Source organism: Psychrobacter sp. FME13, assembly GCF_014861395.1.
Classification (GTDB): domain Bacteria; phylum Pseudomonadota; class Gammaproteobacteria; order Pseudomonadales; family Moraxellaceae; genus Psychrobacter.
Map to the genome: position 1 here is coordinate 1 of NZ_RRYV01000015.1, position 41,362 is coordinate 41,362.

39 protein-coding genes, 1 tRNA gene and 1 pseudogene are annotated in these 41,362 nt (G+C 41.0%); 19 read left to right on the forward strand and 22 right to left on the reverse strand.

Annotated elements, in window-relative coordinates; translation table 11 throughout:
* Positions 1–151 (forward strand): annotated as a pseudogene (locus tag EI164_RS16920) (IS30 family transposase); the annotation flags it as partial.
* A 126-nt stretch (positions 152–277) separates the two neighbouring features.
* Here the strand turns inward: EI164_RS16920 and EI164_RS03550 are convergent.
* The 11 genes from EI164_RS03550 to EI164_RS03600 form a co-directional block, all read right to left on the reverse strand.
* The gene (locus EI164_RS03550) at positions 278–994 is read right to left on the reverse strand and encodes a response regulator (protein WP_192518623.1); all 717 of its coding nucleotides are present in this window, start codon (positions 992–994) and stop codon (positions 278–280) included.
* 692 nt (positions 995–1,686) lie between these two features.
* A complete protein-coding gene (locus tag EI164_RS03555; RefSeq protein ID WP_192518624.1) occupies positions 1,687–2,103 on the reverse strand; it encodes a F0F1 ATP synthase subunit epsilon in 417 nt (138 codons plus the stop codon).
* Positions 2,104–2,208: 105 nt separating this feature from the next.
* Positions 2,209–3,642, reverse strand: a complete 1,434-nt coding sequence (gene atpD, locus EI164_RS03560) for a F0F1 ATP synthase subunit beta (RefSeq protein WP_192518625.1) — start codon at positions 3,640–3,642, stop codon at positions 2,209–2,211.
* 38 nt (positions 3,643–3,680) lie between these two features.
* The gene (gene atpG, locus EI164_RS03565) at positions 3,681–4,562 is read right to left on the reverse strand and encodes a F0F1 ATP synthase subunit gamma (protein ID WP_192518626.1); all 882 of its coding nucleotides are present in this window, start codon (positions 4,560–4,562) and stop codon (positions 3,681–3,683) included.
* 218 nt (positions 4,563–4,780) lie between these two features.
* Positions 4,781–6,325 (reverse strand): F0F1 ATP synthase subunit alpha, encoded by a 1,545-nt coding sequence (gene atpA / locus EI164_RS03570; protein ID WP_192518627.1) that lies wholly within the window; start codon positions 6,323–6,325, stop codon positions 4,781–4,783.
* Between the two features lie 93 nt (positions 6,326–6,418).
* Complete coding sequence (locus EI164_RS03575) at positions 6,419–7,042, reverse strand: F0F1 ATP synthase subunit delta (RefSeq protein WP_192518628.1); 624 nt, start codon at positions 7,040–7,042, stop codon at positions 6,419–6,421.
* A gap of 13 nt (positions 7,043–7,055) precedes the next feature.
* The gene (locus tag EI164_RS03580) at positions 7,056–7,526 is read right to left on the reverse strand and encodes a F0F1 ATP synthase subunit B (protein WP_192518629.1); all 471 of its coding nucleotides are present in this window, start codon (positions 7,524–7,526) and stop codon (positions 7,056–7,058) included.
* Between the two features lie 117 nt (positions 7,527–7,643).
* Positions 7,644–7,892, reverse strand: coding sequence for a F0F1 ATP synthase subunit C (gene atpE / locus EI164_RS03585; protein ID WP_010197960.1), 249 nt, complete (start codon positions 7,890–7,892; stop codon positions 7,644–7,646).
* 36 nt (positions 7,893–7,928) lie between these two features.
* Entirely contained in the window at positions 7,929–8,795 is an 867-nt protein-coding gene (gene atpB / locus EI164_RS03590) for a F0F1 ATP synthase subunit A (protein ID WP_192518630.1), read from the reverse strand.
* Between the two features lie 691 nt (positions 8,796–9,486).
* Positions 9,487–9,885: an ATP synthase subunit I gene (locus EI164_RS03595; protein WP_192518631.1), complete on the reverse strand. Its 399-nt coding sequence runs from the start codon at positions 9,883–9,885 to the stop codon at positions 9,487–9,489.
* A gap of 279 nt (positions 9,886–10,164) precedes the next feature.
* A complete protein-coding gene (locus EI164_RS03600; RefSeq protein WP_192518632.1) occupies positions 10,165–11,049 on the reverse strand; it encodes a metal ABC transporter solute-binding protein, Zn/Mn family in 885 nt (294 codons plus the stop codon).
* A gap of 169 nt (positions 11,050–11,218) precedes the next feature.
* Between EI164_RS03600 and EI164_RS03605 the strand changes: the two genes are divergently transcribed.
* The 6 genes from EI164_RS03605 to gluQRS all read left to right on the forward strand — a co-directional run bounded on the left by EI164_RS03605 (position 11,219) and on the right by gluQRS (position 17,142).
* Complete coding sequence (locus EI164_RS03605; RefSeq protein ID WP_192518633.1) at positions 11,219–11,782, forward strand: Fur family transcriptional regulator; 564 nt, start codon at positions 11,219–11,221, stop codon at positions 11,780–11,782.
* Positions 11,783–11,903: 121 nt separating this feature from the next.
* Positions 11,904–12,710 (forward strand): metal ABC transporter ATP-binding protein, encoded by an 807-nt coding sequence (locus EI164_RS03610; RefSeq protein WP_192518634.1) that lies wholly within the window; start codon positions 11,904–11,906, stop codon positions 12,708–12,710.
* Between the two features lie 99 nt (positions 12,711–12,809).
* Positions 12,810–13,628: a metal ABC transporter permease gene (locus tag EI164_RS03615; RefSeq protein ID WP_192518635.1), complete on the forward strand. Its 819-nt coding sequence runs from the start codon at positions 12,810–12,812 to the stop codon at positions 13,626–13,628.
* A gap of 430 nt (positions 13,629–14,058) precedes the next feature.
* Positions 14,059–14,907 carry a metallophosphoesterase gene (locus EI164_RS03620; protein ID WP_192518636.1) on the forward strand — a complete coding sequence of 283 codons (849 nt, stop codon included), beginning with the start codon at positions 14,059–14,061 and terminating at the stop codon, positions 14,905–14,907.
* A gap of 583 nt (positions 14,908–15,490) precedes the next feature.
* Positions 15,491–15,928: an RNA polymerase-binding protein DksA gene (gene dksA / locus EI164_RS03625; RefSeq protein WP_192518637.1), complete on the forward strand. Its 438-nt coding sequence runs from the start codon at positions 15,491–15,493 to the stop codon at positions 15,926–15,928.
* A 272-nt stretch (positions 15,929–16,200) separates the two neighbouring features.
* Complete coding sequence (gene gluQRS / locus EI164_RS03630) at positions 16,201–17,142, forward strand: tRNA glutamyl-Q(34) synthetase GluQRS (protein WP_192518638.1); 942 nt, start codon at positions 16,201–16,203, stop codon at positions 17,140–17,142.
* A gap of 103 nt (positions 17,143–17,245) precedes the next feature.
* Here the strand turns inward: gluQRS and ftsW are convergent, their stop codons facing one another.
* Both ftsW and murD read right to left on the reverse strand, forming a co-directional pair.
* The gene (gene ftsW, locus EI164_RS03635; protein ID WP_192518639.1) at positions 17,246–18,442 is read right to left on the reverse strand and encodes a putative lipid II flippase FtsW; all 1,197 of its coding nucleotides are present in this window, start codon (positions 18,440–18,442) and stop codon (positions 17,246–17,248) included.
* 266 nt (positions 18,443–18,708) lie between these two features.
* Positions 18,709–20,121 carry a UDP-N-acetylmuramoyl-L-alanine--D-glutamate ligase gene (gene murD / locus EI164_RS03640; RefSeq protein WP_192518640.1) on the reverse strand — a complete coding sequence of 471 codons (1,413 nt, stop codon included), beginning with the start codon at positions 20,119–20,121 and terminating at the stop codon, positions 18,709–18,711.
* Positions 20,122–20,721: 600 nt separating this feature from the next.
* On the opposite strand from murD, the gene EI164_RS03645 reads away from it, so the two are divergent.
* From EI164_RS03645 to EI164_RS03660, 4 genes are all read left to right on the forward strand, one after another.
* On the forward strand, positions 20,722–22,221 hold the full coding sequence (locus EI164_RS03645; RefSeq protein WP_192518641.1) for a SulP family inorganic anion transporter: 1,500 nt from the start codon (positions 20,722–20,724) through the stop codon (positions 22,219–22,221).
* A 148-nt stretch (positions 22,222–22,369) separates the two neighbouring features.
* Positions 22,370–23,224 (forward strand): universal stress protein, encoded by an 855-nt coding sequence (locus EI164_RS03650; protein ID WP_192518642.1) that lies wholly within the window; start codon positions 22,370–22,372, stop codon positions 23,222–23,224.
* A 483-nt stretch (positions 23,225–23,707) separates the two neighbouring features.
* The gene (locus EI164_RS03655; protein ID WP_010197981.1) at positions 23,708–24,046 is read left to right on the forward strand and encodes a P-II family nitrogen regulator; all 339 of its coding nucleotides are present in this window, start codon (positions 23,708–23,710) and stop codon (positions 24,044–24,046) included.
* Positions 24,047–24,125: 79 nt separating this feature from the next.
* Positions 24,126–25,388, forward strand: coding sequence for an ammonium transporter (locus EI164_RS03660; protein ID WP_192518643.1), 1,263 nt, complete (start codon positions 24,126–24,128; stop codon positions 25,386–25,388).
* Positions 25,389–25,502: 114 nt separating this feature from the next.
* Here EI164_RS03660 and EI164_RS03665 read toward each other — a convergent pair whose 3' ends face one another.
* The 3 genes from EI164_RS03665 to EI164_RS03675 form a co-directional block, all read right to left on the reverse strand.
* Positions 25,503–25,886: a DUF2147 domain-containing protein gene (locus tag EI164_RS03665; RefSeq protein WP_192518644.1), complete on the reverse strand. Its 384-nt coding sequence runs from the start codon at positions 25,884–25,886 to the stop codon at positions 25,503–25,505.
* A gap of 266 nt (positions 25,887–26,152) precedes the next feature.
* Positions 26,153–26,416 carry a hypothetical protein gene (locus tag EI164_RS03670; protein ID WP_192518645.1) on the reverse strand — a complete coding sequence of 88 codons (264 nt, stop codon included), beginning with the start codon at positions 26,414–26,416 and terminating at the stop codon, positions 26,153–26,155.
* 63 nt (positions 26,417–26,479) lie between these two features.
* A complete protein-coding gene (locus tag EI164_RS03675; RefSeq protein WP_225739093.1) occupies positions 26,480–27,376 on the reverse strand; it encodes a DNA/RNA non-specific endonuclease in 897 nt (298 codons plus the stop codon).
* Positions 27,377–27,506: 130 nt separating this feature from the next.
* Here EI164_RS03675 and EI164_RS03680 point away from each other — a divergent pair.
* Together EI164_RS03680 and EI164_RS03685 are read left to right on the forward strand one after the other, a co-directional pair.
* Positions 27,507–27,597, forward strand: a tRNA-Ser gene (locus EI164_RS03680).
* Between the two features lie 283 nt (positions 27,598–27,880).
* Positions 27,881–29,242, forward strand: coding sequence for a tyrosine-type recombinase/integrase (locus EI164_RS03685; RefSeq protein WP_192518646.1), 1,362 nt, complete (start codon positions 27,881–27,883; stop codon positions 29,240–29,242).
* Here the strand turns inward: EI164_RS03685 and EI164_RS03690 are convergent.
* Positions 29,239–30,156: a hypothetical protein gene (locus EI164_RS03690; protein WP_192518647.1), complete on the reverse strand. Its 918-nt coding sequence runs from the start codon at positions 30,154–30,156 to the stop codon at positions 29,239–29,241. The genes EI164_RS03685 and EI164_RS03690 overlap by 4 nt on opposite strands.
* Positions 30,157–30,627: 471 nt before the next feature.
* On the opposite strand from EI164_RS03690, the gene EI164_RS03695 reads away from it, so the two are divergent.
* The 6 genes from EI164_RS03695 (at position 30,628) to EI164_RS03720 (ending at position 35,647) form a co-directional block, all read left to right on the forward strand.
* Positions 30,628–31,548 carry an inovirus-type Gp2 protein gene (locus EI164_RS03695; RefSeq protein WP_192518648.1) on the forward strand — a complete coding sequence of 307 codons (921 nt, stop codon included), beginning with the start codon at positions 30,628–30,630 and terminating at the stop codon, positions 31,546–31,548.
* Positions 31,549–31,665: 117 nt separating this feature from the next.
* Positions 31,666–31,956: a hypothetical protein gene (locus tag EI164_RS03700; protein WP_192518649.1), complete on the forward strand. Its 291-nt coding sequence runs from the start codon at positions 31,666–31,668 to the stop codon at positions 31,954–31,956.
* A gap of 35 nt (positions 31,957–31,991) precedes the next feature.
* A complete protein-coding gene (locus EI164_RS03705; protein ID WP_192518650.1) occupies positions 31,992–32,984 on the forward strand; it encodes a DUF932 domain-containing protein in 993 nt (330 codons plus the stop codon).
* Between the two features lie 191 nt (positions 32,985–33,175).
* Entirely contained in the window at positions 33,176–34,213 is a 1,038-nt protein-coding gene (locus EI164_RS03710; protein WP_413038430.1) for a YqaJ viral recombinase family protein, read from the forward strand.
* A 106-nt stretch (positions 34,214–34,319) separates the two neighbouring features.
* Positions 34,320–35,222: a hydrolase or metal-binding protein gene (locus EI164_RS03715; RefSeq protein ID WP_192518652.1), complete on the forward strand. Its 903-nt coding sequence runs from the start codon at positions 34,320–34,322 to the stop codon at positions 35,220–35,222.
* A 164-nt stretch (positions 35,223–35,386) separates the two neighbouring features.
* The gene (locus EI164_RS03720; RefSeq protein ID WP_225739094.1) at positions 35,387–35,647 is read left to right on the forward strand and encodes a helix-turn-helix transcriptional regulator; all 261 of its coding nucleotides are present in this window, start codon (positions 35,387–35,389) and stop codon (positions 35,645–35,647) included.
* Between the two features lie 143 nt (positions 35,648–35,790).
* Here EI164_RS03720 and EI164_RS03725 read toward each other — a convergent pair whose 3' ends face one another.
* The 5 genes from EI164_RS03725 to EI164_RS03745 form a co-directional block, all read right to left on the reverse strand.
* Complete coding sequence (locus tag EI164_RS03725) at positions 35,791–37,437, reverse strand: RNA-binding domain-containing protein (protein ID WP_192518654.1); 1,647 nt, start codon at positions 37,435–37,437, stop codon at positions 35,791–35,793.
* 97 nt (positions 37,438–37,534) lie between these two features.
* Positions 37,535–38,824 carry a hypothetical protein gene (locus EI164_RS03730; RefSeq protein WP_192518655.1) on the reverse strand — a complete coding sequence of 430 codons (1,290 nt, stop codon included), beginning with the start codon at positions 38,822–38,824 and terminating at the stop codon, positions 37,535–37,537.
* Positions 38,825–38,832: 8 nt separating this feature from the next.
* Positions 38,833–40,077, reverse strand: a complete 1,245-nt coding sequence (locus EI164_RS03735; protein ID WP_192518656.1) for a nucleoid-associated protein — start codon at positions 40,075–40,077, stop codon at positions 38,833–38,835.
* 128 nt (positions 40,078–40,205) lie between these two features.
* Positions 40,206–41,168 carry a type I restriction enzyme endonuclease domain-containing protein gene (locus tag EI164_RS03740; protein WP_318779515.1) on the reverse strand — a complete coding sequence of 321 codons (963 nt, stop codon included), beginning with the start codon at positions 41,166–41,168 and terminating at the stop codon, positions 40,206–40,208.
* Between the two features lie 56 nt (positions 41,169–41,224).
* On the reverse strand, positions 41,225–41,362 hold a 138-nt coding region (locus EI164_RS03745; protein WP_192518657.1), incomplete at its 5' end, for an IS3 family transposase.

Consider the following 41,362-nt stretch of genomic DNA (forward strand, 5'->3'; position numbering starts at 1 on the left):
CGGCCTTATCAGAGAGTACTTGCCTAAGGGTTGTGACTTTAGACAAGTCTCTGATGATGAGATGCAGGACATTGAGAACAAATTAAACAACAGACCAAGAAAACGATTAGGGTTTAAGACGCCTATGCAGGCGTTCTATAATATTAATTAGCGTTGCACTTGGTGTGTTAATCTAAGAGTTTAAAAATTAAACTTTAGCCACAAAAAAACCAGCATTCTAGCTGGTTTTTTATTCAATGCTTGTAAATAATAATTACTTGTTTTAGATAGACAAAAATTAGTTGCCTTCTTTAACGAACAAATAACCTTTACTACGAACAGTCTTGATACGTTTAGGGTTCTCTGGATCATCACCAATTTTTGGACGGATACGTGAGATACGTACGTCAATTGAGCGATCTTGACCATCATACTCAATACCACGTAAACGCTCAAAAATGTCTTCACGAGATAAGATGCGACCAGCATTAGAAGCTAGCAACCATAGCAGGTCATATTCAGCGCTGGTAAAATCAACCAACTCCTCACCTAAATTCACTGAACGTCCACCATTATCGATGACCAATTCGCCGAACTCTAAACGCTGAGGCACATCTTCTGATGGTGCATTTTCTGAGCGACGTAACAACGCACGGATACGGGCAAGCAGTACACGTGGCTGTGCTGGTTTGGCAACATAATCATCAGCACCCATCTCAAGACCTAGTACTTGATCCATATCTTCAGTACGAGCAGTCAACATCAAAATAGGGTTTTGGTAATGCGGGCGCACTTCACGGCAAACTGTCAGACCATCACTACCAGGTAGCATGACATCAAGCACGACCATATCTGGTTGCTCATTGACGATACGGCGAATCGCACGATTACCATCAGTTTCAATTGCTACTTCTAAACCATTTTTGACCAAGTAATCTTGAGTCAGCATGGCCAGACGCTCATCATCTTCAACAATCAAAATTCGGGGAGTATTGTCTTCTTCAGTCGTTGTCATTGTTATATCCTCTAATACATCTAATTTAAAAGCAGTAAAAGTAAGAGCGGTAAAATTAATAGCACCATCAAGCGGTGCAATTGATGTTCGTATAGCTGTTACAAACTTGGTAGCACAGTATACTATTAAACATACAGCTTCCTATACTATAGCTTATAGTCGGTAACAAAACCTATAAACTACATACATTAAAACTTTAGTTTACGTCCAAAAATCATGCTTTTTGGATAAATATTAATCAGTTAGGTAGATTCTTATCAGCCTAGTACTACTTAAATTTATATAAATAACTTCATTTAATGAATCAAATAACCTATATATTCTGAGCTTCACTTGATAGATCTCATTTCACCATCTCTAATATAACTATATATTTATCTCTCTACCATAGCATTTTCTAATTTACTTAGAGGCCATATGGCGTCAGACTTATATAAACCCACTATAGTCAAAAAACTCTAACATAGGTACAAAGCAACTAATTATAGGTTGTAATATTTAATACCTTTAAAGAAGATAAGGCTGTAGCAGTGTAGTCATTCACTGAACTATACATGGTTATACACACTTGTATTGCTTGTATCAAAACCATATTGAATAAAGCAATTATTTCAAGCACCATCAAATGATAAATAACAAGCATAAAAAAACAGCCCATAATGGACTGTTTCTTAATTATAAATAATATTAAATTAAGCGCGATTTTTGTACTTACGAATAGTCTGTAGCTGTGCAACAGACTCTGCTAATGAAGCCAAAGCAGCATTTGTCTGTACCGTATCAGACTGATTAACCAGCATTTGCTCAGCTTTTTTACGTGCTTCAACGATTTTACTTTCGTCAAGATTATGTGCACGCATGGCCGTATCAGCTAATACAGTAACGATCTTAGGTTGTACTTCTAAGACACCACCTGATACATAAATCACTTCTTCTTCACCATTTGGTGTTTGCACACGCATCGCACCCGGTTTTAGCAAAGTAATAAGCGGTGTGTGACCTGGCAATACACCAATCTCGCCTTCGGTACCCGTAGCTATTAACATGCTAATTTCGCCTGAATACAACTCTTCACGAGCACTTACGACGCGACATTGTAACGTTGCCATACTTAACTCCTTACCATCAAAATACAATCAAAACTGCGATGCGTAACCTAATGGCAAATAAGTTTATTATGACCTATTTGCCTTTTAGAAAATGCTAGCACAATTTTACGCTGCAGTAGATTTCATCTTCTCTGCTTTAGCAACAACTTCATCAATGCCACCAGCCATATAGAAGGCTTGTTCTGGTAGGTCATCGTATTCACCTGCAATGATGGCCTTGAAGCTAGCAATGGTATCGCGCAGAGCAACATATTTACCAGGTGCACCAGTGAATACTTCTGCTACGTGGAATGGCTGTGACAAGAAACGCTGAATCTTACGTGCACGGTAAACAACCAGCTTATCTTCTTCTGATAGCTCATCCATACCCAAGATAGCGATGATGTCTTTAAGCTCTTTATAACGCTGTAGAACTTCCTGAACACCACGAGCCACATTGTAATGCTCATCACCAATTACTTGTGGATCTAGCTGACGTGACGTTGAATCTAGTGGATCAACCGCAGGATAGATACCTTGTGATGCGATATCACGGCTTAGTACAACCGTTGCATCCAAGTGAGCAAACGTTGTCGCTGGTGATGGATCGGTCAAATCATCCGCAGGTACATAGACCGCTTGAACTGAAGTAATAGAACCTGACTGAGTTGAAGTAATGCGTTCTTGCAATAAGCCCATCTCTTCAGCAAGTGTCGGCTGATAACCAACTGCTGATGGCATACGACCAAGCAGTGCTGATACTTCAGTACCGGCTAGCGTATAACGGTAGATGTTATCAACAAACAGCAATACGTCACGACCTTTGCCAGTAGCAGGATCTTTAGTATCACGGAAGTATTCAGCCATAGTCAAGCCAGACAATGCAACACGTAGACGGTTACCCGGTGGCTCATTCATCTGACCATATACCATCGCAACTTTAGATTTACTAAAGTCTTCAGTGTTTACAACGCCAGCTTCTTGCATTTCATGATAGAAATCGTTACCTTCACGAGTACGCTCACCAACACCAGCAAATACTGACAAACCTTCATGCTTTAGAGCGATGTTATTGATCAGCTCCATCATGTTAACGGTTTTACCAACACCAGCACCACCGAACAGACCAACTTTACCACCTTTAGCAAACGGGCAAAGTAAATCAATTACTTTAATACCAGTCTCTAGTAGTTCAGTGCTGTTTGACTGATCAGCATAACTTGGCGCATCACGGTGGATAGACCATTTCTCGTCTGCTGCAACAGGACCTTCTTCATCAATAGGACGACCAAGAACATCCATAATGCGACCCAGTGTTCCTGTACCTACTGGTACAGAAATAGCTGCACCAGTATTGGTAACAGGTAGGTTACGCTTTAGGCCTTCAGTTGATCCCATAGCAATAGTACGTACGATACCATCACCTAGCTGTTGCTGTACTTCTAGGGTGGTTTCGGTACCATCTACTTGCAAGGCATCAAAAATCTGAGGAACTTCATTACGGTTGAACTCAACGTCAAGAACCGCGCCAATAATCTGTACAATACGACCGCTACTCATTGCGTTCTCCTTGAACTTCTATATATAGGTGTAGTCAATTATGAAACAGCAGCAGCACCGCCAACGATTTCCGAGATTTCTCGGGTAATCGCCGCTTGACGCAGCTTGTTATAAACCAACTGTAAATCGTTAATAAGGTCACCAGCATTATCTGTAGCCGCTTTCATAGCAACCATACGTGACGACTGCTCAGAAGCGATGTTTTCCATTACCGCTTGATAGACAATCGACTCAATATAACGGCCAAGTAATTCATCAATCAATGTCTTGATATCAGGCTCATAGATATAGTCCCAGCTGAGCTCTGTTTGTAAGCCACTTTCGTCTTCATCAAATGACTGCTCTGGTAAAGGAACCAATTGATTGACAGTCGGCTTTTGAGTCATGGCATTAACGAATTTGTTATAGACCACATAGATGCGATCTATATTACCGTTACTATAATCCTCAAGCATGGCTTGAACAGGTGCGTTTATTTGCTCAAACGTTGGCTTATCACCATAATCGGTCACTGCCGAGGTAACATTACCACCAAAATTTTTGAAAAAACTCACGCCTTTAGCACCAATAGCTGCAAACTCAGTCTGTACAGACTGATCTTGATATTGCTGGATACTCTTAGATAAAGCTTTAAATAAGTTGACGTTCAAACCGCCCGCTAGACCACGGTCAGAGGTAATGACAATATAGCCAACCTTATTGACAGGACGCGATACCATATACGGGTGTTTGTAGTCAGATGAAGCATGCACCAAATGTGAAATAACCCGACGCATACTATCAGCATACGGGCGACCCACTTCCATGCGCTCTTGTGCACGGCGCATTTTACTTGCTGCAACCATTTGCATTGCACGAGTAATTTTTTGGGTGCTTTTAATACTGGTGACTTTGGCACGTATCTCTTTTAAGCTTGCCATAATGATTCCAATATGAGAGGGTTAAAAAGCATTGGCGCAAGCGACAATCATTTGATATATGACATTAATCTGGCAGAATAACATTCTATATCTTGTGCATTACGCGATCTAATGCTGCTAGTGGTTAAAACAGTGGCGCAAGTATCTAATAAGACAATGTGCCACTTTTTATTGACTATCACAGATAGCCGTAACCAAATCCGGCTTAACCCGTGAAATTAATAACTGTGATTTTGTTTAAAGGTCTCTAGAGCTGACTTTAAACGACCTGCGATATCATCGTTGTAGTTCGCAGTGTCATCAATCTCACGCATCAATTCACTCTGCTCATCATGCATATAGCGTAAGTAAGCTTCTTCGAAAGAACCAATCTTTTCAACAGGCACATCCGATAAGAATCCTTCATTTGAAGCATAAATAACAGCTGCTTGCTCAGAGATAGACATTGGCTGATACTGCTTTTGCTTCATCAGTTCAGTCACACGCTCACCATGATCGAGCTGTTCGCGAGTTGCATCATCAAGATCTGAGGCAAACTGAGCAAATGCTGCCAATTCACGGTATTGGGCCAACGCAGTACGAATACCACCAGATAGCTTTTTGATAATCTTAGTCTGTGCTGAACCACCAACACGAGATACCGAGATACCAGCATTTACTGCCGGACGGATACCTGAGTTGAATAGGCTAGATTCTAAGAAGATCTGACCATCAGTGATTGAAATCACGTTAGTTGGTACGAATGCAGATACGTCACCAGCTTGTGTCTCAATGATTGGTAGCGCCGTTAAAGAGCCAGTTTTACCTTTCACTTCACCGTTAGTGAACTTTTCTACATAGTCAGCATTTACACGTGATGCACGCTCAAGTAAACGTGAATGTAAATAGAATACGTCACCAGGATATGCTTCACGACCTGGCGGACGACGTAGCAATAGTGAAATCTGACGATAAGCGACTGCTTGCTTTGATAAATCATCAAATACAATCAATGCATCTTCGCCGCGGTCACGGAAGTATTCACCCATCGTACAGCCTGAATATGGTGCAATATACTGTAGAGCTGCAGGCTCTGATGCTGAAGCAACCACAACAGTGGTATATTCTAGTGCGCCAGTTTGTTCAAGCTTACGTACTACGTTAGCGATAGTCGAACGTTTCTGTCCGATAGCGACGTATACACATTTAATGCCAGAAGCTTTCTGTGCAATGATCGCATCGATAGCCATCGCTGTTTTACCAGTCTGACGGTCACCAATGATAAGCTCACGCTGGCCACGACCGATTGGAATCATGGTATCAACGGCTTTATAGCCAGTCATTACTGGCTGATCTACTGACTGACGATCGATAACGCCTGGAGCGATTTTCTCGACTTTGTCAGTCATCTTAGCATCGATAGGACCTTTGCCATCAATAGGATTACCCAAGGCGTCAACAACACGACCTAGCAGCTCAGGACCTACTGGTACTTCAAGGATACGACCAGTACAATAGGCTTTTTGACCTTCTTGCAGCTTTAGGTAATCACCAAGTACTACCGCGCCGACAGAATCACGCTCTAAGTTAAGAGCCATTCCATAGATTTCGCCTTCAAACTCAATCATTTCGCCGTACATGGCATCTTCAAGACCATGAATCTGCACGATACCGTCAGATACTTTGACAATCGTGCCTTCATTCTTTGCAGTTGCACCCGCATCAAGGTCTTGAATACGCTGCTTAATCAGGTTACTGATTTCCGCTGGATTCAATTGTTGCATTGCCTTGTTTCCTTTAATTTATGATAACCCGCCCACTGACTTAAATGCTCTTACTATCACGCAGGTATTATAGAGCTGCGTTGATGAATGGCATTAGGCAGTTAGCTGTGTTTTTAACTGTTGTAACTTGCCGCGCATCGAATCATCAATGACTTTGTCACCGACTTTTATCGTAGCGCCTGCCAATAGACTTGGATCGACCGACTCATGAATCACGACACTACCGTTTAGTGATTCGGCAAGGCGCATCTTAATCGTTTCACGCTGAACGTCAGTCAATGGGTAGGCAGTAGTCACATATGCGTCAAGCTGCTTTAAGCTTATGGCCTTGTGATGACGATAATGCTCATAAACTTCAGGAAGCAGCGCTAGACGCTCTTGATCTGCCAGCTGCTTAATAAAATTAGTGAGCGCTGGTGATACTTTAGGATAGCTAATATTATTGCCATAACGAGAGCCTTTGCTCTCACCTAATAGCTGTTTAAAAGCAGAACCATTATCACCAGCTACTTGTGAGTCATAAAGATCAACCAAAGCAGCTGACTTATGCTCAGCCGTAACAGCTGGATTTTCTAGCCAAGTACGAAAAGCTTTGTCATTGACAACTGTACTGGCGATAAACAAGAAATTCTCCCACTCATCTACAGCCCCGTTTTCATTGGCATAGTCAAACGCGGCTCTAGCGTAGGGTCGTGCTAAGGTTGATAAGTCAGCCATTATATCCTCACAGTTACAGCTTCGCCGCCAGTTGGTCTAGCATACTGGCATGTTTTTGCACATCGACTTTGTCTTGCAAAATCTTTTCTGCACCAAGCACAGCCAGTTCAGCAACTTGAGCACGTAATGACTCACGTGCTTGATTGATTTCTTGGTCGATAGACGCTTGCGCCTGTTGACGAATGCGCTCGGCTTCCGTTTGGGCTTGCATTTTTGCATCTTCGACAAGCTGATTGGCACTCTTGTTTGCTTGCTCAATTAGAGCAGCAGCTTTAGTCTTTGCAAGATCAAGCTCCTGCTGGACATCTTGCTCCGCGGTCGCTAAATCTGCTTTTGCTTTTTCTGCGGCACTCAAGCCTTCAGCAATTTTACGCTGACGCTCATTAATGGCGCCGATAAGTGGTGGCCACACGAATTTCATGCAAAAAACCACAAATATTGCAAAAGCAATGGCTTGACCGACGAGTGTAAAATTGATATTCACGTGATCACCTCTTTGTTAATGAAAAATCAGTTTCATTGATCATGTTTGGCAGTCAAATCTTGACTATATTTGATAGAAAACTTCCGAATACCAAACATTTACAACTGAGCTTTCGGATTAACCTGCTAGAGGGTTAGCGAATAACAATAGCATAGCAATACCAACACCGATCATCGGAATAGCATCAAGAAGACCTGCTACGATGAACATACGAGTTTGCAATTGTGAGCCAAGTTCTGGCTGACGCGCAACACCTTCTAAGAACTTGCCACCTAGAATAGCAAAACCAATACCTGTGCCAAGTGCGCCAAGACCGATAAGTAGCGCTACTGCGATAACTGTGTAACCACCTAATACTGGATCCATTGATGTATCCTCATTTACCTATTGAATAATGTCTAATTAATGTTCAGTTGATGATGCAAGCGACATGTAAACTATCGTCAGCATCATAAATACGAACGCTTGAAGTGTAATAACTAAGATGTGGAAGATAGCCCACGGTACCGATAACGCCCATTGAATCCAAAACGGCATTAGAGCAATCAGTATAAAAATCAATTCCCCAGCATACATATTACCGAATAGACGCAAACCAAGTGATACTGGCTTAGCAATCAAAGTAACAGCTTCTAAAATGAAGTTGATGGGGATTAAAATAGCTTGGATAATTGGGTTTTTGGCACCAAATGGGTGTAGTGTTAACTCACCTATAAATCCGCCAAGACCTTTTTCTTTAATACTATAAAATATAATCAATGCAAAGACAGAAAATGACATGCCAAGCGTGATATTAGGATCGGTTGTTGGAACAATCTTGAAGAACACGTGATGAGGATCATGACCCATTGCAGCACCAACTTGTCCTGCAAGACCTGGAATGAAGTCAACGGGTATTAAATCCATCAAGTTCATTAAGAAGATCCACACAAAAATGGTCAACGCTAGTGGCGCAATCAATTTTGAAGTACCACTGTACGAATCACGAACGTTGTTATCAACAAACTCAACGATCAATTCAATCGCTGCCTGAGTTTTGCTTGGCACGCCTGAAGTGACTTTTTTGGCAACCATCCAAAAGATGGCACAAAATAAAATACCCAGACCAACTGACCAAAGCATAGAATCAAGATGGATAGCATTAAAACCCATTGCCCCTGCTTCTTCAGCAGTATGGGCAACTTTCCAACCTTCGCCCGGCAAATAGCCATACGTCCAATTCGTTAAGTGGTGAGAGATATATTCTGATGATGTTTGCTCGGCTGCCATAATGTAAGCTTCTTATTAATCAACGATTTAATCAACTACCAAAAATATGGTTGTCATCTGATGAGGTTTTAGCGTGCTATCTAACATGCTGATAAGCCAGCAAATAACTGACACTAAAACGCTCATGTAACCAATAACATCCAACCCATAGTTCTATTACTAATGTACGGATTTGATAGCCGCAAATGAATTTTAGCTATCAAAAAAGGGCTTATGATAATTCAGTAATAGCCCTTGCATATGTACGCAAAATTATTATATATGTGTTCACTTACTGTCGTATTTTGACGACTAACGCCTTGTATAGCGTTCATAAGCAAAATATTTAGCTGTCTATCTTAATGCAGCGTTGTATTCGTGTAAAGTCAATTATCAAATTTTTATTCGTTGTATGAATAAGTTAGCTACTGTTAATATTTTCTAACATAACTTTGTGTCTATAATCTATCTGCAATCTATTTGCAAAAATAGTTTTGATAAATAATAACAGTAACTTAATCTGCTCTACCCTATCACTATATTTTGACACACTACGTTCATTTCGAATAATTATACAAAAATTTTACGATCGCTAGCACTGTCTTAAGACAGACTTTTATGTTTTGACATTTTAGAACTAGTCATAGAGAAGTTGGACGGCAGGGTGGCTTTCATAAAAATATTAATCATATAACTATATCTATAGTTAACACTAACGTATATACCACAACATCCAACTGTGACTAATTTGCATTACCATAAAACCGATAAACAGCGCAGGCGCAGATAGGGGTTGTACGGTAATAAAAATTAGTGCGAAACCCAACATGGCTAATAGCCACTTGGCCATCTGTCCTCGATATAGCTGGCTAACAATATGTTGGCGCGCGCGATATCCAGTATACCAAAAAATAAACCCAGCAAATATAGATTGGCTAGAAAAGCTAAGTAACGCACCGAGAGCGGCACTTTTTGTTACGGTAAGCTCACTATGCAACCAAACAGCATCTATGACCCAAGCAATAATTATGAGAATAAATAATATCCATGCTTGGCGTTTGATATAGATGCCAATCTTATCTTTTTGCGTGCGTTTAGCAGGCTTGGTCATCAGTATTCCTATAGCCTTACAACATTAGGATAATTTAGCATGCTTCTGATACTTTTATCCGTGAATCGTTTACCCTACAGGTATTACCTTTATAACCAAAATCAAACGCCACTTATTATAAGGAGCATGTGCGTGTTAAGCAAGTAAAATCTGAAACTTGTCAACTATTTAGCAGACACATGACTCAAGATAGATTATTCTGAAGTTCAAATCACTATATTTGAGTCATGGTAATATTTATTTGGTGAATACTTATTTAGTGGATATTTATACCTACTCTTAGTTACCATCAATACAATTATTAATTTGTTGTGCCATTTGCATCCACCCTTCTACGAAATCTTTGCTAGAGCTCATATCTTCGATTTGTATGGTTGTTTTCACAGGCTGTAGCTTGGCAAGCAAACCTTTCGGAACAGTGCCCTGATTGACCATACACATCTGATCAACAGGACGGTTTTCATTCAACCAGCGTAACTGACTGGCTTTTGGAGAAAGGTGATGATCTGGGCTCAAACTACCTGCTAACTTTATATGAGCCGCTTTTTCGATATATTGATACGCATCATGATAAACCCAGTAAGGACGATTTTTCTGAGCGTCTTGTTGTATATCAGCAACAGCTTTATCCATGCGTTCAGCAAACTTTTTAACATTAGATTGATAGGTATCTGCATACTCTGGATTAGCGCGGCTATGTATCACTGCTAGTGCACGGGTGATGGCTTTGGCGTTTTCAGGATCTAGCCAAATATGTGGATCAAGTGTGTTCTCAATCGGTACGCCTTTTACATCACGCAGCGGATAACGATTAAAAGCATTAAAATCAAACATAGCAATCGCGTTGGGGGCGGTTTGTAAACTACCAGTTAAGCTATTTTCTAGTGCAGGACCAAACCAGACGACAAACTTACTGTCTTTAATGGCCTTGATATCGCTTGGGCTGACGCTCCCGTGATGCCCTACATCGCCTGCTTGTAGAATTCTATTGGCTGATGGTGTTCCCTCAGTCACCGCTTCACTGAGTAAAAACATCGGATAGTTGCTCACACTAACCGTTGCTGCTTGGGCGTTTAGCGTTAAGAACCCTAGTACTGCTCCAGAAATTAGCAGACGTTTTATCTTGATAACTGGACGTAATAACTGATTGAAAGCTGATTTCATAATAGATGTCTTTGATATATGAGTAATGGTTTGTAAATACTATATTTGATGCAAACTAAAGGTATGACAGATAAACTAAGGTCGCTTATCTGCCTTGCTTTTTATTATGTTATACTATAACAATAAAAAATATAATAAAACAGCCATTTTATTTTTAGGAGTTCGCACTATGTCTACCCATTCATCAGATTGTGAACATTTACATGATGTGCAAGATTTTACACCGCATGACGTTGTCGAGCGCTTAACAGCAGCAAAGGAACAATGTCAGTTAAGTGGTGCACGCTTTACGTCATTGCGTCAACAAATATATCAGTTAGTATTAGAAGCCAATAAACCCATTGGTGCCTACGATTTAATCGCCCAACTACAAGATATGCGCCTGTCAGACTCTGAAACCAGTGATGACAATAAGAAGCCTCACTCGCAAAAGCCCTCATCAAAAAAACAAACCAAAAAAAACGTCGCTCCACCTACAGTTTATCGCAGTTTGGAGTTTTTATTGAGCGAAGGTTTAATTCATCAGTTGACGTCTATTAACGCTTATATTCCTTGCTGTCACCCAAGGGCACAGCATACGGCAGCTTTCCTGATCTGTGATCAGTGCCAGCGTGTACAAGAATGTAGCAGCTTACCAGTACAAGAGATGATGAGCTTTGCTGAGCAAGATGTTGGGTTTGTTGTGGAGAACAGTGTGATTGAGCTTAGTGGTCGATGCCAAGCGTGCCAGTAATATATGAGCATTTGAACTTCTGTACTTAAACGTCAGTATTTGTATATGATGATATGCTCTAACTCTCTATAGCAATATTCTGATTACCTCTATCCTTTACTTATCCATTTGTTGTCATATTATGAGCCTCTCTTCTACCTTAATATCTAATCAGCCGCCCTCCCCTACTGCTGATAACCCTACCGCGAACGATACTAAACAGCTGCTAAGCTTGAGCAATATCAACTACCATGTCGGACCGCAACGTATTCTCTCAAATATCAATATTGATATTACTACCAATGAGACGGTGAGCCTGGTTGGGCCTAATGGTGCTGGTAAATCAACGCTAGTCAAACTAATTTTGGGTTTGATTGAGCCGACTCAGGGCAACATAACTGCGCATCAACCACTGCGACTTGGCTATGTACCGCAGCGATTTACAGTCCCGCCAATATTGCCCTTGCGAGTCAGCGACCTGCTGAATCAAGCAAATAAAAACCGGTTAACCGTAGAGCAACGCCAGTTCATATTTGATAATTTAGCATTGACGCATTTGCTATCACGGCAGATGCTGCACTTGTCAGGTGGTGAAACACAGCGCGTTTTATTAGCCCGAGCCTTATTAGATAAACCCAATTTATTAATTTTGGATGAACCTATGCAAGGGCTTGATCCTGATACTGAAGTTTGGCTGTATCAATTCATTGATACGCTCCCAGATTTCTTGCGTTGTGCCATGTTGGTGATATCCCATGATCTACACTGGGTAATGAGAGGCAGTCGACGCGTTATTTGCCTCAACAAACATATCTGCTGCGAGGGACAACCAAGCGAACTGGCCATTAGCACCGAATTTAAAAAACTATTTGGTCATTACTATGAGCAGCCTTATGTGCATCAGCCACATGCTTGCCAGCATCACGCACCAAATGAGATCGAACCATAACCATCAAAACCCCACATATTACGGCTGTGTTTAGTCCGATGTTTTTGACATTTACTGATACCGTCTTAAGACCTTATAAAAATTTTACGGATATTTATTATGACCACTTGGTTAGCCATTATCGCTCCTGCTTGGATTGCTGGCAGCATTTTAGCATTACTATCAGCACCTTTAGGGTGTTTGGTGTTGTGGCGCCGTATGGCATTTTTTGCTGATGCTCTAGCACATGGCACCTTACTAGGTGTGGCCTTAGCCGCTTGGTGGCAAATTCCCATGGGCATTGGTGTCTTGCTAGTCAGTGTCATGGTAGTGTTAGGACTGGTATTGATTGATGATGAACGTCTACCTGCAGATGCCGTACTGGCGGTCGTTGCCGTATCATTACTGTGCTTGGGTTTATTGACCCTCACACAGCTAACCGACCAACAATCCAACGTCTTGGGGTTTTTGTTTGGCAATCTATTAGAGCTCGATTGGGCTGACTTGCCTTTACTCGCGGGTAGTGTGCTAGTGGGTTTGGGCTTACTACGCTATATATGGCCAGCACAAATTAAGCTTGCTACTCACGAAGCACTGGCACGTATTCAGGGCATTAACCCAACACGTCAACGATTGTTTTTTATGGGAATATTGGCAGGGTTCTGTGCCGTTGCGCTACAAGCGGTCGGTAGCTTGCTGATCAGTGGTTTGTTGGTATTACCAGCACTCACCGCACGCTTATGGGTGACCTCACCCAAACAAATGGTCGTCATATCATTACTTATCGCGCAGCTTGGGGTCACATTGGGCGTTTGGGGTAGTATTTGGTTAGATATTCAGACAGGACTGTCTATTGTATTAATATTGGCTATTTTATTTTTTATCGCACTTATTTTTTCAAAGTTAATAACCTCAAAATTTTGGGTAGCACGCTCTTAAAGGGTGCCATTAATTCAATTAATAGTCGTTTGAACAAGCCAAACATATCGTTAAATAACAGGGTAATGTTTTGATACTATCGAATTTATCCGTGCTATTTTCTCATTTTTATCCCCATTTTTAAAAAGGAGAACATGCTAGAGTGACTAAGTAACTACCCTAAAAGCATTTTTTATTGTATTATCCGACTTTATTTGATTAGTATTTCTAGAGCTTTGATTCACTTTATGTTATAAACTTTCCCTAATATTATCAGTATTATAATGAATAAAAAGCTGCCTATAATGATGATTGCAAGTATAGTGTGGTAACTACCATTAAATACTATATCGAATGGGAAAATAAGTAGTGAAAACAAATCACAGCGACTCATTTATTTACAGTCATTTTGACAGCATGAAATGTTCTGACTCAATAAGGAAGTGGCCCAATGCCAACCTATCCTGTCAGTAAAATCAGCACGCCAGATAAGCAGGTCAATGTATTGCAAGTCACTGATTTGCATTTATCGACGCCTGTTGATTTTATGTCTGACAATGATAGTAGTGATCATGATAAACCTGCTATTTATCAACATAGCTTTGAGAAAGTACTTCAGCAAGCATTAAGCGCAGATATGCGCTGTGATTTAATCTTGGTAACTGGTGACTTAGTTAATAAAGTTGAGCCTGTCATTTATGATCATATCTTCAAAGTATTACAAGCAACTGGTGTTCCTTTTGCTTGTATTGCCGGCAATCATGATGTGACTGATGAGATTGACAGTCATTTGCCCTTCCCTCAGCGCACGCTGGTCGGGCGTTCTACCGACCCTCGTTTATTAAGTCAACATATTATCGAAACCGATCATTGGCAGTTATTGTTATTAGACTCATCTATTACAGGTAAAGTGGCAGGAGAAGTAACACCTGATGATATTGACTGGTTGTGCAAGAGACTCAGTGCCTGTGATAAACCTGCATTGATCGCCCTCCACCATCATGTCGTACCAGTAAACTCTGCCTGGATTGATAACCATATGGTAGAAAACAGCGAGAGATTTTGGCAATATATGGCGGCATTTGAGCATCTAAAAGTAATCATAAGCGGACATATTCATCAAGAGCAAGTTCGCCACCGTCAAGACGTTACCGTCTATAGCACACCGTCTACTTGCTATCAGTTTATGCCTAATGAAGATAGCTTTGCCTACGATAACGACGCTCTACCTGGTTATCGTTGGTTGCAATTAGGCAACAATGGAAAGGTTGCAAGCTGGATTGAAAGACTGGATACTTGACGCCCAGTTTGATTGCTCCAAATATCAATTAAATCTGTTTTATATCAATATTTTGGTTAATATTCCTTGATTAAATATATAATGGCTAACCAAGTAAAGTTGCTATTAAGATAAAAAATAACTTCATTATTATTAAAAACAATGATACAACTTATAAAATAAAGCGAAGACCACCTAATATTTGATATTAGGCAAAATCATAATAGCTAGGATGGCTAAGTTGAGTAAAAAGGGTCGTTTTTTCCGTCAGCAGTTGGTGACATATTTTAGGCATTACGATATCTAGTCAGTTCCATGTAACTTAGAGAAAAAGAAGGTGAGTGAGCGCTGGGCAAGTAGTAGGCTAAGCAAGCCTGACACCGTATCTTCTTTATCTGGCATTGACTATATTTAAATAAAAACAGGTATAAGTATATGTCTGACCATCGATATATTCATACTATTAGACCAACTGTGTTACTTGTGTTACCAAGTGGTAAAACGTTTTATAAATGGACCACATTACAATGTTCGTAAAATTAATAACGTGCTATCTGTTGATACGTCGTTTTATTGAATTAATTTGAAAAAGTAGGATACCCATATGAGCACCGTGACCACGAACCCGAGTGAAGTAAAGTTTACTCCTTATGTGCCAGCCAAAGACGAAGAGTATATGTCTGATGCTCAATTAGAGCATTTCAGGGCTATTCTGTTGGACTGGAAAAACCAATTGATTGGCGAAGCAGATCGTACCAAGACTTATATTCAAGATGAGTCAAGTTCCATGCCAGATATCAATGATCGTGCCACCCAAGAAGAAGAGTTTGCCTTAGCATTACGTACACGTGACCGTGAACGCAAGCTCATTCGCAAAATCGATAAATCGATAGCAGAAATAGAAAATGATGACTATGGCTTTTGTGAGACTTGTGGTGTAGAGATTGGTCTTCGTCGCCTAGAAGCACGCCCAACAGCCACTCAATGTATTGATTGTAAAACACTATCTGAAATTAAAGAACGTCAAAACCAAGGCGCTTAAAGAAGATATTGTGTATGACTTTCAATTATCAGTAGTAAGCATTGACAGTCATAAAAACCTAAGAGTAAGTAAGAATGAGCGACCATATATTGGTCGCTCGTTGCGTTTTAGGCTATCGCTTTTTTAGTCCATGGTTTATAGTAATCATGACAAATGTAAGCCACAATAAAATTGATGCATTTAATAAATATCTTTTTTGGCTCATCCTTATTATCCTAGTGGTATAACACTACTATCGATAACCCCTTATTTTGAAAAGCATCTAGACACCTATGTCCATTTCAAACGTATCCACTCAGCCTATTGGTCGATTTGCACCTTCACCTACTGGCGAACTACATCTTGGCTCTTTAACCACTGCTCTTGCTAGCTTTTGCCATATAAAATCACTCGGTGGTCAGTGGTTATTGCGTATCGAGGATACTGATACTGAACGCTGTGATAAGCAGTTTACTGAGCAAATCTTGATCGATCTGGAAGCGCTTGGACTACAATGGGATGGCGATATCATTTATCAGTCTGAGCGTATTGATATCTATAATGATTATCTCAATTCAACCCTATGGCCGCTCACTTATGGTTGCCAATGCTCACGTAAAGACTTAGAACAATATTGGTCACAAGAGCAACAACGCCCACATCATACCCACAACCAATTACCACCAAATAGACATCGCTACCCACGTTGCTGTGTCACAGCGGACCTTGATAGAGAACGACATAAACTGCGCATACAGCTACCAAATTATAGGATTGGCTTTAATGATGGTATTCAAGGAATACAATGGGACAATCCTCAGCAAACCTTAGGTGATATGGTGGTACGTCGCCAAGATAATATGATTAATTATATTTTGGCAGCAAGTCTTGATGATGGGCTACAGCAGATTACACATGTCATGCGAGGATTGGATATCCTACCCATGACCACAGCACAAATTAGTATCATGCAAACAGCTGGTTTACCCGTTGTCGATCATTGGTATCACCTACCATTAATATGTAATCCGGATGGGCAAAAACTCTCCAAACAAAATCTCGCACAACCAATTGATACACGCAATCCAAGTCAATTAATCGCTCATGCACTGAAGCTATTGCAACAGCCAACTGTCGATAGAGATACGCCTGAAAACATGCTCAAGCAAGCAATTACCCAGTGGGACAATACACCGTTACAACACAAACACCAGTTGAACTTGCCTAACTTATAAACAGCGATACTTAAAAATAAACAACAAAAGCGCCGCTAGCTAGCGGCGCTTTTTGAGTAAATTACATGACACCAAACGTTTTTCGTGGAGTGCTCAGTGCGTTCTAATAATAACGACATTGATTTTTTTCTATCTCAGGACTTTCTTTATATATTTTTAGCAACAGCGCAACCATGACTAAACTAATCAACATAGAGGAACCACCATAGCTAAAGAACGGCATGGTCAAACCTTTGGTCGGAATCGCGCCCATATTCATCGCCGCATTAATGATAGTCTGTGCAATAAATACCACACCGATACCGAAAGCTGTATAGCTCATACGCATCTGCCGACGTTTCAAAGCATTATAGCTAATACGCATCGCACTACCGATAATCAGTGCTTCAAGGATGAGTATCATAGTCACCCCCACAAAACCTAGCTCTTCACCGGTAATCGCCAATAAAAAATCCGTGTGCGCTTCTGGTAAATGCGATAATTTTTGTACACTCTCTCCGTAGCCCACACCCGTAAACTGGCCACGACCAAAGGCGATCAAACTACGTGCTAGCTGATAATCTGTGTCTTGTACATCATCAAATGGATCTATAAATGACATCACACGTACCAATCGGTATTGCGCTGTTGTTACCATCAAAACCGCACCACCAACAGCCGCTGCAGCCAGTGCTAAAAAGTGCTTGTAAGGCGCACCAGCGATATAAAAAATCGCAAAGATAGTACCTAGAATCACGACAAAAGAACCAAAGTCCGGCTGTGATAATAACAACATAGTAATGAGAGCCACCACCAGCATAATTCGTAAAAAGCCATCCAAGCCATTACGAACCTCAAACGAGCGACGCACCACAAAATCAGAGACAAAAACAATCATGACCAATTTAGCCAATTCTGCCACCTGAAAGTTAAACACGCCCAAATCTAGCCAACGCTTGGAGCCGTTAATCGGCGTACTAAACAATGTTGCCACTAGCAAAACGCCTGTAATACCTAATAAAACAAACTGCGTTTCAGTCTTATATAGCGTTCGTAAAGACACCATATAATAAGGAATAGCGGCCATAATTAGCCCGATTGTCATGTACAACAGCTGATTTTTGAAGAAGTGCAGCTCGGTCATACCACGACTAAGTGCAAAAGGAATAGAAGCAGAGGCCACCATCAACAAACTGAGCACCAGCATACAGCCGACGCTTGATATTAAAACAGCGCGTGCGGATGGCATAGAAAGAATACCATCAGAGCCAGTAGCTTGTTTTGATTGAGAGGAAGAACGAAAAAAAGAAGAGATCGCCATAATTTTATATACACTAACGAACGAAAAACACGGCGTCTATAAAACGCCACCGTTTAAAAAAATATAAGATAAATCAAACCAAAGTAAATAATTCGGCATATTACGTGATTAACTGGTTATGATTGACAGTAGCAGTAATCTATAATCAAAACAATCATTTATACAGAAAATGCTTGCTTAAGATAAAGAATCGTTCAGTAGCGGCTTATCACGTCATTTGATTATTTATCAAAATACTTAGTGAGCAATCATACGAACCTGTTTACTTACCCACCTGCTAGTTGGCTAACCAATTGACTAAAATGCTCACCACGAGCCACAAAGCCACTATATTGGTCAAAGCTCGCACAGGCGGGTGACAATAATACGGCTTGCACTTGCGATAAGCTACTCGATGTCACTTGCTGAATCATGGCAAAAGCATTTTCTAAATTTTGGCATTGATGTAGTGCCACATCAGCACTTATATCAGCGTCTCGTAGATGCTGCTCAATCAATTGCGAGTCATCACCGATGAAAATCACTTGGCTAACGTATCTATTAATAAAGGGCGTCAGCTCACCAAATTGTTGGCCTTTACCTTGTCCGCCTAAAATCAATAATAGCTTACCGTCTTTTGGGGCATAAACAGCGCCTAAACCTTCGATGGCTGCCATGGTTGAGCCAATATTAGTGCCTTTTGAATCATTAAAATAATCAATGTCAGCAACCTTTGCTACATATTGGCAACGGTGTTCAAGGCCTGTAAACTGCTGCAAGGTATTTAGCATACCATCAATGGGTAAGCCAACAAGCTCACCAAGTGCTAATGCTGCCTGTGCATTGAGTAAATTATGACGTCCTTTAATCAACAGTTTATCTGCCGATAGTAGCCTTTCTGTACCATGAGCAAGATAAATTTGACCTTCAGGGTCAGTAATGAGTCCATAGTGCCCCTTATCAGGAGCATGAATACCAGTGCTCACTCTCGGTAAATTGTCGGCAACCAATGGGCGCGTTAATGCGTCTTCACGATTAACGACCACAGACTTAGCACCCTGAAAGATACGATGTTTGGCTTGGTGATAACCAAGCATATCACCATGACGATCTAGATGATCGGGCGACATATTCAGAACCGTTGCCACCTGTGCACCTAGATTGGTTACAGTCTCTAACTGAAAGCTAGACAGCTCAAGTACTGCAAGCTCCATATCAGGATTGTCCAATAAGTTAAGTGCAGGTATACCAATATTACCACCGACGCCAACATTGACGCCCGCATCCGCTGCCATCTGCCCAACCAATGTAGTCACGGTACTTTTGGCATTAGAGCCTGTAATAGCCACTATTGGTACTGTGCAGGCTTCACAAAATAGCTGGATATCACTAACCACTGGAATATGAGCTTGACGTGCCGCAGCAACAGCTGGCGTAGCAAGAGAGATACCAGGGCTGATAATAATACGGGCTGCTTGCTGTAAAAGTTCAGCATCAATCTCGCCAAATTGGCGAATATCAATATCAACTGGTAATTGATCCGCTAAACCAGGATGTGCCTGAGCATCAGTGACTGCTACCTGATAACCTTGATTGGCCAAATAACGCGCTACGGACAACCCCGATTGACCTAAGCCAACCACGACTTGTAGACCATTGCCTTTATGAAGTAAGGCATCAGTTGCAGTATTAGCGGTCATATTTATTCCTTTTATTGGTCGGACAAAATGGTATTAAGTAAATCGACTTTATCAAGCAGTAAAGGATGCCATGGATATGAAAAGCATCATAACGGCATCCTCCGGATTTCGGTACTGATTTTTTCTGACTTTATGCTATTATGCGCCTGTTTTTATATTGCGTGGCTAGTGCTATAATAACCGCCCTAATCTGTATGTGACTAGGTGTTGAGCCAGGCCTTTTAGTTTAGCATGTTGTCCTATTCAACATACAATTGTCACATCTCTTTTAGCAAAGATTCTTACTTCTACCGCGACAAGTCATTGCTCATTTCACCAGTTGTTATTGTAGGTATACTTTTCAAGTACCTTACACTAAACAATCTGCTTTGAGTTATGGTCAAGTGTTTAATATATCCTAATTATTGGCAAGCGTATTTGTGACACCAGTAACAAATCAGTAGACATACTTATTATCAATTTTTAATAATTCAATGCCTCCACATGACTCAATGCCTGTCGTGGCATAAGAAAGATGGACAGCTACCTTTGTAGCGACGCGATCATTTTATTAATGAGTAATGATTACTTTTTTTACCCCTAACCCTATGCAGTTTACTTATGACATCTTTTATTGATAATTTACGTGACGAGTGGTTTTCCAATATTCGCGGTGACGTCTTATCAGGTTTGGTAGTCGCACTAGCACTCATCCCTGAAGCCATTGCCTTTTCTATTATTGCTGGTGTTGACCCAAAAGTCGGCTTATACGCCTCCTTCTGTATCGCCGTCGTCATCAGTTTCGTCGGTGGTCGCCCAGGTATGATTTCGGCAGCGACCGGCGCAATGGCACTGGTGATGGTTGATTTAGTTGCCGATCATGGTTTGCAATATTTGCTCGCTGCGACTTTATTATGCGGTGTGATTCAGGTTGTAATGGGTATTTTAAAGCTGGGCAACTTAATGCGCTTTGTCTCGCGCTCAGTAGTCATTGGCTTCGTCAATGCGCTAGCAATCTTGATATTTGCCGCACAGCTGCCTGAGCTAAACCCGATGACTGAACGTGTTGGTATGACGGTATATATCATGACAGCCGTAGGCCTAGCGATTATTTATCTGTTTCCACTCATTCCAAAGATTGGTCGCGTGATTCCCTCTCCGCTTGTCTGTATCGTTGGCTTGACCGCTGTTGCCATGTACATGAACCTCGATATTCGTAACGTCGGTAGTATGGGTGATTTACCAGATTCATTACCAATGTTCTTATTACCTGATATTCCATTGAACCTAAACACCTTGCTAATTATCGCGCCTTACTCTATCGCATTGGCTGTCGTTGGCTTATTAGAGTCTATGATGACTGCGACAATCGTCGATGAACTAACCGATACGCCAAGTGATAAAAATAAAGAATGCCGTGGTCAAGGTATTGCCAACGTGGTATCAGGTTTCTTTGGTGGCATGGCAGGCTGCGCCATGATTGGTCAGTCGATGATCAACGTCAAATCTGGTGGACGTACACGTTTATCAACCATGATTGCGGGTGTGGTTTTATTAATTATGGTGGTATTCCTAAGCGAGTGGGTCAGCCAAATTCCAATGGCAGCATTGGTTGCCGTCATGATTATGGTATCTATTGGTACTTTTAACTGGCAATCTCTTCGTGAATTCAAAACCCACCCAATGTCCTTTAACATTGTCATGCTAGCGACTGTATTGACCACAGTGTTTACGCATAACTTAGCTTATGGTGTGGGCGTCGGTGTCCTACTATCTGCTCTGGCATTTGCCAATAAGATTGGTCAATTCTTGACCATCTTTAGTGAATATGACGAAAGCTCTAATACCCGTTATTATTATGTGCAGGGCCAAGTGTTCTTTGCTTCTACGACGCAGTTTTTGCATAGCTTTGATACTAAAGAAGCCTTAGACAAGGTACAGATTGATGTTAGTCAAGCCCACTTTTGGGATGTTAGTGCGATTGATACGTTAGACAAACTGGTCATGCGCTTGCAGCGCGAAGGGATTGATGTCAAAGTAGTAGGACTCAACAAAGCCAGCCGTACGATGATTGATCGCTTCTCTGTTCATGATCGACGAGATATTGGCTTATTAGATTAAGCAATGCTGCACTTATAAAGTGAGTGCTGACTAATTACGAAGTAATTTAAGAAACAGCTGTATTGGTTGATAGAGTTGGGTAAATATTGACATCCCATTCTGACACCAAGCAGCTGTATTTTTATGACTAGAATGATTTGGTGTTCTTATGAGTAATTTGAAACTAGATAGCGTAATCGCCTGCTTGGACTGCCCTGATCATGTACAAGCAGTGCTAGAAGCTAGCATGTGGGCGTCTACGCGCTTACAAGCACCTATTGGACTACTGCACTCTGTACCGAGCTTGCAACAAAAAGCGGCGTTAAATTATTCTGGCTGTTTAAATGTCGATGATGAAAATATGCTGCTCGAGCAATTTACAACCAAAGAAAACTTAGGTAACTATGAGCTAAAGTCACAAGGTAAATTGCTCCTGCACCAAGCCACTACCTACTGCGATCAGCAGCATCACAAACTAACCACTTATACCTTACATCGGCATGAAAACCTCAGCGAAAGTATCGATTATGTCGACGATAAAGCACAGCTCATCGTTATAGGCCACAATGTCACCTGTAAAGCAACGTTGAGCCAACTGATTCGAGTCAGTCACTGCCCCATTTTGGTGACTCATGCACCATTTTTGCCCCCTGCTACTGCTTTGTTTGCCTTTGACAACAGCCCAACCTGCCATAAGCTGCTCAATTGGCTATGCAAAACAGCACTTATTCGTGCACTCACCGTTCACATTGTCATGGTAGGCAAAGAAAGTTCTGAGAACTGTGATGCCCTGCGTGAAGCCTATGCAAGGCTCAAACAAGCAGGCATTAAAGCAAAAAAAGCATTGCTTGACTGCCGCGATGTCACTGCTGCTTTGAACTATTATCAAAATGAAAATAATATCGGCCTACTCATGACCGGAGCTTTCGGCCAGTCTCGTATTCGCGAGCTACTACAAGGCAGCGACACAAAAAAGCTACTGGGCAGCACCAAAACACCGTACCTCCTATTTCCTAAAGGCTAGGCTCACACTGGCCTGTCACTGAACTGCTAACTATTTTCGTCTTTTCAGGTACAGCGCACGAGTACTTATGTCAAGCGCTGTCACCTATTCATGCGACTTATCACCTTACTCTCTAAAGCTTTTGTTAAGCCTAATTTTCAATGCATTTTCATATAGTGAATCAATTTAGCAAATCATCACATGAAATACATGGATCGCCTCCCCAAGCACCTAAAAAGTTGGTTATAATAAAGTTTTCGTTGATTCAACGCCAACGGTTGATACACGCTATTTATGTGCATAACAATAGTGCTTACCGTGGTAGCATAGTTTGTACTCCTTGCCATAAAAATAAAAGTTTTTGAGCACAAACCCCCAATCTTACCTATCCCCCTTGAGTAAATTGGCACAGTTCTTGAATAACTTATTAGTAAGCATGGCAGCGAGACGATGTACCACAATGCCTCTATCAACCTGCAGCATCACACAAATAAGGAATATTTTATGAAGCTAATCACTGCGATCTTAAAACCGTTTAAGCTCGATGATGTACGTGAAGCGCTTTCTGACATCGGTGTCAAAGGTGTCACCGTAACTGAAGTTAAAGGTTTCGGTCGCCAAAAAGGTCATACAGAACTTTATCGTGGCGCAGAATACGTGGTGGACTTTTTACCGAAAGTAAAAGTCGAAGTGGCTGTTATCGATGAGATGGTCGAACCTGCTATCGAGGCGATCACTCGCATCGCTAGCACTGGCAAAATTGGTGACGGAAAAATCTTCGTGACCGCGCTTGAACAAGTCATTCGTATCCGTACGGGCGAGACAGGTCCTGATGCTATTTAAGGCATATGACTAACCTATAAATATAGAATTATAGAATCACACCGATAGCTATATTGCATCAATTCAAGGGGGAATTAATATGCAAAATCAAATCTTCGAGCTCCAGTACGCACTTGATACGTTTTATTTTTTGATATGTGGGGCGCTAGTCATGTGGATGGCAGCGGGCTTCACTATGTTAGAAGCTGGCCTGGTTCGTTCAAAGAACACCGTTGAAATCTTAACCAAAAACGTCGCACTTTTCTCTATCGCTTGTACTATGTACATGATATGTGGCTATGCCATTATGTACGGTGGCGACTTGTTTTTAAGTGGTATCGCAGGTGACGATACATTAGTAGCCAGTGCTTTAGCTACTTCAGCTGAAAACGGCTTTGATGGTGACTCTGTCTACTCTGCTGCATCTGACTTTTTCTTCCAAGTGGTGTTTGTCGCAACTTGTATGTCAATTGTTTCAGGGGCTGTGGCTGAACGCATGAAGCTTTGGGCCTTTTTGCTATTCGCCGTGGTGATGACTGGTGTCATCTATCCACTAGAAGGTAGCTGGACTTGGGGTGGCAATGATGTGTTTGGCATGTTCAACTTAGGTGACATGGGCTTTTCTGATTTTGCAGGTTCTGGTATCGTTCACATGGCAGGTGCTGCTGCAGCATTAGCAGGCGTATTACTATTAGGAGCACGTAAAGGTAAATACGGTCCTAACGGCGAAATACGTGCTATTCCAGGTGCCAACCTACCATTAGCAGCACTTGGTACTCTCATCTTGTGGATGGGCTGGTTCGGATTTAACGGTGGTTCAGTACTCAAACTTGGCGATATCGCTAGCGCAAACTCGGTTGCTATGGTCTTTTTGAATACTAATGCAGCTGCAGCTGGTGGTGCAATTGGTGCTTTAATCATAGCGCGCCTTATCTTTGGCAAAGCTGATTTAACAATGCTCTTAAATGGTGCACTTGCAGGACTGGTTGCTATTACAGCTGAACCATCTACTCCAACTGCATTGCAAGCAACACTCTTTGGCATGATTGCTGGTGTTATCGTGGTGCTATCTATTTTAGCCTTAGACAAAATCAAAATAGATGACCCAGTCGGTGCTATTTCAGTGCATGGTGTTGTTGGTTTATTTGGTCTATTAATCGTACCGATTACCAATCCAGCGGCTTCGTTTGTAGGTCAGATTGCTGGTGCTGCTACTATCTTTGTTTGGGTGTTTGTTGCCAGCTTAATCACTTGGGCAATTATCAAAGCAGTCATGGGCATCCGTATCTCTGAAGAAGATGAGTATGAAGGTGCAGATATAGCAGAGTGTGGTATGGACGCATATCCAGAGTTTGTAAGATAAGAACTTTAAGCTTATCTTAAAATCTATACCATAAAAATCCCGCATCACCAAAAGGTGTTGCGGGATTTTTTTATATCTATATCAGTAAAATCTCATATCAATAAAGAGTTTGTACTATTTCTTTTTCCATGTTTGACTGCGTGAAAACGGACCAAGATAACCTTTTAGACTTAGAGTACTACCCTTTAAACTTGCAGTCATACGATAGTCTTTCCCTTTCTCAGGATCAGTGATTGTACCACCACTATATTTACCACCGCCATCAGCCTTCAACCCTTTAATCACTCTCGTACCAACGTATTTTTTGCCTGTCGATGAATTGGTCGCGATCAGTGTACCAGTTAGTACTCCATTTGATTCAGTAATTTTTACGGTGCCTTTTGGCTTGCCTTCATCAAATGTCTGCCATGTCGTATTGGCTAGCGGATCAGCGGCAAATGCCATACTGGCTAAACTAATACCTGCAACGGCTAATGTGGTTTTTGTAAATAATTTCATAGATTGACTCCCTTCATACAATGATTGCTCGAAACATTATGTTCCTGCTATTCTACGCCTATCCTTTGCTAGAATCTTTTATTACAAGCTTTGCGCTCTGAGATTAATTGAAAACAAACAGCCGCTATTACTTATTAAGTTATATGTACTAAACAGCTTTTAGCAAAAATAAGCGCTGCCTTGCCTCATTATAAGCAATTTTTGTATTTTGCCTAGTAGTTTTTTATAGTTTATAATTCCTATAAAAACAAAACTATATCAAATAGTTATAAAAAAGGATTGTCTATATCCTTATCTGATTGGTCATCCTTTTCTTTTGACTTGTCTTCCTCGTTACTATAAAGCTTATGCTTATCAAAGGCTTGCATCATTCTAGCTGTCAGCTCGTGTAATTGCTTCGCTTGTTGATATCCAGTGTCATCTAAAGTCACATCGATATCACCGTAAATGGTGATTTTGTCTTTCTGATTTTCTATGACAAGGTCGCCAATTTGCATACTTTGGTGATTGTTGGCAAATGGTTCAATCATGTGGTCGCCGCTCCTATTAATAACATTTTATTTTTCAGTATGACATCCCTTCATTGAGGCGCTCTACGCTTGTAGTTGTACCAGAAGCCATTTAATAATCTCCCAAATAAATAGCATCCAAGTAGGCTCTTCTTCTGGCTCAGCAGCAGGGAGGTCCGAGCTATCACCAGCTTTTAATGGTAAATCAAAAGCTTGTGCTTTAGTTTGCGAGTCAAGCACGGGTAAGACATCAATTCCTATTTCACTGGCTAAATCATGGACACTAATGATCTCTATCCGCTCGGATTCATCATTTGGTGCGTAGTACACCCCTGCTTGATTGGTCGCTGGAATATAGACGGCCTTAAAAAAATGACTGGGTACAAGCACGCGATCAGCGAGCTGCTTGGTTTTTTTGTCAGTGAAAGCAACGCCGGTCACTGTATATATTTCGCCATATTGCTGAGTCATATAGCGGGTCGCTGATTCGATATTACGCCAGATATAACGGTTGTTGCGCGGTGACTGCGGTGCAATATTGGCCAAACTAAAGCTGTCATATTGCTGACTGCGATTGGCCATGTCGGCATTGGGTGCCAAATGTCCACGATCATAGCCAGAACCTGAGTAATCTGATAATGAAGCACGCGCTGAGTCTGGTAACTTACTTTCTTCATGAAAGCTGTCTTCGCGATCAATCTCTCCGGCTTGCTGTAGTCGCTTGCGGTCTAAATGCTCTGCCGACCACAGTGGCGTACGTGATACACCTGAATACATAACTGCAAAGCCGTCCATGCATAGCTCTTGTGTCTTACTACTGAGTTTATCGTTGGTAAATTCGGGATAAACACCACCATAAAAAGACTCACTACACTGAGTAAAATCATCAGCATGTGCTGAAGCTATACTAACAGCAGCCATCATCACGGCCATGATAACGCTGTTTTTAAAATTATATTTAAGCCTACCAGAAATTCTCATTCAACTTTCAACCATCTGTGCTTGTTATTACGGGTACGCTATCCTAGCAGGGGTCTGCAAATAAAGAAAGATAAGGCGTAAGTGGTGACATTTTAAATGGTATCCGCTATACTTAGCCAGTCAAAAAAACGGTGAAGTGGGTGAGTGGCTGAAACCGCACGCCTGGAAAGTGTGTATACGTTCATAGCGTATCGAGGGTTCGAATCCCTCCTTCACCGCCAATCTTATAATATCCTACTTTTCCCACCTTGTCCCAAACACTCCCATATACCTTTGCAGCCCTTTATAAATAACGCTTCTAGCGTTTTTTTTATGCCTACTACTTTCCCAATCTATCCGAACATAACCCACCTATCCCGCGGCTTGTGTTGGTCTATTCGTTGGTCTATTATTTCATTAGACCTCAAAAAGACCAACATTTAGGCTTTATGATTCAGCATTAGACCAACGTACTTGTTGTATTTCTTGATTCATATAGCTTTAAGCCATAGGGAATAGACCAACATGCTAAGCGATAGTAAGATCCGCAAGCTTAAACCTAGTGAGAAATGCACACCTTCACGTCCTGACAAATACAGTGATCAGCAAGGCTTACAGCTATTAGTACGCAATACTGGCACAAAGACATGGATAAGCGCCTATCGCTTTGATAGTAAGCAGACACGCCTCACACTCGGTACTTACCCCATCATGTCGCTTGCTGAAGCTAGACAAGCCAATACTGAGATTAAAGCGCTACTAGCAGATGGTATTGATCCAAAAAACAAAAAGCGCCAAGACAAGCTTGCTAATATCCACGCGCAGAAATTTAATGACTACGCTTTAGACTGGCTTGCTGAGCGCCAGCGTAACGTCAAGCCGCGTACCTATCAGCAAGACTATAACCGTATGCATAAGGACGTGTTGCCACACTTTGAAGACATTGCACTAAAGGACGTGAGCTTTGAGGATTGCCGATCAATGGCAGATGAGATAGAAAATCGTGTGAATAAAAACGGTGAGCCGCCACGTGAGGTGACCAGACGCACAATTGATCTGGTGGCTAATGTTTTAAGACGTGCCAAACGCGAACGCATCATTGAGCAAAACCCAATTGATGATTTAAAGGCGCTCTACCCCAAAGCCAAAAGCCAGCACATGAAGCACGTAGACATCCATGAGCTACCTGCCCTACTCCAAGCTATCGAGGGCTATCATGGTCATGATCAAACTCGCTTAGGTATGAAGTTCTTAGCCTATTCATTCTGTCGCACCATCGAGCTGCGTATGATGAAATGGTCACACATTGATTTTGCGAATCGCTTATGGCGTGTTGATATCGATAACCTTAAGATTGCGCGTAAGCACGTCGTACCACTGTCAGATCAAATGCTCGCAGTATTAGAAGAAATGAAAACCATTACAGGGCAATATGAATACGTGTTCTATCACACGGGTATGCATCAGCCGTATAGTGAAGAGTTTATCAATAACGCGCTTGATATCTTGGGTTACGCAGGCAAACAGACAGGTCACGGCTTTCGTCATATCGCCTCAACCAACCTAAACGAGCTTGGCTATATGGGCGACGCCATTGAAAAGCAAATGGCACATGACAAAAAAAGCAGCATTCGCGCGGTTTATAACCACGCGCAGCATTTGGAGGAACGCCGTAAAATCATGCAGGTTTGGGCTGATTTTTTAGACTTGCTAAGAGACACAGGTGAGGTCGTAGACTTTCAGACAGCGCGGCAACAGATTGAGCAGTCACTGGCTAGTAAGCAGCCAAGCACATTACAAAGCGCTGATAAGCAAGATCTGATTAAAGCACTATTAGAGCAAGGTATCACAGCCGATGAGCTGCAAGGTTATATCGATAAGGCTTAATATAAGTCTTTACCATCAACATCGACATAATCGAGCTCATAAAATCGATTGATCACTATATCAAGCATGGCTGTCTCTGACAGCCCTTGCACCTGAGCCATCTTCTTTAATCTAGCTTTGGTCTTTTTTGTCAGTGGTAGGTGGTATGGCTTTTTTGTCTTACCTGCATCTCGATATTTTTGTTGGCTCCAAGCCCGTTTCATTTTATCAATGATGATTGTCTTATTTGGAGAATGCGTATAGCTTTGTCCTTGCTCTAACTTTATGTCTATAGCATCTAATGATGCTAATAAGCGTAGCTCTCGATTGTTATTACCAACATATTTTTCTAAGTCATATTGGTATAAATCTCTTTCAACTAAATAATTATACACCCAATCTAGATCAGCTGTTTTTAACCATTTAGAATAATTATCATTACTTTCCAATATATGCCATGCATCTTTAATAGCTTCAGTCACACCCCTTTTATAGTCTACCTCTGAGTATCTAGTATCTCTATCATACAACCCTTCTAGCAAGTTATTTAAGATATTATGGATAGTATCTTTAGTATTTTTTTCATGAACTCTACCAAAGTGTCGTGATGATACCATTCTATTTTGAACTAAATAATTATAGACAAAAATCTGTTTCCTTTTATCACCTTCTATCCATGTAAGCTCATATTCTTCTAAATATAAGGTATGAATTTTGTCTAAAAACCTGCTCACTCTATCTAACTTATCTTCCTCATAAGCTCTCTCGAGAAGTTCTTTCTTGTAACTATCTACGTGACGATCTGCATAGTTACTACGGTAACGTGACTTGTCTCCGCCATAAAATATTTTCAGAAATAAAAATTTCGCTTGTCTCTCTTCTAACTTATTAATTTTATCGTTTAAAAATTTTCTTTTTAACTCTTCGCTTAACATATAAATTTCCGTTTATTATCACGCGTGATATTTCTATATTAAATCAGTAATGTATTTATGATAAATATATAATATCATGATTTTATTTAAGTATACCAAATTTTCTTACATCTTATATATTCATTGGCTTATATTATAAAATATGCTGAATATAGAGACTAATTAGTAAATATAAGATATCTATTTATATGAGGACTAGGTATATATTTATTATATGTACTCGATAGTGTTCCCATCAGCTAACTCCATCCACTCTAAAACACCAATATGAGCCGAGATCCGTACAATTGAGAACGAACATATTGCCGATATATCGGCAGTGTTGGTAAGCCCCACTAACAGGTTATTGATATTATTATATAGAGCAGCGTCACCACGCTGCCTATCTCCTCACTAAACCACCAGTAGTCAGAATAAAAAAATATGATGTAGCTCTACTATGTGCAAGACAAACCACATAGGAGAAATACCATGCAAAACATTAACCTCAATCAAAGTAACTTATTAACTAAAGTTCACCAACTGGTAATCGATATCATTTCTAATGAATTGAGATTTGACCTGATAATAGATGAGCTGAACGATTTGTATCATCCGTTCATGTATTACTATGAGGGTGACAATGGATTGATTTACTCGGTGCCCATTGAAGCTTTCTTTCGCAGTACGCAATATATCGTTGGTGATCAATATCCAGAAGATGTCATTTGGGATTACGATAAAACACAGCGTCTTATTAAAACACTGTCATACTATAAAAAAGATATTAAGCGTGAACGTAGTGTGTTTAGTTATCAGGAGTCTAAAAATAAGAGGACACTCGAAAAATATGTACGCCATCTGATTCATCATTACAAAAGACTGCTCTTTGTACGTATCGACCTAAAGTACGCCAAAGAAACAAGCCACCTTGTTAGCATTGAAGATTTTTATCATCACATGAGCAAATTCCGAGATCTTATCGGTAATGAGGAAACGTGCTTTGAAGATTTGCAGGGCTACGCTTGGGCTTTAGAGCATGGTGGCATCGAGGGCGGATTACATTGTCATTTGTTGCTGATATATGACGGTAATAAGAGACAAAATGATTGGTATATCGCAAAAGAGGTTGGTGAAAAGTGGAAGGTCATTACTGGTGGTCTAGGCGAGTGCTATAACTACCACAATAAAAAGACTAAGCAGGGGTATGAGCGAAACGGTAAATTAGGTATCGGCATGATTCATCAGGATAACGAACAGGAAGTTAACAACGCTCTTAGAACGTCGTGTTACCTGACGCAACCAAGCAAGTATGACCAAAAATTAAAAGTATGGCTCCCAAACATGAACACCTTTGCACACGGTCGATACCGCACATCCAGACGTCGAGGACTACCGCCCATATCAAAATAATCTCAAATATATACTATTACCATGAGATTGAGTACAGCCCGTTTGTGTGTACCTTATTCCTTCATCAAGGTCTGCTTTTTAGCAGGCCTTTTTTATGCGCAAAATTTAGGAGTATATATGAAAACCCTGTGTCCTAGCTGTGAGTCATCTTTGGTCTACGAGATGACTGATGGTAGTCAAATCAATCTTATTGATCAGCTGTTATCCCCTGCGGTATTAGTCAGCCTTGGTGTTAGTCTTTGCAAAGCACTTAAAGTACATCCTGCTATAGGTGTGGTTGCAGGAACAACGGTAGCAGCGCTTATTGAGATCACTCAGTCTCATCAAGCGCTGCCAATACTGGTCAATAAACAATATCGCTGTGATGACTGCTCGCATGTCTTCACCACCTTTCACTCATTCACTTAAACTCAATTTAATCATAATACAAAAGGAAAATTATCATGGCACATTTAGTAGAAAGCATGGCATACGTTGGCGAAACCCCTTGGCACGGCTTAGGGAATGAGCTATCTCCCAAGCAGCCGTTAGAGGTTTGGGCACGTGAGGCAGGAATGGATTGGCGTATCGAATCGTCGGACGTCAGCTACATGGCTGAGAACGATCGAGGGCATAACCTTATCTTGCCATTCGCTGATCAAAAGGTCTTGTACCGCTCCGACACGCTTGATCCGTTATCAGTGGTCAGTCAGCGCTATCAGGAAGTACAGCCTGAGGAGATACTTGAGTTTTATCGTGAGCTCACGGAACACTCACACTTTGAGCTTGAAACCGCAGGTGTGTTAAAGGGTGGTCGTAAGCTATGGGCATTGGCACGTACAGGCCAGTCAGCCAGTCTTAGGGGCGGTGATGTCAGTAATGGCTACTTACTGCTGGCAACTGCTTGTGATGGCACGCTTGCGACTACAGCGCAGTTTACCAATATCCGTGTGGTGTGTAATAACACGCTTGCGGTAAGCCTTGCTGATGGTAGTGGTGGCGTGGTGAAAGTCCCGCACTCCACCTCCTTTGATGCTGACAAGGTCAAACAGCAATTGGGCGTATCGGTTAAACAGTGGGATGAGCACATCTACGAGATGAAACAATTGTCTGAGCGCCGTGTTACCCAAGCGGAAGCGGCTAACTATCTTAGCCGTGTGTTTAACGATCAGGACAATGACATCATTTTATTTAACAGCGCGAAGAAAGAAAAAGATGCGGTTCCCAATACTCGCGCAATGAATAAGGTGATGCAGATGTTTAATGGTCAAGGACGCGGTGCTGATCTCGATGCGGCTAAAGACACTGCTTATGGCTTGCTCTGTAGTATCACTGAATACGTCGATCATGAGCGCCGAGCGATGAACACCGACAATCGGCTTAACTCAGCATGGTTCGGTGCTGGGGCTAAGCTGAAGGAAAAAGGTCTACAGGATGCGCGAGCCTTAATCGCTTAGTTGTTTTATGACACCAGCAATAACCACGCCCTAGAGCGTGGTTTTTTTATGCCGATTATTCAACCGATCACATTCACTAATCTATTTATAAGGAATCTATCATGGAAACCATCGCTTTAAACAACACCGCTCCAACGAGACGTCGTAAGCGTAAAGCATTGCAAGCTAGACACACAAAACCGACTGCTAAAATTAATGCTAAGACAATTCAGCCAACCGAGAAAAACATCGTTCAGAAAGACAAAACTGTCAAAGCCACAGCAAAACGTCTGGTCAGCACCAAAAATCTCAGCCATGACAAATGGCTTGAGATTCGCAAGCAAGGCATTGGTAGTAGTGACGCTGCTGCTGCGTGTGGTATTCATCCGTATTTATCAATGCTGGAGCTGTGGATGATTAAAACAGGGCGTATGACCTCAAACATTGATGAGAGCATCGAAGGGTACTCACCGCTGTATTGGGGCAACACCTTAGAGCCTATGGTGGCGAAATACTATCAAGAACAGACTGGCAATAAGGTTCGTCGCGTCAACGCCATCTTGCAGCACCCTGATCCTGAGCAGCATTTTATGTTAGCGAACTTGGATTACGCCATCACTGGTAGCGATGAGGTACAGATACTGGAATGCAAAACCGCTGGGGAACATGGGGCTAAGCTGTGGAAGCATGGCGTACCGTTATACGTCACTTGCCAAGTACAGCATCAACTGGCAGTCACAGGCAAACAAGCCGCGCATATTTGTGTCCTACTCTGCGGACACGAAGCGAAGATCTACAAGGTTGAGCGCGATGAGCAACTGATCAATAGCATTCTGTGGCATGAGCGTCTGTTCTGGCAATACGTAGAAACGGATACACCGCCAACGCCCGATCATTCTGAGTCAGCGGCGCGCGCCTTAAAGCAGCTTTACCCTAAGCCTGAGCCTGCCAGTAAAATCGATTTCAGCGAAGACGCTGGGGCTAATAAGCTATTCACTAAGTTACTGAGTCACCGTGACTCACTGAGTGAGCTACAAAAGCAGCATGACCAGATCAAACATCAACTGCAAAGCTTAATCAAAGACAATGAAGTAGCGGTCTTTGACAAAGGCGCAATCTCATGGAAGCGCTCTAAGGATAGTGTGAGCTTAGACAGTAAAGCCGTCACTAAAGCCTATCCTGAGCTGATGGATAAATTTAGTAAAACCCGTCAAGGCAGTCGTCGCTTCGTCATCTTAAACGATAATTAAACCAAGACAGCTAGTCTCATTAACCAAACGCATAAAGCCCACCTATCACAGGTGGGCTTTTTTATGTCGATTTATTCAAATTATTAAACAAATAAGGAATATCATCATGATTAAAGGTCTAACGATTACCCCGCCCGTACTCGGTCGTATCAGCATTGGACGCGTTATCCAAAAGGATGGCAAACGCCTACCTGCCAAAGACGATCAATTCACCATTACCAGCCAAGTGCAAAATAAAGACGGCTGGGTCAATCATCCGCTTGATGAAAAGCTCCGCGCACGTAGCGAGGGTAAGCTCAGACAAATACCCGTACGCATGCTGTTCAATGATCCTGATCTTAATTTGCGCGCGCAGTACACGCTATTTGATCGGCAGACAGGTAGACCGTTATGCGTGGGCGATGGCGAACACTGTCAGCGCCGTACCAACAATGGCGTTGAACAACTACCTTGCCCATCGCCTGACCGTTGTCCACTAACCCAAGGCGGCGCGTGTAAGCCCTACGGTCGTCTGTATGTCAATCTAAGTGAAGACGATGAATTAGGCACGTTTATCTTTCGCACCACAGGCTTTAATAGTATTCGCACACTAGCAGCACGTCTAAGCTACTTCGCCGCAGTGTCAGGTAATAAGCTGTCATGCTTGCCATTGCAATTAACCTTACGAGGTAAAAGCACCACTCAAAGCTATCGCACACCCATTTATTTTGTGGATTTAACCCTACGTGATGGGGTGACACTCAAAGACGCGGTACAGCAAGCTAAGGCGATTGATACGGAGCTTAGTGAGAACGGCTTTGATCAAGCGGCATTAGAGCAAGCTGCCACGCTTGGTTATGCCAATTCGTGCTTTGAGGTTGATGGTGATGAGATGTCTGATGTGGTGGAAGAGTTTTACCCAGTAGCAGACGACAGCAATCAAATGCCTAGTAAGGCAGAGCAAGCGATGCAGCCAAATACCCGCAGTATCGCGCAAGGCTTACGCCAAAGCGTGACAGCGGTAAGCTAACTCGTGACAGATAAACGGCATAGAAAGGAGTTGATAAATCAGCTCCTTTTTTTATTACCTGCATCAAAGGCTAAAGCTTGGACTGCATGGGATGCCATAAAAAAATATGGGACTCGGTAAGTATATGAGAGGTGATGCTCTCGTTCACTTACAAGGAGATAATCATGGAAACTTTAAACGCAAACACTCAGCAAAACACATCAACACTAGGCATGCCACAAATACCTCGCATGCTTCCGCTAAAGCAAGTCGTACACTACACAGGGCTTAGCAGCACAACGATTTACGATATGCTCGATAAAAGATCGAATCGTTACGATCCCACCTTCCCTATTCAAGTGAAGCTATCAAAGGGGCGCGTGGCATGGGTTGAAAGCGAAGTAGCTCAGTGGATTGAAGGTAAGATAGCTGCTCGATTTCATTGAGCAGTGATAAAAAGTAAGCCGCGCGATGCGGCTTATTTTTTGTTCGTCTAAGTTCGTCTAAGTTCGTCTAAGTTCGTCTAAGTTCGTCTAAGTTCGTCTAAGTTCGTCTAAGTTCGTCTAAGTTCGTCTAAGTTCGTCTAATCTTAGACCAACCTCCAAAGCTTGTCTTCAAAATAGATAAGCTTTTTTCTTTTCATTTTTTGAAGTAAGTTTTTGATTTTGTGGAACTTCTGTTCATCCGTTAAAACCTCAGGTAGTTTATTATATAAAAGCTTATCAAAATCTGAACGACTCGCCTCTCCAAATTGCTTCAATAAATCTAAGATAGCGGCTTCATAATATTTTTCATTGAGCCCTTTAAGCAACATATACTCTGCCTGCTGCTCAGTGTGCTTAGCAACATCAGCGGCGATAATATAGCTATTTTTGCGCCCTTCAATCAGTGACTTTTTACGCAGTGCGTCGGCTTCTTCTTCAGTGATCGCCTGCCCCTTTTGTACTTTATCAAGCGCTATAATATCGTGTAGTGTGAGGTTATCGACGGTTGCTAGCTGCTTGGCGTACTCTTGATCAAGCACTTTACCTGTAAACTTCACGCCTACTCTTTCACGGGTTAAGTCATAATCTGGCAATGGGAAAAAACGCTTAGACTGAATCTGATACATTTTTTTGATACCGCTACCAATGGTGTCCATCATATTTAGATTAACCATGGCATTGACCAAAAACGGATTGCGGTAACTCGCTTCAGGCGCATCTTGTAGCAAGACGTTCTCAATAGTCTTAGGAATAAACGCACCGCTATTTTGAAACAATAGCGTTGAGTCCTCTTTTTCAACTACTATGATACGTCCACCTAGGCGGTAGTCTTGATGACCAATAGCATTACTTAACGCTTCACGAATGATATAGGGGTCGTACTGCTGTACCTCTTCAGGGAACAGCGTGCCTGATGCCATGTAGCGATAATTGAGATTACGGATCTTGTTATACACCTCATCTAAGACTAACAAAAATGGGGGTTCAAAATGCTCATAGTCTTTTTCAATGCCATCAACGCCCTTTAAAATCCAAGTGATATGCGCTTGCGCTGGACTCAAAAAACTCGTGGATTCATAACGTCCCAATAAAATAATCGCCGTGTTAGTAATCTGACCGTGAATGGCGATTTTAGCTTTATTCAAAAAAGTGATGTCGTCCCACTCTTTGATATCTTCAGCCAATCGCTTGTTTTTATCAGCAAAGACTTGTCTAGCAACCGCAATAGCGCGAGGGTCAAGATCTTCAAGCGCTGCCTCGTGGCAAATCTCGGCACTCCAGTCATCGGCTTGGTTTTGCCAGAGCTTACGACTTTGGTCTGGGTAATGCTTGAGCAGCTTAGTGACGCTACCAATACGAATATAAGGCTCATGTAAAAAACTAATGGGCGTATCGGTGGCTGCGGGAATCTCAAACAGCACCACCGCTTTACCATCGATCTGTAACTCATGAATGGTAAAGTGAATCTTAGGGCTTAGGCGGCTTACCAGCCAATGCTCTAAGTCTTCGTTACCTTTGGCTTTTTTTGTCCTTGGGCTAAAGCTTGTACCAACGATGTTGTGCGTGCCGTCCTCTACGCCAAATACTAAATAGCCAAACTTCTTGCCAGCCAAACACGCGCCATTGGCAAGCGCAGAGATACGCTTACCGATCTCATCAGGGCTATGAAAGTTATGCTTAAACTCAAGCCATTCTTGCTCGGTGGGCTGCTGAGTTAGGCTTAGGATGAGGCTTTGATAATGGTTAGGCATAGTGAGAAATATAATCAGTTAATAAAAGTGACAATCAATATATCATTAAGCTCTAACGGTCTATATTGATATATTTAATTTTTTAGCAAATTAAACACTATTGATTATTCTGTTTTGATGGAGGATTAGTGCTTGATAGTAACTGCTCTAATGGTGTGATCATCTCCCAGTTATAAAAATAATCTAAGCAGTTCACAATCACAAAAATAATGAGAGCAAATACCAAGAACAGATATCCAGCATGTGTGATTATTTTGACTTTAACAGGGGTAATCTCGGACTTCCATTTATTGAGCAGTGCATCAGGTATCTTATTTTCTGCTACAAATCCATTAATTTGACATCTCAAATGCCATAGATTGTAGCCCTGTTGAAGCGTCGCGTACAATACCATAACGGAGTAGACGCAGATTGAACCAATTACAAGACTATTAATTTTTGCACTAAATTTTGCCATTGAAATAAGTGCAATGGTTACAGGTATAGCCAGAATCTGTGTTTGTAGGTTTGTGATTATATCGTTAGCTTTTTCAAGAAATTTTTCAGAATGCTCGGTAATTTTGTCATTAAATTTTGAAAATTTAAAGTCATCTAGGTAGAGAGCGTATTTAGAAAGTACAGACTGGTACGTACTTTCTAAATTTTGGAGTAATGAAAAAACCCTATCCTCTTTCTCCACACCGACGAGACTATCAATAACTATACTTGCAACAATAGTATTTCTTTCTGTTTCGTGAACTAGAAGTGACTTCTTGACTTCATCATCAGCGTTATTGATATCTGCGTTTAACCAGCTAGTAAATTTCTCAATTATAGTACACAGATTACCAGATTCTGAACTACTAGGTTTAGAAGTGTTTACTGAGCTTAGATAAAGCTTAGCAGTATCTAAATAACGCTTAGTTCCGCTAGGCATTGTTGGAATTTCACAATGAGTCTGAGTAAAAATAACAATCTGTTTGTCTTTAAAATAATACTGCTCTTTCAAGCAGTTAATAAATTTAAAAATTAACTCTAAGGTAGGTAATAAAGTATTATCGCCACTGTTTTTAAAGTCATATTTATCTTCGTAGACAATTATTTCATCAGGGCTAGTATCATAACTCTCGTCTTCAAGAGCGTGTTCGATATAGCTTTCATATGAAGCATATTGATCGCCAGTATTAAGAACAGTCAATGTATAATTTATTTTTTGACCTACTTCTTCATAGTGGTCATTAGTTTTAAACCTTACAATATTTTCGAAATGTCCAGCTTCAAGACTTTCAATTAGTATAATATTTTCATTACTTTTAAGAATAAAATCAGCAACGATTCGGTTGCCAGAAAACTTAACATTCTGACTACATTTTACTAAATTTAACGTTTGCTCGCGAAGCTGAGTCATCTAAGTCCCTATTCGAATATGCGTCTAATTGCTGGCAAATTATCTGAGCTAACCTTAATTTCGATGATTGCTCCATTACTGCCATCATTCTTAAGTTTAATATCTTCACCAATTAAACTACGACTACCGCTAACACTAATAGTTTCCTCATCACCAAGACTAAATGAAAATAACTCAAAATTCCTAAGTGGTTTTGTTGCAGGAGCAAAAATATTACTATTATCTTTATCAGATGCCGCATATCCATTACTATCTCTAAAAGCTTTAAAGCTATCTTCAACGGCTATAGTCAGATTAGATAATGTACCTTTAGTAGCTAAGATTGGGTCTATTTCATCGACAATATTGACACTTTCTCTATTTTTAGCTTTATGGCTAAGTAACGTAAGTACTTCACTTTGAATATCCTTTTTTGACTTTTTATCAAATGGGCTTTCATCGAGATAATTAATTAAACTTTTCATTAACTTAGTCGTTGCTACTGTGTTATCGAGCCTAATTCTTACAGGTAAAAAATCTTGAATATACTCAGGAATTTTGATGCTGGTTCCTTTTTGTATCCAGTGTATATAGTTCTCAGCTTTATAAGAGGTATCTGAGCTTTCATATTTGTGTTTTTGCAATTTTGTAATATTGATCCGACAAGCAATCTTCAAGTTGGAAGCATCAATATGATTGGTATCTATGATCTCTCCCGTCTCTTCATTTATAGTAATTGCGTCTGTTAAACTTAATAAAGCAATATCAAGATATTCAACACCATCTAGTGTATAAAAAATCATTGGTAGGTGATCACCAGTAGTCATGTGCTCCGCATACACATGATGATGTAAAGCCTTAGTAAGGTGATTAGTGATGCGCCTATATCTTGTTTGCTCGAGCGATTCCTGCATCAATACTGTTTTGTCTTCATCATGTTCAAACGGCACAGATGTTAATAGTTCCCAAGTAAGTATGTTAGGAAAAGCTACATTAGTAGGTTTTGTAAAATTTAAATGCTTCAGATTCATGATGCATAGATAATCAGATAGTACATCTCCTAAAGTATTAGGGCTATCAAAAGTCTCAACATGAGAATAGGCTACCCCATTTTTTTCTAACTGCTCATCAAAAAATTCAATTAATTTATATACTTGTATAGTATCGGCATGAAGATTTTGTCTAATCAATGGAGGTGTTACAGATTTCTGATGAGCCTCCTTGATAATCTGATGAATTATACTTGCTTGGACTACAGCCTTAGGTTGACTCATTTATACTCCGATTAGCCAATATGTACAGATTAAAAATAATTACAGTTCATAGCCTGCCTAAACTATAAGGCAGACTAAGGTTAAAATAACTTTCATAGTCACATTATTTATGAAATAGCAAAATCGATCTAAGCCCTCATCTCATAAACACTATCGTTACCGCCTCTATAACTAGCAAAGATATGCTGATAGACGTCTGTTGCTTTAGTATCGACATCTTCATCACTATATGACTCTTGAGGTAGCCATAGCAGATTGTCATGGATAACTATCTTAATCTGAGCAATAACCTCACGACTTTCTCGCCAGCGCTCAATAGTTAGCTTTTCAGCTTTTAGTACGTCTAGTGTTTTCTTAGCCACTTTCTTCACTTCTTTGACGTCTTTTTTGCTCAGCTCTTTACCTTCAGTCAGTAGATCAAAAATCGCCAATACTTCCTGATCACCTAAGTTTTCTTTTATAGCTCTCTGTTCTTCAGCAGATAAGTCTTTAACAAAATCGTTCAGGTCATCAAAAACCTTCACCGTATTTTCTAGAGATTTACCTGCATTATAATCGTCTATTATTTCTTTATAACGCTCATAGAACTCAACTCTCGAAGGATTTTCCTTCAGCATTTGCTTCAGCTTATTCTCAATAACTTGTTGCAGGGTGTAGGTGATCGTATTTTTTTGATCAGACTTAGCAAATGCGTCTTTTAATTTATCAAAATCTAAATTGCTTAGGTCAATATAGATACCGTCTACATGATCACTTTGTTTGACACTGATACTATCACTCACCAAGCTTTGTAGCTTTTGCATGACTTCAGTGATATCAGCAGACTTGACACTTTTATTGAGACGCTTATAAATAGCGTCAATTGCGTTATGGTCTTTGGTATGAGCCTTGGCTTGCGGTTCAGGAAAAAGAGCTTTGTATTTTCTAAAAACGTTTCTAGCCATAACTTCAAAGGTAGCGCGAGTATTTTCGTTTAAACACACGCAGTTTTCAGCTTCTTGTATTTTGCTTATTCTCATCATTGGATTAGCATTCTTGAGAGATTCAAGATCAAAGCCTAGTGAGTGGAGATGCTTTGTCGTCTCTTTAATAGCTGCTCTAAGCTCTTTGAACCGCCCCGACTATATCGGAGAGTGGATTGCTTGAGTCAGGCAGCTTTGTCTGACTCACAAAGACTATCATAGTATCGTCTCTCAAACTCAAAAGGCGACACATAGCCAATCGTACTATGAATGCGAGTTTTGTTAAACCAATCGACCCATTCAAGGGTTGCTAATTCAACATC

Coding starts and splice junctions, on each gene's coding strand:
- EI164_RS03550 (WP_192518623.1), bottom strand. CDS start 994: ATGACAACGACTGAAGAAGACAATACTCCCCGAATTTTGATTGTTGAA.
- EI164_RS03555 (WP_192518624.1), bottom strand. CDS start 2,103: ATGGCAACGTTACAATGTCGCGTCGTAAGTGCTCGTGAAGAGTTGTAT.
- atpD (WP_192518625.1), bottom strand. CDS start 3,642: ATGAGTAGCGGTCGTATTGTACAGATTATTGGCGCGGTTCTTGACGTT.
- atpG (WP_192518626.1), bottom strand. CDS start 4,562: ATGGCAAGCTTAAAAGAGATACGTGCCAAAGTCACCAGTATTAAAAGC.
- atpA (WP_192518627.1), bottom strand. CDS start 6,325: ATGCAACAATTGAATCCAGCGGAAATCAGTAACCTGATTAAGCAGCGT.
- EI164_RS03575 (WP_192518628.1), bottom strand. CDS start 7,042: ATGGCTGACTTATCAACCTTAGCACGACCCTACGCTAGAGCCGCGTTT.
- atpE (WP_010197960.1), bottom strand. CDS start 7,892: ATGGATCCAGTATTAGGTGGTTACACAGTTATCGCAGTAGCGCTACTT.
- atpB (WP_192518630.1), bottom strand. CDS start 8,795: ATGGCAGCCGAGCAAACATCATCAGAATATATCTCTCACCACTTAACG.
- EI164_RS03595 (WP_192518631.1), bottom strand. CDS start 9,885: ATGACCAAGCCTGCTAAACGCACGCAAAAAGATAAGATTGGCATCTAT.
- EI164_RS03600 (WP_192518632.1), bottom strand. CDS start 11,049: ATGAAATCAGCTTTCAATCAGTTATTACGTCCAGTTATCAAGATAAAA.
- EI164_RS03605 (WP_192518633.1), top strand. CDS start 11,219: ATGTCTACCCATTCATCAGATTGTGAACATTTACATGATGTGCAAGAT.
- EI164_RS03610 (WP_192518634.1), top strand. CDS start 11,904: ATGAGCCTCTCTTCTACCTTAATATCTAATCAGCCGCCCTCCCCTACT.
- EI164_RS03615 (WP_192518635.1), top strand. CDS start 12,810: ATGACCACTTGGTTAGCCATTATCGCTCCTGCTTGGATTGCTGGCAGC.
- EI164_RS03620 (WP_192518636.1), top strand. CDS start 14,059: ATGCCAACCTATCCTGTCAGTAAAATCAGCACGCCAGATAAGCAGGTC.
- dksA (WP_192518637.1), top strand. CDS start 15,491: ATGAGCACCGTGACCACGAACCCGAGTGAAGTAAAGTTTACTCCTTAT.
- gluQRS (WP_192518638.1), top strand. CDS start 16,201: ATGTCCATTTCAAACGTATCCACTCAGCCTATTGGTCGATTTGCACCT.
- ftsW (WP_192518639.1), bottom strand. CDS start 18,442: ATGGCGATCTCTTCTTTTTTTCGTTCTTCCTCTCAATCAAAACAAGCT.
- murD (WP_192518640.1), bottom strand. CDS start 20,121: ATGACCGCTAATACTGCAACTGATGCCTTACTTCATAAAGGCAATGGT.
- EI164_RS03645 (WP_192518641.1), top strand. CDS start 20,722: ATGACATCTTTTATTGATAATTTACGTGACGAGTGGTTTTCCAATATT.
- EI164_RS03650 (WP_192518642.1), top strand. CDS start 22,370: ATGAGTAATTTGAAACTAGATAGCGTAATCGCCTGCTTGGACTGCCCT.
- EI164_RS03655 (WP_010197981.1), top strand. CDS start 23,708: ATGAAGCTAATCACTGCGATCTTAAAACCGTTTAAGCTCGATGATGTA.
- EI164_RS03660 (WP_192518643.1), top strand. CDS start 24,126: ATGCAAAATCAAATCTTCGAGCTCCAGTACGCACTTGATACGTTTTAT.
- EI164_RS03665 (WP_192518644.1), bottom strand. CDS start 25,886: ATGAAATTATTTACAAAAACCACATTAGCCGTTGCAGGTATTAGTTTA.
- EI164_RS03670 (WP_192518645.1), bottom strand. CDS start 26,416: ATGATTGAACCATTTGCCAACAATCACCAAAGTATGCAAATTGGCGAC.
- EI164_RS03675 (WP_225739093.1), bottom strand. CDS start 27,376: ATGAGAATTTCTGGTAGGCTTAAATATAATTTTAAAAACAGCGTTATC.
- EI164_RS03685 (WP_192518646.1), top strand. CDS start 27,881: ATGCTAAGCGATAGTAAGATCCGCAAGCTTAAACCTAGTGAGAAATGC.
- EI164_RS03690 (WP_192518647.1), bottom strand. CDS start 30,156: ATGTTAAGCGAAGAGTTAAAAAGAAAATTTTTAAACGATAAAATTAAT.
- EI164_RS03695 (WP_192518648.1), top strand. CDS start 30,628: ATGCAAAACATTAACCTCAATCAAAGTAACTTATTAACTAAAGTTCAC.
- EI164_RS03700 (WP_192518649.1), top strand. CDS start 31,666: ATGAAAACCCTGTGTCCTAGCTGTGAGTCATCTTTGGTCTACGAGATG.
- EI164_RS03705 (WP_192518650.1), top strand. CDS start 31,992: ATGGCACATTTAGTAGAAAGCATGGCATACGTTGGCGAAACCCCTTGG.
- EI164_RS03715 (WP_192518652.1), top strand. CDS start 34,320: ATGATTAAAGGTCTAACGATTACCCCGCCCGTACTCGGTCGTATCAGC.
- EI164_RS03720 (WP_225739094.1), top strand. CDS start 35,387: ATGGAAACTTTAAACGCAAACACTCAGCAAAACACATCAACACTAGGC.
- EI164_RS03725 (WP_192518654.1), bottom strand. CDS start 37,437: ATGCCTAACCATTATCAAAGCCTCATCCTAAGCCTAACTCAGCAGCCC.
- EI164_RS03730 (WP_192518655.1), bottom strand. CDS start 38,824: ATGACTCAGCTTCGCGAGCAAACGTTAAATTTAGTAAAATGTAGTCAG.
- EI164_RS03735 (WP_192518656.1), bottom strand. CDS start 40,077: ATGAGTCAACCTAAGGCTGTAGTCCAAGCAAGTATAATTCATCAGATT.